This window comes from Donghicola eburneus (genome assembly GCF_900115865.1).
In the GTDB taxonomy this organism is placed as follows: Bacteria; Pseudomonadota; Alphaproteobacteria; order Rhodobacterales; family Rhodobacteraceae; genus Donghicola; species Donghicola eburneus.
The window spans coordinates 1-57,143 of record NZ_FOXY01000014.1 but is presented as its reverse complement, the minus strand read 5'-3'; the positions used below and the strand labels follow the sequence as shown (position 1 = coordinate 57,143).

The following is a 57,143-nucleotide window of genomic DNA, read 5'->3' as shown; positions in this document are numbered from 1 at the left end:
TGCGGTTAAACTGGCTGCGTTCGACCTCGTAGATGGTCTGGTGAGTCAGGCCAGCGTCCGAAATCGCGGTGGATTTCAGCATCGCATTCGTCATGACTTCGTTCCCGAACAGATTCCGCAGAAATGCTACGACCTGCTGTTGGGGCCCGTCATTCGGCTCCATCCGGTTGATAAGAAACCGGAGGAAGTCATAGTCCATCGCTGCGCCCGCATTGCTGACGACATCAAGCAAATCGGCACTCATCTGTAGGAATTGCGACATAGACGCTACGTCGAGCATGTTCGGCACGACTGTGATGAACAACCCGGTCGAAGCACAGAGCGCGCCCATGGTCAGATAGCCCAATTGCGGGGGGCAATCGAACAGGATCAGGTCGTAATTCGCCTCAACCTCGGCCAACGCGGCAGCCATCCGTGAAAAGAACGGTGGTTGCACGTTATCCATCAGAGCGCGCGGCGTTTCGTGCTCGAATTCCTGCAGAACTAGACCCGCAGGAGCCAGATCAATGCCTTCGAAGAAGGTCGGCTGGATTATCGAAGACAGGGGCAGGGGGTCATCGTACCGGATCGCGTCATAGACCGTTCCAGTTTCTAAGAAATCAACCTCGGGGCGGTAGCCAAAAAGGGTCGTAAGCGAGGCCTGCGGATCGATGTCCACACACAAGATCTTGTAGCCCTTTAGAGCCAAACGCTGTGCTGTGTGTATAGTGCTTGTAGTTTTGCCCGAACCGCCCTTGAAGTTCAGAAAGGACAGAACCTGCACCGGATCGCCCTCTCGGCGGCCCTTTAGATAGGTGCCGGGGACCTTGGCGACGCTGTCCAGATGTTGGCGAATTTGGCTCAGGTCATGGGCGCTGTAATAGCGCCGACCGCCCGCGCTGGTCTGGACATCCTCAATCTTGTTCTCGAAGTGAAGCTTGCGCAGGAACGACGTTGAAATCCCGAGGAGTTCAGCCGCTTCGCCTGCGGAAAACAGGCGCAGTTCTTTGCGCGCATCGGGCGCAAACGCTGTGAGCATATGATTCTCGAGCGCAGCAGCGATATTTTCCGCGTTAACGCGGACTCGTTCATTGATGCGAATGGTGTTTTCGACCATATTTCCACCTGCTTACAGGCATATGCGGTCGAACCAAGGGTAGAGGGTTCATAGGGTGCTTTGCCTGCTTCTTGTAGTAACGCTGTTTAGCGCCATGCTCATTTTTATCGTTTCTATAGCTGCGATTTGTGAGTCGGCGCAAACTTTTTCTTTCAAATCCGTGATTGCGGCGTGAAGCGCGCGCGCCCGCTTGGGCTTAAGCGAGAAGTTTTCGGGCAGTCTATGGCGCGCCGATAGGGCTTTCAGAGAGCTTTTCAGCGCAACCACCACTAAGCGCTGTAGCCATTCGTTGTAGCGCGTCGGGTTCGATACCGCAGTTTTATCTGTCCGATTCGCGTCACGGCTCCCGTCGTAGATACGGCACGCAGAATGGTAACTATTTTTGCAAATAATGACCGACATAACTGTGCATTCAATCCTTACTCAACCAAGAGATGACGTGCTAATGTCTTGGTAATTCATTGAAAGAATCAAACGACCACTGCGATTGGTCTGACTGCGCATACGCAAAAGTATGTGCGCTTTGATGACGTGCGCGGTGGTCTGCGAAAAAGCTATTTGAGGAAGATCATGGCCGACACTTTTATCGATGTCCCGCTCGGAACAACCGCAGCGCAATTGCAAACAATGATCGACAGCGCGGCAGAGGGCACGACCTTTGTGCTGCAAGCGGGCACATATTCCTTTGACCGGACGGTGACGATCAACCAGAGCAACGTCTCACTGATAGGCCAAGGTCGCGGCGAAACCGTTATCGAGGTGACCTCTGCCATCGGGTCGGATCCCGCGATTGTGCTGGGGCTCAAGCTCTACAAAACAGACATCGCTGAGACGGACGGTTTGGCAGAGGCGGCCTCGGTCGGCGATACGTCAATCACAGTGGCGTCGGGGCACGATATCCAAGTGGGCGATTACATCTATATCGCTGCTGAGAACACCTCCGAATATTTTGACGAGATTGGCGATACCCAATGGCTCAAGAGCAATCCTCTGCGGACCATGATGGTGGAGGTGACCTCGGTCGACGGAGATATCGTCGGGTTTGAGACGCCGCTTACTTTTGATTTTGATCCCCCGATCACCGAGGTGCAGACGCGTAACCTGATAGAGGGCAACACGCTGTCAGGGTTCACCATGGTTGGCCCACATGGAGAGGCTGATCCAGGTGCGTTTTACAACAGTAGCGGTCAAGGCCAGACCATGATCATGGTCGGCGGAACAACGGGCGCGACACTTACAAATATCGGGATCGACGACGGCATCAGCCACGGGATCACCTTTGCTGGCAGCATTGATGCGACGCTCGATGATTTTGTCATGGACGGGACATTGAACAAAGGGGCAGGCGGCAACGGCTATGCGGTCTGGATCCGCGATGTTTATGAAAGCAATTTCTCAAACCTAACCATCACCGATACGCGCCATGCTGTGCTGTTTGCCAGCTACACAACGGCCAGCAACAACTCTGTTCACGTCACCTACACGAACCGCGACATCAACTTTCACGGTGGACGCGATCAGTACAACACGGTGGTCGTCGACGAGATGGTTCGGAATGAAACCGAGCAGGACTACATGGCGTGGGCAACCTTTTATAACGAGGGTGAACGCTATGGTGCCCCTACAGATCCAACCACCAATCCCATTACGTTTGGCACGCTCGTGGCGAGCAGCAAGGGGGACGAGGCCTATGCCCGCGATGCTGGCGCCAATCTCTGGATGGTTGGCGGAAACGACACCGCGCATGGCGGGGCAGGGGATGACTATATCAACGGTGGGGACGGAAACGACGTCATCTACGGATCGGCTGGAAATGACACGATCAACGGCGGCGCTGCGACGGATACGCTGGTGCTCGAAGGAGCTCTGGCCAACTACGTGATCACAGCGGACGGCTCGGATATCTACCTGACGGGTGCGGCGGGGCGGACGCTGACACGGAATGTGGAGTCGTTTGTCTTTGCCGACACGACTTTGGATGATGAAGCGCTGCTCGACGTGGCAACGGCGGAGGATACCCCCGACACCAGCGCCGAGCCTGCTTTGCCATACGAGGGAGCCGCGTCCTCTGACACCGACAGCACATCAGACACCGGCACGGATTCTGGCACTGACACAGAACCGGACACAGCGCCCGCTGATTTGACTTTGCCGACCTTTACATGGCGGCAAGGCACGGTCTGGAGCAGCGGGTTCACCACCTATATCGATATCGAAAACATTTCGGGCGAGGTGATGGAGGATTTTCAGATCATTTTCACCGATCCCAGCTTCACAGTCTCGAATATCTGGGGGGCGACGTCATCGGTGCAGGCGGATGGCACGTTGGTGATAAGCGGGTCGGGGTACAGCTTGAATGCCGAGCCGGGCAAATCGATCTCTGTCGGCTTCAATGGCAGCGGCAGCGTGCCCGCGGACGAGACGATTACCTACATCGCGATTATCAACGGCACCACCTATGTGATTGGCGAAGAGGCAGACGCATCAGCGGACGACACTGTGGAGTCTGGCAACGATACGGTGGATGCGGGTGAGGAGACCGTTGATGCAGGGACAGAAAGCGGCGGAACAGGTGATGATACGACAGATGCCGGAGACACTGCCGACGATACCGCCAGCGTTGGAGACGACACCATCGACGCGGGCGAGGATACCGTGGCGACCGGCGACGATACTGTAGAGACCACGGACGACGGCACGGACACCTCGGGCGATGACAGCGTACAATCTGGTAGTGCAGATGATACTGGCGTGGATTTGCCCTCTATCTCATGGCGTCAGGGGAACGTCTGGAGCAGCGGTTTCACCACTTATCTCGACATCGCCAATACGACAGATCAGATCGTTGACAACGTCGAAATTCGTATTTCAAATCCGACCTTTACGGTGTCGAGCATGTGGGGCGCGACCTCGTTTCTCGACACGAATGGCGATTTGGTCATTATGGGCAGCGGGTACGGGGATAACCTGAACCCCGGCCAGTCGGTGTCGATCGGGTTTAACGGCAGTGGAACGATCCCGCCGGAGGAATCGATCACCTATTCCGCGATCATTGATGGCGTGACCTACGTGATTGGTCAGGACCCTGTGGCAGAAGACCCAGCTGATCCCGTCAGCGAAATACCTGACACAAGCGAAGACACCGTTGGTACGGGCGAAGATACCGTCGGAACCAGCGAGGAGACGGTATCCACCGGCGACGATACCGTGACAGCTGGAGAGGACACTGTCACGACTGGCGAAGATACGGTTGGCACGGGTGATGATGCCAGCGCAGGCGGCGACACGGTTAATCTACCTGATGCAAGTTTCGTCATCACCAACGACTGGGGCAACGGGTTCAACGGCGACATCACTGTCACCAACGACACGGACGCTACGGTCTCGGCGTTCGCGATCCTGATCGACTCTCCGGGATTCACAGTGCGGGATGCGTGGGGCGCGACATTCACGAACGAAGCGGACGGAGATGTGGTCTTTGATGCGGCGGATTGGACTCTGGATCTGGACCCCGGCGAGTCCAAGACCTTTGGCTTTACCGCTGACGGAACAGTGCCAACTGATGGGCTAACGCTGACAGTGGCTGTGGATGGCAGCACCGAGACCACGCAGCCTGTGGATGATACCGGCTCCACCACAGAGACAGACAGCGGATGGGACACGACTGCAGACTCGCCCTTTGATGCGGCGGACTATGCAGATGTTCTCGATATGTCGATGGATTTCTACTACGCGCAGTATTCTGGCGAACTTCCCGACGAGTATCCCCTGGACTGGCGGGGTGATAGTGCGCTGACGGATGGCGCGGATGTTGGCGTAGATCTGACCGGCGGGTGGTACGATGCTGGCGACCACGTCAAGTTTGGCTTCCCGATGGCGTACTCCGCGACGATGCTCGCATGGGGCGCTGCAAACTATGCAGAAGGGTACGAAGCTGCGGGGGCCACACAGGATATCTTGAACCACCTAGGCTGGGTCACCGATTACTTCATGCGCTGCTACGACGATAATGGCACCGCTGATTTGAGCGATGACATCTTCTACGCGCAAGTCGGCGATGGGGACATTGATCACGCATACTGGGGCGCGCCCGAAGACATGACCATGTCGCGTCCAACCTATGCCGTCACCGCAGATATGCCGGGCACCGAAGTCACCGCAGAAACGGCGGCGGCACTGGCCTCGGCCTCGATCGTGTTCCGAAATGCGGGGGACGCGGCTTATGCGGATGAATTGATTGATACCGCCATCCAGCTCTACGACTTTGCCGAGACATATCAAGGCACCTACACGGATGCCGTGACAGATGCACAATCCTTCTACAACAGCTATAGCGGCTATCAGGATGAGTTGTCGTGGGGGGCTGCCTGGCTTTATGAGGCGACGGGGGATCAAAGCTATCTCGAGATGGCTGAGGCTTATTATCCCGGCGGTTCGATATATTGGGCTCTGGGTTGGGATGACAAATCCAACGGTGTCGCGATGCTATTGGCCGAAGCCACCCAAGACACCAGCTACATTGGCGATGTCGACGCACATCTGGACTACATGATGAATTCGCTCGCCCGTACGCCGGGCACCGATACCAATGACGGATTGGCGTGGCTCGATAGTTGGGGGGCCAATCGATATGCCGCTAATATGGGGTTCATCGCGGTAGAGCGTGCTGATCTGGCCCATGAGATGGGCGATGACGCCTATGCCTCGGACCTCTTGGATTTTGCCTCTGACCAAATCGATTACACGCTCGGCGACAATCCGGATGGGCAAAGTTATGTGGTCGGGTTTGGCGAGGACTATCCGCTCAACCCGCATCATCGTGCCGCCTCGGGGGTCACGGATGTGAATGACAGCGCGAACAATCTGTACACTCTGACGGGGGCGCTCGTGGGCGGTCCGGACCAGTCGGGCAATTACACCGACGACCGCACAGACTACGTCCAAAACGAGGTCGCGACAGATTACAACGCTGGGTTCTCTGGGGTTTTGGCCGCTCTGATCGTCGAAGACACGCTGCTCTAGGCAAGTTTATAGCGAAGAGCCGATTGTTCTGACAGCGCTTGGCATAGCCGCGCTGTCAGAGGTCGCTTGCCACGTGTTGCGCTGGGTCACTTGCGCATTCTACATGTCTTTCATTGCCGAGCGCGCCCTCGAACTGCCAGAGTATTGGCGAGGAGAGGGAGGATACCATGAAGTTGCAGGGGAAAACTGCGCTGGTGACAGGCGCGTCCTCGGGGCTGGGGGCGCATTTCGCCAAAGTGCTAGCGGCCCAAGGGGCAGAGGTCACCTGTGCCGCCCGCCGCGTCGACCGGCTCAAGGCTCTGGTGGCGCAGATTGGCGGCGGCGCGCGTGCCGTGGCGATGGATGTGACCGACGCCGAGAGTGTCAGAGCCGCCTTCGACCGGCCCTATGATGTGGTCATCAATAATGCGGGTGTGACCTATGACGGTCCTGCCCTGAAAACCGCCGAAGATGACTGGAACTGGGTGATCAATACCGACCTAACCGGCGTGTTTCGCGTGGCGCAGGCCGCAGGGCAGGCGCTGGTCGATGAGGGCAAGGGGGGCAGTATCGTCAACATCGCCTCGATCCTGGGGGTGCGGGTGGCGGGCAACCTGTCGGCCTATGCCACCGCCAAGGCGGGCGTGGTGCAGATGACCAAAAGCCTCGCGCTGGAATGGGCGCGCTATGGCATTCGCGTGAACGCCTTGTGCCCCGGATATATCGAGACTGATCTGAACCGCGAATTCTTTGCCTCGGACGCGGGCAAGGCCTTGATCAAACGCGTGCCCCAGCGCCGCCTTGGGCAGATGGAACATTTGGACGGGCCGCTCTTGCTGCTGGCCTCAGAGGATGGCGCCTTCATGACGGGTGCCGAAATCGTCGTGGACGGTGGTCATCTTGTGTCCTCGCTCTAGACTCTCGAAAGGACTTTCCATGGATTTCACCATTTCGCCCCGCATCGAGGACTATCGCGACCGCATCGCCCGCTTTGTCGAGGACGAGCTGCTGCCGATCGAGACAGATCGCGCCAACTACGACGCCCACGAAAACATCCGCAAAGACCTGCTGCAGGACCTACGCGCCCGCGCAAAGGCCCAAGGTCTGTGGTGCTTGCAGCTGAAAGAGGAAACCGGCGGGCAGGGGCTCGGGCTTCAGGGCATGGCCGTTTGCTACGAGGAAATGAACCGCTCGATTTTCGGGCCGGTGGTGTTCAACTCGGCTGCGCCCGACGACGGCAACATGCAGGTTTTAGAAAAGGTCGGGACCGAAAAGCAGAAAGAAGAGTGGCTGCGACCCATCGTGCGCGGGGACGTCCAGTCGGCCTTTGCCATGACTGAACCCGCGCCGGGATCGGGCTCTGATCCGGCGGGCATGATGCTGACGACGGCCAAGAAGGACGGCGATACCTACGTGGTCCGTGGGCGCAAATGGTTCATCACCGGTGCCGAAGACAGTGACCACTTCATCCTGATCGCCCGCACCTCGGACGATCCGCGCAAGGGGCTGTCGGCTTTCCTTCACAAGAAGAACACTCCCGGCTTTCGCATCGACCGCCGCATCCCGATCATGGGCCCCGAAGAGCATGGCGGTCACTGCGAGGTCGTCTACGAGGATATGGTCCTCCCCGCCGAAAACTTGCTGATGAACGAAGGGGACGGGCTGAAGCTGACCCAGATCCGCCTTGGGCCAGCCCGTCTGACCCACTGCATGCGCTGGCTGGGTTTGGCCAAACGTTGCGTCGAGATCGCCAGCGAATATTCCCACAACCGTTTTGCCTTTGGCGAGCGTCTTTCAAAACGCGAAAGCGTGCAAATGATGATGGGCGACATCGCTATGCAGATCGAGATCGGCCGGCTCTTGGTGATGAAGGCTGCATGGGAGCTGGACCGCGGCGGTTATGCCCGCAAAGAGGTATCGATGGCCAAGGTCCACGTGGCGAACGTTCTGCACAAGGCCGCCGATACCGCGATCCAGATCAATGGCGCGCGCGGCTATTCCAAGGACACGCCGCTGGAGTGGATCTACCGCTATGCCCGTCAGGCCCGCTTGGTCGATGGCGCGGATGAGGTCCACAAGATGGTGCTGCACCGGAACGTCGAAAAAGAGGGTCGCGATTTTTGGAAGTGGGACGTGGGCGCATGAGCGACATCGACTTTGAGACCGCGCGCCTTGAAGGGTTCCTGAAGGATCACTTCGGCACCTCGGCCGCGCTACAGGTTCAACGCATCGCGGGCGGGCAGTCGAACCCGACCTATTTCGTGACCTATGGCGATCATCGCATGGTGCTGCGCAAGCAGCCCAACGGCCCCATCCTGCGCGGGGCCCATGCGGTTGACCGCGAACACCGTGTTCTTGCGGCGCTGCATCCCGCAGGCGTGCCTGTGCCCCGTCCCGTTGTGTTCCACGAAGACCCCGACCTTCTGGGAACACCGTTCTATCTGATGGAGCGGGTGGACGGGCGTGTCTTCCCTGACGGTGCGGTTAGCGAGGCAGAGCCGCAAGAGCGCCGCGATCTTTGGATGGGGCTGGCCGATGCCATGGCGCAGATGCATTCGGTCGTGCCGCACGAGGTCGGACTGGGGGATTACGGCAAACCGGGGAATTACTTCGAACGGCAAATCCGCCGTTGGTCCCGCCAGTGGGAAGAAAGCAGTTCTGACCCGATCCCCGATCTGGACGCACTGTCGCAATGGCTGACCGACAACCAGCCCGAGGATGACGGCCGCGTCAGTCTGGCCCACGGCGATTACCGCATGGGCAATGTGATCTTTGATCCTGCCGCACCGCGCGTCGCCGCCATTCTGGATTGGGAGCTGTCGACCTTGGGCCATCCGCTGGCCGATCTGGGGTTCTGTTGCATGGCGTGGCACACCTCGCCCGACGAGTACGGGGGCATTCTGGGGCTGGACCATGCTGCGCTTGGCCTGCCATCCGAAGAAGTGTTCGTCGCCCGCTATATGGAAAAGAGCCCCGGTATGGCGCCGCTGACCACCTTTCACAGGGCCTTTGCCTTGTTCCGCTTTGCGGTGATCTGGGTCGGTATCGCGGATCGGGTGCGCGCAGGTACAGCGGCGGGCTCGGATGCGACCAATCACATGGACATGGGCGCCCGTCTGGCCAGACGCGGCATCGAGGTGATCGAGGGCAAGCACTAGGTTCGCCCTCAATCACGCGCCAATATCACTTATCGCAGGCGTTTCAGTTCCAGAACGCCTCGTGGACGGTGGCGTGGCGCAAGCCGTCAGGGGCTTGGACGGTCAGTTCGGTGCCATCGTCCCAATGGGTCATGCGGACCATGCCGATGGCGACGTTGGTGCCGAAATCCGGCGACCACGCGGCCGAGGATACGCGCCCGACAGGTTTGGTGCCCGCCATCAAGGTCCACCAGCGATCGCAGGCCGGAACGGGCGGTCCATCAATTGCGATGGCGCGGATTTGCTTGACCGGACCCTCTTTGGCGACACGAAGCAGGGCATCGCGCCCGATACAGCCGATGGCCGTTTGGGTGTTGCAGAACCTGCCAAGTCCACATTCGTGGGGCGTGTTGTCGTCGTTCATGTCGTTGCCGTAGGACAACAGCCCACTTTCGATCCGCTCGATCAGGTTGGGGCACCCCGCATGCACATCCAGTGCCTTGCCCGCTTCCATGAGCGCGTTCCACAAGGGCATGCCGTTGTGTTCGCCTTCGACATAGATTTCGTAGCCACCCTGCTTGGAATAGCCCGACCGCGCCACGACCATGTCCTGTCCCTGAAAATCAAAATGACCGAACCGGAAGAAACGGACATCCCGCACCGCATCGCCAAACACCGCAGCCATCAGATCATCCGCGCGGGGACCCTGGACAGCGAGGGGCGAGACATCCGGTTCATCCACCAGCACGTCGAGACGGTAGCCATAGGCAAGACCCTTGATCCAGTAGAGCAAGTCACTGTCGGCAATCGAAATCCACCAGCGGTCCTCGGCCAATTTGACGGCGACCGGATCGTTGAGCATGCCGCCTGTCTCGTCGACGATGGGCACATAATAGCACTGACCGGGCAGCATCCCGCGCAAGTCGCGGGGCGTCAGCAGTTGGGCAAGTCGTCCGGCGTCGGGGCCGCGCAGCTCCACCTGCCGTTCGCAGGCGACATCCCAGACTTGCACCGCTTGTTTTAGGTGATGGTAGTCCTCCTCGACCGAGCGGAACACCGTTGGCAAGAGCATGTGGTTGTAGACCGTGTAGGCTTTGACGCCTGCGGCCTCCACCCCCTCAGAAAAAGCGGTACGACGAAGCCTGCGCGAAGGTGAGAGCAGAGCCATTCCTGTTACTCCAGGTCTTTGGCGCGATCGCGAAGCTGGAACTTCTGGATCTTGCCGGTGGATGTTTTGGGGAGGGTGTCAAAAATGACAGCCTTTGGGGCTTTGAAACCGGCCAGATGGGCGCGGCAAAAGGCGATGAGGTCGTCTGCGGTCGGGGTGAACCCATCGCGCAGTTCGACAAAGGCGCAGGGGACTTCGCCCCATTTCGCGTGGGGCATGGCGACGACGGCGGCGGCTTGCACAGCTTCGTGCCGATAGAGCACGGCCTCGACCTCGACCGAAGAGATGTTTTCCCCGCCCGAGATGATCACGTCTTTGAGCCGGTCACGGATCTGGACATAGGCATTATCGTGCACGACTGCGCCATCCCCGGACCAGAACCACCCATCGGCAAAGGCCGCTGCCGTGGCGTCGGCGTCTTTGTAATAGCCCGCCATGATCGTGTTTCCGCGAATGGCAATTTCGCCTTGAGTGGTGCCGTCGCGCGGGACAGGCGCGCCGCTGTCGCGGTCGATCACCGCGACCTCTTCGACCATGGGAAAGGCGATGCCCTGCTGTGCCTGCAATTCGGCTTGCTCTGCGGGGGGCAGGTCGCCCCAATCGTCTTGCCAAAGGCACTGCGAGATATGCCCATAAGTTTCTGTTAGGCCGTAAACCTGCATCACATCGAACCCCATGGCGCGGGTCTTTTCTAGGATCGCGGGCGGTGGCGGCGCGCCAGCGGTCATGACGCGGATCTCTGGGTCAAAGGGGGCGGCGGCACCTGCCTCGACCAGCATCTGCAGCACGATGGGTGCCGCACCGAAATGGGTCACTCCGTGAGTGCGGATGGCCTTTAGGATCAGGTCCGCGGCAGGGGCACGCGTGAAAACAACCGTTCCCCCCAGCATAGCCATCAGCCACGGATGCCCCCAGCCGTTGCAATGGAACATGGGAACCACCGATAGGTAGATAGGGTAGGGCGGCATCTGCCACGCGGACGCTGTACCCATCGCCATCAGGTAGGCACCGCGATGATGATAAACGACGCCCTTAGGCCGGCCAGAGGTGCCCGAGGTATAGTTCAGCGCAATCGCGTCCCATTCGTCATCAGGCAGGACAAGGGGCAGAGGATCACTGCCAACCAGCGCCTCGTAGGTTGGACCGCCAAGGGTTTCTCCGGCAGCGGCGGGATCGGCAATTTCGACCACCGGCACGGTGCGCCCCAAGAGGTCAAAGGCTTGGGTCAACAGCGGCACCAGTTCCCGATCCACGATGACCAACTTGGTGTCCGCATGGTCCAGGATATAGGCGATGGTCTCGGGCTCGAGACGTGTGTTGAGCGTGTTCAGAACCGCGCCCGTCAGGGGCACGGCAAAATGCAACTCGAACAGTTCTGGGATATTCGGGCTCAGGACCGAGACGGTGTCGCCCTTTTGAAGGCCTAGCCCGAACAGACCGCCTGCAACCGCCTGAATGCGGGCTACGGTGTCCGACCAACTTCGTTCGATGTCCCCATAGATCACCGCTGTGCGCGGGCCGTGCAGGCTTTGGGCGCGGCGCAAGAACGACAATGGGGACAGGGGCAAGTGGTTCGCCCCTGTCTTTTTCAGAGCTTCGAAATGGTGTCGCATTCCCGTTCCGCCTGGCTTAGGTGTTGGGCCGAACGCGGGCTGCGGTCTTGTTGGCAAAGGCCTCAAGACGCTCGCGTGCGGCGGGCTGGGTGTTGACGATGCCGCCGACAAAGGCTTCGGCGTAGGCTGCGTCCATGCCGGACATGTTGTTCATGTGGCTGACAGCCGAGCAGATCGCAAAGTTTGTCAGCGGCAGGTTTTGCGCGACCTTTTCAGCCAGCTCTAGGGCCTTGGCATAACTGCCGCCCTCTTCGACAATGTATTGGGCCAATCCCAGATCCACGGCCTCTTGGCCTTGGTACACGCGGCCCGTCAGGATCATATCGATCATGCGGTACTTGCCGATCATGTCCGACACGCGGATCGTTGCCCCGCCGCCGGTAAAGATCCCGCGTTGTCCCTCGGGCAGCGCGAAATAGGTGCCTGGATCGATCACGCGCACATGGGCTGCGCTGGCCAGTTCCAGCCCGCCGCCCACTACGGCCCCCTTGAGTGCGGCAATGATCGGCACACCGCCATATTCCATTTTATTGAACGCCTCGTGCCAGCGCAGGCACACATGCATGAAGTCATCGGGGCTGCGGTCCGCCTTCCAATGTTCAACCAGATCGAGGCCCGCGCAGAAGTGATCGCCTGCCCCTTCGAGCAAGACTGCCTTGACGCCCGCCATGCGCGCGCCACTAAAGAACCGGATCAGTTCTTCAATCGTGATCACGTCCAATGCGTTGCGCTTTTCAGGACGGTTCAGGGTCACGACGTACAAGCCATTGTCCCGCGCGGTAATATCGAGGCGTTCGTAGGTATCGGGGTTCACGACGTCATTCATGGGTCGGTTCCTTTCGCGGGGTTACTCGGGAAATGCTGCGTCCAGCAGGCTGTCGGCGCCCTGCACGATGCGGGTCTTTTCAGCCGTGCAGTCGGGCAAGATGTGTTGGGCGTAGAACAGCGCAGTGGAGATTTTTTGCGTCAGGAAGGGACTGTCCTGTCCATTTTCCTGCAGGTTCTGCGCGATGAGTGCGCTTTGCGCCAATTGCCATCCTGCCGCCAAATTGCCGCTGAGCATCAGGAACGGGACAGAGCCTGCAAAGGCTGCGTCGATATTCTGTTTGCTGTTTTCCAGCAGCCAATCGAGCGCGTCCTCAAAGGCGGCGCGCGCCAGCCCAAGACCTTGGCCGATGGCCTGAGCTGTTCTGTCCCCGCGTGCCAGTTTCGCCTCAGTTTCGCCGATTTGCGCGACAAACCGGCGCGCTGTTGCGCCGCCATCGCGCATTACTTTGCGGCCCAACAGGTCGTTTGCCTGAATGGCCGTCGTGCCCTCGTAAATCGGAAGGATGCGCGCGTCACGATAGTGTTGGGCTGCGCCGGTTTCCTCGATAAAGCCCATGCCACCGTGGATTTGCACACCCAGCGACGTGACCTCGACCGCTCGCTCGGTGCAGAAGCCTTTGACCAGCGGCACCATGAACTCGGCCAGAGCAATCGTTTCTGCATCCTGCTGGTGATGTCCTAAATCCAAAAGCCCTGCGGTCGCCGTAGCCATGGCGCGACCGCCTTCGGTCAGGCTGCGCATCCGCAAGAGCATCCGGCGTACATCGGGGTGGTCGATGATTGGCACGGCGTCTTTGACCGATCCGTTTACGGGGCGGCTCTGTACGCGGTCCCGCGCATAGGCCAAGGCGCGTTGATAGGCCCGCTCAGAGACCGCGACCCCTTGCACGCCTACAGTGAACCGCGCGGCGTTCATCATGATGAACATGTACTTCAGCCCAGAGTTCTCCTTACCAATCAGGAAGCCTGTCGCATCAGCGTAGTCCAGCACCGCTGTCGGACTGGCACGGACCCCGAGTTTGTGTTCAATGCTTACGCAGTTCACCGTGTTTTCGGGGCCCAAAGTCCCGTCTGGCCCCACCAGTTTCTGCGGCACGACAAAGAGGCTCAGCCCCTTGGGGCCTGCAGGGGCATCAGGCGTGCGCGCCAGCACAAGGTGAATGATGTTTTCGGTCAGATCATGGGCGCCGTAGGTGATGTAAATCTTGGTGCCGGTGATCCCGTAGCTGCCATCCTCGCGCCGCACTGCCTTGGTTGCGACACGGCCCAAATCACTGCCCGCTTGGGGTTCAGTGAGGTTCATTGTCCCTGACCAACGCCCCGAAATAAGCGGGCCAAGATATGTCGATTTCTGCTCGTCCGAGCCGGTCAGCAACAACGCCTCGATCGCTCCATCGGTCAGCAAAGGACAGAGACCAAAGCTCATATCAGCGGCATTCAGCATCTCGACCGCAGCGGCGCCAGCGGCACGGGGCAGGCCAACACCACCGTAGTCCACAGGGTGCGGCAGCGCTTGCCAACCCATTTCAACGAACTGAGCATAGGCTTGCGCATGACCCTTGGGCAGGGTCACGCGGCCTTTGTCAAAATGCGCGCTCTGAGCGTCTCCGACGTACGAAAGCGGTGCAATTTGTTCTGCACAGAATTGGGCAAAACCCTCAAGCGCGGCGGCGATGTCGGGCAACTCTGTGTCCGTATGCGCGGACAATTTGGATACCTTGTCCCAATGGGACAAGTGTTCGATGCAGAACATCAAATCCTGAACGGGCGGCTGATAGGACATCCCTCACTCCCCAGTGACTCCTATGGCTTTCCGTCAGTACCGCAGTTCGCAGCTTGCCAATAAGCTCATCTCTTGCCAATTTATTATCCGATTACGCCAAATGAGGCAGCGATGACGGGTCATGATCCAATCTCTTTGACGACCGTTTCGGCGGGGTTCATTCAAGACTGGCTCGATGCGCTTGGGTCTCGGTGCCCACCGGAAATGTTGCGCTCTTTGCTGCATCGGTCGGGCTTGCAAAGCGGGCCGATGAACCCGCAGCAGCGCGTCACGCTAGAAGAGATCGCACGGCTTTATCAGCTTGCCGCGCCAGAGACTGGCGATGAAATGATGGGATTATGGAGCCGCCCGATCCGTCCCCGTGCCTTGCAACATCTGGTCACCGTCCAACGCGAAGCCAGCAGCCTTGTCTCTGCGCTCTATCGGTTTTCGACGTTCTGGAATTTGCTCTTGGATGATTTCCGGCTGGAATTGATGCACCGATCGGACGAAGTGGAATTGGCGCTGATCCCGTATTCAATCGAGACACAGCCGCAACGGTTTGGGCACATGCTGATCCTGAAACTGGCGCATGGATTGCTGTCGTGGCTCGCAGGGGCAGAAACCGACGTTAAAACAGTCAGATTTGCCTTTGCCCGTCCCGATTTTGCTGCCGACTACGCGGTTGTGTTTCCATGCCCTGTCGAATTCGACGCGCCGCACACGAGCATTCTCTTTGATCCAAACCAGTTCAAGCGACCAATCGCTCGAAATCCTGCCGAGGCATCGGTGTTCCTACAGCGTGCCCCCATTGACTGGATATTCACCAGTTCGCGATCCCACACGCACAGTCTGCGGGTGCGCGCGCATCTTTACGGGGCAGCATGGCAGACGTGCCAGCTGCCAGAGGTGGCTGCGGCCCTCGGGATGACACCTCGGACCCTGAACCGCCGCTTGAAGGAAGAAGGCACATCCTTTCAAGAGATCAAGGACGCGCTGCGCCGCGACATCGCCATCCGCGCAATTCAGCAGGGCACAGAGAGTATTGAGCAAATCTCCTTTGACACGGGCTTTTCTGCCCCTGCGAATTTTCACCGTGCTTTTCGTAAATGGACTGGCCGGACGCCGGGGTCGTATCGCGCGTGACACCGCTAGGGAGGTGATTGCTGGCCAAGGGAAACTGTATTTACGGAGCTTTTGCCCTTCAGCTTACACCCCGCCCTTGGCGCGACTGCGGCTGTGATGATAGAGGCGGATGAAACACTAAAAAGGGACAGGCTGATGATCAAACCCACTTCTTCGTTCAAAGAAAACCTTCAGCAGTTGCCGTCGATTGATGGGGTCGAGAGCCTGCGCCTGCTGGATGATGCGGGCCGCGAAGTCGCATCCATCGAAAACGCCCCTGGCAAGCAAGGTTCGTTGGCCGTGTACCAATATCTGCTTGAGGCGTTCGGCGTTTTGAACGCCGAAGCGGCTAAGCACGGACTCGAAGTTTTTGGTGAGCACACCTTGGATGCCCAAAATCGACCCGGTGCTCACCCGAACATTGACCGGCTCTTAGAGATCGCAAATGGCGGTGCGACTTTGTCGATGACCCTCATTCAGCGTTAAGCTTGTTCAATTGTCTGGGAGCGGGCGAAGGTGTGCGCTCTCAAGGCATGTGGGAGATTTTTTGATTCTACTTTGGCTGAATGTATTCGGTGCCCTCAGTTGTGGCGCATGCGGTATTGGTCGCTGCTGAACCAGTGGCGCCATTGAGCGCCGGAAAGCGCTCCATCGCCCGCCTGAAACGCGGGTGATGAACTATTTTTATTAAAAATAGTGCGACTGATTCTCAATGGATGATATGAGAAACTATTAACGGGCGCACTGTTCTAGCGCATCGTGATTATGGCCAAGCCAAGTAGAAGCGATGCGGCAATAAGTGCCCATGTGAAGCGCCTATTTTTAAGAGGTGTCGCGCGGAAACAGTACCCACACTCGGACGAGCCAAAGCGAAGATGATGGTTGCAATGTTTGCAATGAAACAAACGCAATACGCGACTGGACTGTGAATGTGTCGAAGACATTGTATTACCTTAAATCGCTAAACTTAGGCGGTAGTATACAATGCAAAGCCAACCCCTTCAATTTACAATAGGGGCAATGCAGAAATTTACTGCGAGCGCAGATCGAGTATCGAATTGATAATAAATTCTGAATTGAGAGTGCTTCTGATGGGATGATCTGATTTAAACTTAATAAATTCAAATTAGTAAAATTGATGGTGCAGGCGTTGCGCGGGAGAGATGATCTCACAATGATCTAATATCGGCGATCGGCATTAGTTTAGCCATGCTGAAAAGATGAGCCATCCTTCGAAGACCGAAACTAGTTGGTAGTGTCAATCAAATCGCGATCTGGCTAGAAGTGTCCGCTCACTTCGAAACTTCCTTCAATTGCAGCAGTCGGATTCGCGGGGCTTGGATGAAATCCCTGTATGCCTGTCAGGTGCGAAAACCTATGGGGGCGATCCATATTCGGCGCTGATAAACGCCATTTTGAACGCGGCGCTTGGCATTGGTCTGTGTCTGATCATAGGCTCAGATGTAAGGCCGCGATGCGGTGTTTAGGGTGAGGTCGATGATGATCGGGCCCTCGCAATGACTAAGACTGGAGCGGTTCGTGCTAACATTCGCCTTGGCTGTATTCTTTCTGATCATCACGCCTGGTCCGGGCGTGCTGTCGACAGCGGGGGTCGGGGCCAGCTTTGGCGCGCGCGCCGGGCTACGCTATTTGGTCGGGCTTTTTCTGGGGACGAACCTTGTGGCGCTTGCTGTGGTCAGTGGGTTGGCCGCGGTGTTGCTTGCTGATCCTCGATTGCGCATCGTGCTTTTTACCTTGTCCTTTGGGTATCTCGCTTATCTGGCATTTCGCATCGCCTTCGCCGGATCAAAACTCGCGTTTATCGAGCGCGCCAGCCCACCCGGTCTATCCGGCGGCATTCTACTGCAGATCATGAACCCCAAAGCCTATGCGGTGAACACAGCGCTCTACACGGGCTTTGGATTTTTGCCGGACAGCTATTGGGGCGAGGTGTTGGTGAAGTTCTTGATCATGAACACCATTTGGGCGCCAATTCACCTGCTTTGGCTGTGGGCGGGGATCAAGGTGCACCAGTTGGATCTGTCGCCGCGCACCCACTCAATCATCAATAAAGCGATGGCATCGTCGATGCTGATCGTCGTGCTATTAGCTGGTCTGGAAATGGCGTGACTGGTCACGCATTAGTGCGCGTCGTGATTTTGTCCAGTCAGGCCTTCTCACAACTAAGTGTTGAAATTTAAGAAACTTTTCCGTCTGCAGGGCCGTGAAGGGGGTACGTGGTTTTATTAGAGGAGAAATTTACCATGGCCCATCTAGGATCATCTTATTCATCATATGGCACCTTTTTGAACGGTGCAGATGCCTTCTGGACTCTTGATCTGGCGGCGATGAACAACTCGGGCGTGACTGGTGATGTCTTGCTCGCAGTGAACACCGAGGATGATGGCACCCGCTACCTGAACGTCTCGATCAACGCTTCAGGACTGACGCCGGACGTTCAACACGCACAGCACATTCACGGCACCTTTGACGATGATGGCAACCCGACAGACGCGCGGATGCCCGTGGTGTCGGATGATGCCGATCAGGACGGCTTCATTGAAGTGTTCGAAGGCTTTGGCGCCTATGGCGACATTATCCTGACCTTAACGGACGGCGATGGGGTTCTGCCGACCACGCGCTCGGACGGCACACTGACCTACATTCAATCTTTTGACCTTGGCGACGACTCTAACTTTGCCAGCCCTGTGAGCGGCAACGACTACACCGCTGACGACCTGATGCCCTTGGTGAACCGTGAAATTGTGATCCATGGTCAGAATGTGGGCGCGGGCTTTGGCGCAGGGACAGAGGGAGAAATCGACGGCACGCAAGATGGCTTTGTCGGCATCCTGCCCGTGGCGTCTGGTGAAATCGAGATGACCACCCAAGAGCAGGCTCTGGACATCCTGGAGGATCAGTTCGAGCGCGCGTCTGATTTTGAGCGTCTCGGCGCAGGGGATGACATTTACGATGCCGGCCTTGGCAACGACACCGTGTATGGCGGGGCGGGCACCGACCGTATTCGCGGCGGCGCGGATGACGACATGCTCTATGGCCGCAAAGACAATGACGTCTTGCGCGGTGACGATGGCGCAGACCGCTTGGTCGGCAATCAGGGCCAAGACCGCCTATTCGGCGATGACGGCGACGACCGCCTGAACGGCAACGCGGGCGCGGACGAGCTGAATGGTGGAACAGGCAACGACCGTCTGTTCGGCAATCAAGGTGGCGACGATCTGAACGGTGGCGCGGGTCGGGATGTTCTGAGCGGTCAAAAAGGGGACGATGTGCTCGTGGGCGGCAATGGCCGTGACGAGCTTCGTGGCGGTCAGGGTTGGGACGAATTCGTCTACACCGACATGCGCGAAGGCAACGACACGATCACCGACTTTGAAGATGGCATTGATCTGATCAGCCTTAGCAATCTGGGGATGGACTTCAATGATCTGGACATCTCTTCCGCCAACGGCGGCAGCGACGCGTTGGTCGAGTTCGGCAATACCTCGATCTTGCTGAACGGTGTCAGTGTCGACGATCTGGATCAGAGCGATTTTGTTTTCTGATCTCGGCTGAACACCGCGAAAAATGCCCTAAAGAGCAGGCCGAGGGATTGGCCTGCTCTAGCTGTCATGAACCGATCTTTACCGCCCGTTCATCGAGGCAATCAGTTGGTCGATTTGGGATTGACTGAACTGCTGATCGCCAATGGTGATCGTTTCTGCCCCTGCTGCTGGGTTCGGGCGTTGTTTCAAGGTTAGTTGGTCCAGAATGCGTGACATCGTCTTGGCCGAGTCATTCATCTCTCGGGATGTGCCTGCCAATTGCTCGGACTGTGCAGAGGCCGATTGCCCCATTTTGGCAAGTTCGTTGACCGCCATCGCAATCTGGCTAACGCCTCGGGCCTGCTGGACCGACGAGTTGGCGATGTCCGTTGTACTGCTTTCGAGCTTGGCGATGTTTTCGGCAATGGTGCCGAAAGCTTCGCGCGTTTCAACGGCTGAATTCACGCCGTCATTTACCAAACGCGTTGTGGTCTCGATCAGGTCAGAGGTCTCGCTGGCGGCCTTGGCAGATCGGCCCGCCAAACTGCGTACCTCTTGTGCGACCACCGCAAATCCGCGTCCGTGGCTGCCCGCGCGCGCCGCCTCAACCGCCGCATTCAGGGCCAGCAGGTTGGTCTGAAATGCGATCTCATCGATGGCTTTGATGATCTTGCTGATGTCCTGAGAGGCGCTTGCAATCTCTTGCATAGAACTGTGCATGCGCTCCACCCGCTCTCTGCCATCCTCTGAGATTTGGCGGGTTTCAGAGGCAAAGGCGCTCATCGATTGCGCGGATTTGGAATTGGCCGCTGTCAGGTTGTCCGTCTCTTCGATAGACGCAGAGATTTGGTCAATCGCTGCGGACTGTTCCTGCGCCAAAGCGGCCAGAGCATGCGCGGAGTCACTGACCGTGTCTGCCCCACTTGTTGTGATCGTCGTCTGATATTTGATTTCGCCGAAACGACTGTTCAGACCTTCGACCGCTTGGGCAAAGCTGGCAATGATCTCGCGGTAGGCACCTTCGAACGCGTCGGGCTGGATCTCCTGATCCAAGTCTCCATTCACGATGGCCGCCGACAGACGTTGGATTTCCGAGACGATGGCGGAAAACGCGCGTCTGATCTCTTCAATCGCATCGTTGATAAATGCGCGATCGCCGGACAGCGGTGGGAAGGGCTGCTCGAAATCACCGCGAGAAAAGGCGTTCATGCAGGTGATAATCGACTTCTTGGTGTTGATGTGGTCCTGCACCATGCGGTTCACGCGGCGGCCCACCTGCGCATAGGTCTCGTCCAGATCGTCGTGGGCGATGAAATCGTTGATGAAGCCGTCCAGATGGCGTTCGGCCATTTCGCTGACGCGGCGTATCAGTTCATCCAGTTGCCACCGATCCCGCAAGATCTCGGTCTGGTCTTGCCACTCCACAAGGATCAAGGACAGCTTGCCATCCGGTCCGAATTTGGGTGACGCGCGAAACATCAGACTTTTGCCGCCAATCGTAAATTTGCCCACGTGGGGTGATTTCAGCGCGTCCAAGATCCGGCGTTGGTGGACAGGGTTCTTGTGAAAAACGTCAATGGTCTTGCCAAGCACCTCTTTTGCACGGAAGTCAGGCAGATCGCGGCGGATGTCGTCCTCAATCGCAGCAAACATCGCTAGCGCCGCATCGTTGACATACCGAATGACAAAATCTGCGTCGGCGACCATCATAGGATTGCCAAGCAAGTTCATCGCGTCAGTGGCGAGCAGAGTGTTCAGTTCGTTGGTGGGCTCCAAGCCGGTATCAAGCGCCATAGTTTCATCCTCATGCAAATCCGCGGCTGCATTTATGGCGATTGGGTCGAGGGACAGCGCTTCATAAGGCTAGGCGTTGTGGGGCATTGGGCGAGTAGTGGGTATGCTTTGGGATATGCGCGGTCATTTGCCAAACCTCAGTACGGCGCCTCTTTTTGCCATGCATACGCCGCCCGGAACTTGGAGTAGGCATCGTCGTATGCATGACGCAGATGCTGCACAGGCATGATCGGTTCCGCCAGTCGAGGTGGCGTCATAACCTGCGTGACTTCGGAGTTCTCGGCCGCAATCATTCCCAGACGCGCCGCCCCAAGCGCCGCGCCGAATTCGCCAGAGCTAGGGACGCGGATCGGAATATCCAATGCTGTCGCGATGACCGACAGCCAATAGATCGACCGTGTGCCGCCTCCAATCGCGATCAGTTCGTCAAAATGTGCGTTCGTGCTGCGCAAGGCTTCGAAACTGTCCCGAAGTCCTGACACCTCAACTCAGAACCAACACTTCGATTGCGCAATATCATAATTTCGCAGATGCAGCCGTGCTGGCGACACGATGCATCACGCTAAGGCGGAGAGTATCGACAAATTGCAGTGAGCCAGCGCTGTGCATGTCGAGACACCGTTCTATCGAGGGTATTCTGGCCAAGCAGAGGCCGTCCTTCAGCGCGTTTCTGAATCTTAGGCTCTCTGGACCGTGTTCTCCTGCTGATCGCCAGACGCTTCCATATCTGCAGCTAAAGTCTGGGTCCAATAGCTTCGCGTGGTCATCTCGTCATAGCCTTGGCGATAGGCCGCTTGTAGCGCGTCGTAGGACCGGCGGAATTCCAGAAGAGTTGTAAACATACGCCAAGCCAGCGAGAAGAATTTGGCCTTGGACTGGGTCACGACATAGCCCTTATCTCGTTGGGTGTTGAGGTAGGTCAACTGTGCACCACCAAAAGCGGGCAACACCAATCCGCGCTCGCCGATTTTCAGGATCTTGCGGTCCCCAATTAAATTCCAGAAGGGAATCAGGTGACCATTGAGGGTGCTTATACCGAAATAGTGTCGCAGCAGACGGGGCATTTTACTGAACCGGCGGCGTTCCCGCGATTCTTGCACTTCGATTTCGCGCCAGGCTTCGTCGTTGATCATGGATTTGATCCGAGCGCGCCGCTCGGACATATCTAGGTTCTCGTCAAAGAACTTCGGCCCCTTCATCACATCGTGCCACGCGAGAAGTTGAGCCTCAGCGCTCTCGTACTTGAAACGCAGCATGGAGCGCATCATGAAGCGGATGGCGATCTTGGCAGTGCCTATGGCGCTGCGGTTGAGCTTTTCGAAAACCAAATGGTGCATCAGGTGGTTACGCAGATCCAGATACAGGGTCTGTGCATTCTCCTTTTCCGTGAAATCATCTTGGAAAGACACCACGCCACTGATTGTGACAATCTTGAAATCGTTGGCCAGCGAAAAGCTGATGTCGTCGCCGCGTACGAAAAAGGGAAAGGGGTGATGCTTGACCTCCTTGATCGGGAAGGCAAAGAACCACCAGCCGCCATAGAGGGTTTTTGATTGCGGGCGGGTCGTTTCAAACTCCATCTCGGCCACTTGCCCTAGGTCGCGCAGGTCTGTGCCATTGTTCAGCGGATGGCAGGAGCCGTCAAAATAAGCACCGTTCTCCCACATTGCCCATTTGTGGGTGTTATTGATCATTGCCCCTGATACGGCGGTCTTGCTGTCTCTGGCAAGCGCGAGCAAAACATATGTTCGCGCTAAGTTTTCCATGTGAAAAGAGGCATCGTCATCCATGAACAGGCAATGAGTAAACCCGCCCTTTTCCGCTTCCAAAAGGCCCCTTGCAAAACCGCCGGCGCCGCCGAGGTTGCTGTTGGGATATGAGCTGACTTTTTCCGAGGCATGAATTTCGGCGCTCTTGCCATTGTCGACAACTTGCACATGGAGTTGCTCTCCATGTTCGAAGTCTTTCAGAAAGTCTTCCAGTCGGGCGACTGTGCGTCGCACATCTTCTTCGCGCTTGAAAGTGGTGATGGAGACAGCCAAGCGCGGCCAAGCTTCAGGATGGTCGGTGGTGGCAAATCGGCCACCAGTTAGTGTGACCTCGTTCCCCAAAGCGATCACTTCTATATAGAGAATACCTTCTTTACCCTCACCAGCGAACTCCGAGAGGTCGATCTTGAATGGTGTACCGTCCTGAAGTTCGGCGATTTCACTGTAAACCACATCCCAAGACCGGTTCGGATGGGCTTGGATAACCTTGATTTCAGCTCTTCCGTTGCCAGACAGTTCGGCAAATAGGCTGCGCAAATCACAACTGCTGTTCCATTTGCCAAGATTAAAGAGGTTGAAATAGGTATCAAAACAGAGGCGACTGCCGCGTGGCAGCAAGTAGCTCCGCGTGCTCTGGGAATACCCCACCGCCCCATAAGCATGGTAGTATAGCATGTGCTCGGTGCAGATTTCGCGTTCTGGAGTGATGAAGTTCTGCAGGGTGAGCATATTGTGGATACCTCTCAAAGGTGTCGGAATTGACTAGGGACTCAGAAAGAATTCTGGAGGGTTCGGATATAGTTTCGCAACTCCGGAGTCGGCATCGCTTCTGGGTCCAAACTAATCAGAAGCTGTCGTGTTGCTTCTTCTTCTGGCACAGGGCGACAGATCTGCATTTGGTCACTATCCGGGAAGAAGGATTCTTTCCCAGTTAGCGCACTAAGATAAGCATGCACTGGAGCGAAAGCCTCCGCCACTTGGAGACGCTGCGGGGCGCCAAACATTTCGACATCGCTGTTCCGCACCGGTGAAAGGTCGTCGCCATGCCTTTGTAAGTATACTGACAGGGCATGTGCCGCAGGGCGGCTGAGCTCCTCATTCGCCCGCCGCATAATCGCGAAGGCGGAGCGCGGCAGGCTGGGGTTGGCACGGCCTGGCGTTACCATATTATCCGGAACCGAAAGACCCGTTTGGGCGATAAAGTCTTCGATCGATCCTCCTGTCGCTAGGATATCGCTGTAATTGCGCAATGTCAGTTGAGCTTTGGGCATCCGCTCGTGCCAGGCCTCGACGACGAGACGATAATTGAAATGGATCGTTTCTTGGTATTGCTTGACGCCATCGCCCATAAGGGGGGCAGGCTTTTCCCCAACCTTCAGGCGTTGTCCATGCCAAGAGATCATGTAGTCATCAGGTCGGCGTAGCGCACAATAAATTTGGATCTCTTTCGTAGCTTTAGGCAGATTATTTGCCAAGCGGCTGATGGCATTTGGATCGACCTGCCCAAAATTGGCGAAAGCCTCTGAACATAGAACCAGTGTATCCGGCTGCAGAATATCTGCCTGATTGTTGATTGCGTGGAACATCTGGCTGGTTCCGGGCAGGGCCTGGAACTGAGGCGGAATTTTCCGATCCGAAACATCGGATATCATACGATAGGCTAGAGCGCTGTGAGGTTCGCGAACGTTCACGTGGTTTGCCGCGAGTTTGTCGCCTGCGCCAAGTGACTTTTTAAGGTTATTTGCAAACCCACGAGTCTCGACAGCTGGATAGAGAATTCCTGCTTTGGCTAGTTTGCGCCAGTTTTGCGACAGGTAGGCCTGCAAGGCTGTGGACCCGACCTTGTGGTGCCCAATGTAGATAATAACTTTCATCGCAGTTTCGCGTTAAACCTATGATTTCCGAAGAAGTGCTACAGTATAATCCTGCAGGTGGAAAGGAGATACGGTGTGCCCAGCGGGTTTCGGGAGCGCGGGGCTTGACAGCGGCGGTTTTCTGCACGGAGAAGGAGGATGATCCCCGTATTAGAGGGTCTGTAGAGGGAGCGGCACATGGTCCGAGAAATTGTTTTTCATCTGGGAGACTGCAAGACTGGCACGACGTCGATCCAGTCTGTGCTTGCGTTTGAGGCTTGGCAAAGCGCCGCAGCTCAGATCTGTTACCCAGCCCGATTCAACAATATTCCCCTTGCAAAGACCTTGTCGGTGGAGAGCGAAAAAAAATTCCAGCGCAAGCGGTTCCAAGCGCTTCTTAAGGATTTTGAGAGCAGTGATGCCGATATTGGTGTGGTGTCGGCTGAGCACTTTGAATTTGTTGACCCAAAGGTTCTGAAGTCTGCGATTGAAGAATACCTTCCTGATTATGTCGGACGTATTCGATTGGTCGCTTATGTTCGTCCGCACGCAGATCGGCTGGTTTCAACTTTTGCAGAGCGGTCTAAAAAAGGTCTTTTTAACAAGCCTCTAGCGGGCATGCATGATAAGCTAATTGAAGATGGCCTGTTGTTCTACACAGCGCGTTTTAACGCATGGCGGGAGGCTTTCGGCGATAGTTTTACCCTGCGCCCTTTCATCCGAGACGCGCTACATCAGGGCGATGTCGTTCAAGATTTCTTTCGTTTCGTTTTCTCGGGCGCAGATTTCACAGTGACCCAACCAACCCAGCAGAATGAATCGCTGAGTGTTGCTGATGTCGCGATGATGCGGCGGTTGCACAGTCGCATCCGCTCGTTAGGCGGTGGTGGCAAACCACTTCGTCAGGCGCAGCAGGCATTGGGGTGGTATCTGTCGGATATTCTGGCGTCGCTGCCCGCTGTGGAAGGGGCTGAAAAGCCTCGACTGCATCGTGAACTGGCCCACAAGGTGGTAGAAGCCTACAGCGCAGATGCGGAGATGCTGGATAACCAGTTTTTCGGTGGTCGGCCGCTAATGAAGCAAGCGCTCGCTGCAGCGCCTAAAAAGGCGGTAGAGGCGCCGCAGTCGTTCCGAGCCGTGGATCATTTTAGTGCGGCCGAGTTGCGCTTGATTGAGGCTTGGGCGCAACTCATCTCTAGGATGATTACAGCAGACGATTCACACTTTATGTGGGCAGTAAGGCCAGAGCCGCAGCGTGGTCCGAAACCGAGGCGCGACTGAACAGACACGCCTCACAAAAGATCAGCTTTCGAGAAGCGCGCAGGCTTCAGCCAAGAGAGCGCTGATGCTTGCTGCATTGTCCGGCTGGGGCGAGGATGCCTTAGCTTTTATCCGTTTCGTCTGACGGTAGTGGCGTTGCCATGCCTTTAGATCGGCCGATGTGTGGGCGCTAATCTTTTTTGCAACCCGCCGCAGACCTTTGCACTGTTCCTCACTGAGACGGCTTGCCGCAGCTATTGACTGACTTTTATGAGTCGCACTTTTAGCAACTGCCGCAAGTGCGTTAGTCATGGGAGAGTCTTCGAAAAACGCCGCATCTAGTGCCACGGCATCCTCTTGATAGGCGTCCTCCAGTAACGGGACTAGATTATGTGGCATTTGTAGTTTCTCGCCTGACGCGCTGGGGCCTTTAGCCAGCTGGTCTGCAAGGTTGATGCAGAGCGCATGGCGCAATTCGCGCTTTAGTCCGCCCTGATGCAGTATCGTCTGTATCAGCTGCAGGGCGGCCAGATGATCAAGTGTCGGAGACTCGTTCACTTGCGGACCTGTGTTGATGGTAATTGCACCGCCGCCAAGAGCTGTGTGTAGGAAATCTGCCACCACATCGCCCTGATAAAGGGCGTCCCGCAGAAAGGGGCGTAGGGTGAAAGCCTCTCCGAAAACGTCGCGCCATTCGGTGAACCGCGGAGTATATACGAAATTTTTTTGTTTGATCTGAGCCTTGCAGAAGGTGCTGATGTCTTGTTGTAGCCCACGTGTTTTGACGCGTTGTGCATAGGTCGATAACAGGCGCGCTGCATGGGGGCGCACATATGCAACAACTTTTACGCGTTCTGCGTAGTCTGGGAGATACTCTTCAACTGCGGTTTTGAGGGTTCTGGGGTTCACAAATGCAAAATGCTCTGCAGAAAGAACTGCTGTCTTTCCTTGCAGTTGACGAAGCCAATCCGCCGTTTCTGCAAACTGAAGTTGGCGCTGATCGATAGGAGCATCAAAATAGAGTGATTTGGCAAGGGGAATGGCATTGAGCCGACTCGGGTAGGCCAGATTGTGTCCGGGACAGGACCAATTCCCATCAAACAAGGTTTGCTGGATTGAAGAGCTTCCGGTCTTCGGGTCGCCAATGTGGAAAATCAGCGTCTGGCTGTGGGGGGTATTGGTCATCGGAACGCATCAATCTTCTATAATGATCCGTCCCTGTCTATTTGATTGGCAACAGGCACACAATTAGTCGATCGGGCTGTTCGGATGTTTTCTGGCAAAAGAGCATTTCGCTTGCAAGCTTTTGAAGCTCGGTCAAAGAAACTAGACACGGAGCAGTTTGCAAAATTCTTGCTGCTATTGGGAAGTTACCGCATCATGTAAGCGTTCTTGACAACGGAAGTGTTGCTCTAGGGCACCGATGGATTGGTTTAAATCCGCTGCGTGCTTCACGGCTTGGAAAAAAGAGCGGTGACATGAAAGACCTTTTCTAAGAAGCCGACAAGAAGATGGCGAAGCGTTCCCTTTTTCTTCCCCGGGCCGCACGATGGGCCGCGGGACGATGACAGACGGTCGTTGGGTGCGATTGTCTTCATTAATTGCACGGGCCCGCATAGGCGAGGCGGCCCAAAAGCCTACGGATCGCACAAAGCTCTATCCATCTGGTGGAACCTTTGTAGCTAGAAAGGTATTTTCGCCCGAATGATGGTCGGCCTCGCTACCAAGAACGGAGAGAAAAAGATCGCACTGAGGAGTGTAAGACCTCAGTAAGGCGCCTCTTTTTGCCATGCATACGCCGCCCGGAACTTGGAGTAGGCATCTTCGTATGCATGACGCAGATGCTGCACAGGCATGATCGGTTCCGCCAGTCGAGGTGGCGTCATAACCTGCGTGACTTCTGCGTTCTCGGCAGCAACCATTCCCAGACGCGCTGCCCCAAGCGCCGCGCCGAATTCGCCAGAGCTCGGAACTCGGATCGGGATATCCAATGCTGTCGCGATGACCGATAGCCAATAGATCGACCGTGTGCCGCCCCCAATCGCGATCAGTTCGTCAAAATGTGCGTTCGTGCTGCGCAAGGCTTCAAAACTGTCCCGAAGGCCGAATGCCACCCCTTCGAGAATGGCGCGCGTCATGTCACAGCGGCTGGTCGCAGCACCAAGTCCGGCAAAGTTGCCACGGACGTTCGCATCGTTGTGGGGCGTTCGCTCTCCGGACAGATAAGGCTGGAATTTCACTCCGCTTGGCGCTTGGGTCGTCGGGCCAAGCTCGGCTGTCAGGTCTGCGGGTTTGCTGCCAGTAATGCGTGAAAACCAATTCAAACTATCCGTCGCTGAGAGCATCACACCCATCTGGTACCAGCGTCCTGGAACAGCGTGGCAGAAGGTATGCAAGGCAGTTTCGGGGGCCGGTGCGTAGCCATCGCGCGCGGCCAGTAGAACGCCAGATGTGCCTAGGGACACAAAGCCTTGTCCTTCGTTCATGGCTCCAATTCCACAGGCGGCAGCGGCATTATCGCCTGCGCCGCCTGCAACGACGACGCGTGCTGACACGCCCCAGCGTTTGGCGAGTTCGGGGCGCAGTGTGCCAGCGGCTTCGGTGCCTTCGACAAGGCGAGGCATCTGGTCGAGGCGCATGTGCCCCGTTGTAAGCAATTCTCCGGACCATGTACGCTCACCCACATCCAGCCAAGATGTCCCCGCACTGTCCGACATGTCCGAGACATGTTCGCCAGTCAGATACAGGTTCAGATAGCCCGCAGGTAAAAGGACCTTGGCAATGCGGTCGTAAATCTCTGGCTCGTGCGTGCGGACCCATTCCAGTTTGGGCGCAGTGAAGCCTGGAAAAACGATGTTGCCCGACAGTCTACGCACATTGGGCGCCTGATCCAGCACGGTCGCTTCCGCATGAGACCGGCTGTCATTCCACAAAATGCAGGGACGCAGCACGGTGTCGTCCGCATCCAAAAGGGTCGCGCCATGCATTTGGCCGGCCACACCAATGCCGCGCAGCGCGGCGAACTGGGGATGGGTGGCGCGCAGCTCCTTGACTGCCGAATCCAGCGCTGCAATCCAATCCGTCGGCGATTGCTCGGACCATCCGGGGTGTGGATGTGAGAGCGGATAGTCGCGTTCCGTCGAGCCAATAGGCGCGCCTTGATCGTCGACCAGAAGCGCGCGCAGCCCCGATGTCCCTAAGTCCAGTCCCAGATAACTCATACGCGCGTTGCCCCGTTGCTCATCGATGATGTTAATGCGGAATTTGTCATACAAGCTGGTCCGTCAATCAAGCAATAAAGCGCTCAGGGTATCCGGGATCGTCTCGCAAACCTGCGCTGCACCCTTACTGAGAAGCAGTGCACGATGCCCGTCACGCATGGGGTCCAAGTGGGTGCCACCAACAAAGCCGATGGCCCTCATTCCGGCCGCGCGAGCCCCTTGGATGCCGTGGGGAGAGTCCTCCATCACCGCACATGCTTCGGGATCAACCCCCAATTCCTGTGCCGCAAGAAGAAAGAGATCAGGCGCGGGTTTTCCGTGTTCGACCTGATCGGCGCTAAAGGATGTGCCCTCGAAATACGACGCCAGTCCGGAAATCCGAAGCGTTTCGCCCATACGGCGAATGGAGCCGCCCGTCGCAATTGCGACCGGAAATCCCCGAGCCTTCAGCTCGTCCAGCATGGGGGTCACCCCTTCGATCTTGCGCAGGTCAGAGCGGTAGCGGGCAAACAGTCGTTCTTCGACCCGGTCCACGAAATCGTCTGCACATGTCTTGCCGGTTTGCTCTGCCACATGCTCGCAAATCACCCGCATCGAGACCCCTAAAAAGCGGTCGCGGATATAGTCGTAGGTGACATCAGAGACGCCCATGTCCCTTATTTCTTCGGCAATCGCGTTGATTGAGAGGGTTTCGCTGTCCACAAGGCAACCGTCTAGGTCAAAGATCACGGCTTGGGGCATTGGCATTCCTTTGGTTATCGGGCGCTGAGGTGGCTGCCGGTCGTCACGTTATAGACGCTGTTCGGTTGCGCGGTCGAACAGGTGCACATTCGCAGGATCGATGGCAAAGCGGACCTCGGAGTTCGGGGCAGCTTTGAAACGGTCCTTCACCATGGCGTCGATGAAATCTGTACCATGCTTTGCGAAAACCTGTGTCTCTGAACCGGTTGGCTCTACGACGATAACGCGCAGCGGGACTCCGTGATCCGAAATGGTGATGTGCTCTGGACGGATGCCGTAGGTAACTTTCGTACCATCCGCCGCATTTGTGTGGGGCAGGGGTAACATCAAGCCATTATCTGACCGGAATTGCCGCACACCGCCGTCGTTCACGATTTGGCCGTGGACAAAGTTCATTGACGGCGACCCGATGAAGCCGGCGACAAAAATGTTCGCAGGGTTGTCATACAAATCTAGGGGCGCGCCGATCTGCTCGACTCTTCCGTCGCGCATGACCACAATTTTGTCGGCCATGGTCATGGCTTCGATCTGGTCGTGGGTCACGTAGACGATGGTGGTGCCAAGGCGTTGGTGCAGTTCCTTTATCTCGACCCGCATGGTGACGCGCAACTTCGCATCAAGGTTCGAAAGCGGTTCGTCGAACAGGAATACCTGCGGGTCGCGGACAATCGCGCGGCCCATGGCGACGCGCTGGCGCTGACCGCCGGACAGTTCCTTGGGATAGCGCTTCAGGTACTTGGTCAGGTCCAGAATATCCGCCGCACCGGTGACTTTTTTGTCGATCTCGTCCTGCGGGCGTTTGGCCATTTTCAACGGAAAGCCGATGTTGTCGTAGACGGTTTTGTGGGGGTAGAGCGCGTAGCTCTGGAACACCATTGCGATGTCCCGCTCCTTGGGGGGGACGTCATTTACCACGCGGTCGCCGATGGAAATGGTGCCGTCGCTGATCTCTTCGAGCCCTGCCAGCATGCGCAGCAAGGTGGACTTGCCGCACCCGGACGGACCGACCAGAACCACAAACTCGCCGTCATTGATGTCCACGTCCACGCCGTGCATGACCTGCACCGCGCCGTAGCGTTTGATCACGTTGTCGATTTTTACCTGAGCCATTGAGGTCGTTCCTTATTGCGGCAGTTCGATCTGCATCTTCACATCGGCCACGGGGGCGGACGCGGCGATCTCGAAGGCGCGCACAGAGTCATTGAAGTCGAATTTGCGGGTGATCAGCGGTTTGACGTCGATGGCCCCGCTGGCCAGCATCCCCACACAGCGGGGGAAAACATGGGCGTAGCGAAAGATGTTCTCGACACGTGCTTCGCGGACCATCGCTGCGCCCGCGTCATAGGCGATGGGATCGGCCTGTCCGCCGATGAACACCACACAGCCGCCGGGGGCCAACGGCTGAAAGACGCCAGCGGCGGCTTTGGAGGCGCCCGTTGCCTCGAACACGATGTCCGCACCCCAGTTTTCGGTGGCGGCCATGACGATGGCGGTCAGGTCATCCGTGCCCGCGTGGACGGGGGTGATTGCGGGGGACAGGCTGGCGGCGATCTCAAGTTTTTTCTCGGCCAGATCGGTGACAAAGACCCGCGCGCAGCCAGCAGCCAAAGCGGACAGCGCGGTGACCAGCCCGATGGGACCTGCGCCCATCACCACGGCCATATCACCCGGTTTGACCCGCGCTTTGGTTGCCGCATGGACGCCCACGGCAAGCGGTTCGACCATAGCGCCTTCGGCAAAGCTGACGTTGTCTGGCAGCTTGAAGGTGAAATCGGCCGGATGCACGCAAGTGGGGCGCAGGACACCGTGAACAGGGGGCGTGGCCCAGAACCGGACGGCGGGGTCGATGTTGTACATCCCCAGACGCGCGGCCTTGGACGTGGAGTCGGGGATGCCCGGCTCCATGCAGACGCGGTCGCCAATGGCCAGATGCTGTACGTCAGAGCCGACCTCGATCACTGTTCCTGCGGCCTCATGGCCAAGGATCATGGGTTCGGTGACCTCAAAGGGACCAACTTTGCCGTGGGTGTAATAGTGCACGTCCGATCCGCAGATGCCGACGGTGTGCAGCTTGATCCTTACATCGCGGGGGCCAAGGGTCTCCTCGGCCTTCGAGATTTCGGGGAAATCGCGCAGGGACAGCTCCAACTTGCGCTCCATCACGAGTGACTTCATGAAATTAGCCTTTCGAAATGATCAGCACGGCCAAGGCCAGCGCAATTGCGTTTGAAATCCAGATGCTTAGGCCGATGGGCTCCATGAACCGGAACCAGAGCAGCGAAAGCGCGACCCAGATCACCACCGAAATAAACAGGCGGTCGAACCAGTTGGTCTCGATCGGCAGAAAGCCTGCCTTGGGCGAGGACACCGCAGGGGTGTCCTCTTCTTCGTGATGGGCCGAGGACAGGGGCGTGTTTTCGTGATTGCTCATGGGTATCAGCCTTTCACTGCGCCAAAGGTCAGGCCCGCTACGATGTGCTTTTGCACAAGGCCAAAGACGATCAGGGCGGGGATAAGGGTAAAGACGGAAATGGTCGCCATGATGCCCCACTCGGTGCCGGTGGTCGTGACGTATTCCGACAGGCCCGTGGTCAGGGTGCGGGCGTTAAAGTTCGTCAGGGTTGCCGCCAGCAGGTATTCGTTCCACGCAAACACCCAAGTCAGGATTAGTGTGACGGCAAGGCCGGGACGGCAGAGGGGGAAGACGATCTCGGTGATGACTTTCCAGCTAGAGGCACCGTCCACATAGGCGGCTTCGTCCAGTTCCTTGGGAATGCCGTCCAGGGTAGGGCGCAGGGTCCAGATCGCGAAGGGCAGATTGAAGGTGCAGTAGACCAAGATCATGCCGATCCGCGTGTCTAGCAGGCGGAAATCACCGACCGCGTAGACTTGGGTCATCAAGAGGAACAGGGGCAGCAAGAACACCGCAGGCGGGGCCATCCGGTTGGTGATGGTCCAGAAAAATAGGCTTTCTTTGCCGGCCATTTTGAACCGCGACAGGGCATAGCAGGCAAAGAACCCGAGGATCGTACACAGCAGCGCGTTTCCAGTGGAAATCACCAGCGAGTTCACCATGTAGCTGCGCAGCAGGCGGTCGCCCCAGACCTTGGCGTAGTTGCCCCAATAGGGGTCCGACAGCATCACATCGGGGGTCGAGAACAGCTGCACCGCCGGCTTCACCGAGATGACGAACAGCCAGTAGATCGGGAACAGGGTCAGAAAGCTGACAAGGCTCCAGAAGACGATGGCAATGATCGGATTGTTCTTTTTCATCGCGCTCACTCCTTCTTGTTACGGGGGGCCAGCATGGTGACATAGAGCAGCCAGCACGCGACGATGGTGAGGTAGAGAACGATGACCGAGATCGTTGATCCGTAGCCGTAGTTCGTCTTGGGGAAGACCTCTTTGAAGATGTGCACGCCGACGAAACGGGTGGCCGATCCGGGGCCACCACCGGTGAGCATCCAGACCTCGTCCACGGTGCGCAGGGCGTCCATCAGGCGGATAAAGACGGTGGCCACAACGGCGGGTGCGATCATCGGCACGGTGATGTGAAAGAAGATCTGGCGTTTGTTCGCACCGTCGATCTGGGCTTGCTTGAACGGATCGGGGGGCAGGGACACCAGCGCGGCAATCAGGGTCAGCGTGACCAGTGGGGTCCAGTGCCAGATGTCCATCACGATAATCGTGGTAAATGCAGCCACTGGGGACATCCCGATATTCACCGTGATCCCGAACCATTCATTCAGGTAGTGCGGGATGATCCCGATGGACGGCGTCATCATTAACTTCCAGACCGAACCCACGATGATCGGGGCCATGATCAGGGGCAGCGTGTGGATGGTGCGGAAAATCGCCTTGCCGGGAAATTCCTTCATGAAAGCTTGGGCAAGGATGTAGCCCACGACCAGCTCGGAAATCACGGCGAACAGGACGAACAGAACCGTCACGCCGACCGAATTCAGAAACTCGGTATCAAAGACGATTTTGCGGAAGTTGTCCGCCCCGTTGAAGATCATGGTGGGGTCAGCGGCGAACGGGTTCCATTGGTGGAACGAGACGTAAACCACGTAAATAAAGGGCAAAACGCCGAAGAAGAACAGAATGACCAGCGTCGGGGCCAGTAAGATCCATCCTAGTCTGTTGGATTGCATCGTCATGCTCCCTTTATGGTCGATGCGCGGAAAGAGCCCGGTGCAGAGGTGCGCCGGAAAAGAGGGCCGTCACAGATAGGGACGGCGACGGCCCATGGGCTATGCGATTGGGAGGATCGCTTACTTCCGGTAGCCCAGTTCGGTCAGTGTGGCTTCGGCGATCTCGGCCATCTTGTCCAAACCTTCGCTGACAGTCAGATCACCGGTCAGGATGTTGTAGAAGGTCGGTGCCATCGCCTCGCGCAGCTGCGCGTGGAACGGATAGGCGGGTGCGCCAGCAAATAGGTAGCCTTTGTCCTTCAGCATGTCGTAGTAGCCGCCGAGTTCCTCGTTCATGTCCTGAACTTTTGGATCATCGTAGGTTGCGGTGTTGGTTACACGGGGTGCTGCCACGGCCCAATCGGGCTGCACTTCGTTCTGGCCGATGTACTGCAGGAACAAGGCAGCCGCCTCTTTCTTCTTCGAGGTAGAGGGCAGTCCGAACGCGCCGCCGTCGTAGTAGCCGATATAGCCTTCACCGTTTTCGACTTCTTCCATCACGCCCTCTGCCAGCGGCGGCAGAGCGACGCCCACTTTGCCAACGACAAGCGATTTGGTGTCATCTGCTGCGATCCAGCCTGCATTCTCGCCATAGACCAGACCTTGCGCTGCGCGGCCCGCGCCAAACGTGGTGCCCACTTCGGTCCAGGTCGACTGGTTCGATTCAGGCGGTGCATACTGGCGCAGATCCAACCACCACTGCAGCGCTTCTTTGGCGGTGTCAGAGTTCATCTCGCCGCCATTCGCAACGCTGGCAGCATAGTTGTTGTCCGCGTCGATCCCCCAGTTGTAGATGCCAAAAGTCGGCGCGACGGTTTCGACGTATTCGTACCAAGATGCCGCGTGACCCGTATGGCCCTGAACGGTCGCGCCCCACAACTGTAGGTCGTTTTCTTGTCCGTACTCGTAAAAGAATTTGGCGATCTCGGTGTATTCCGCATGGGTGGTTGCGGGAGCAAGGTCACGTCCCGTTTTTTCTTTGAACGCAGCCTGAATATCTGGGTCGCCGAACAGGTCCGTGCGATAGAGATAAATCTTGATAAAGGCTTCCATTGGGATGCCGTAGAGGTGCCCGTTTTCGCCTTTGAAGTAGTCCGCAAAGGTCGTGAAATTGGCTTCGTCATAGGTGGGCGCCTTGAGCGCAGGATTGTCCGCCAGAAGTTGGGTCGTGTCGGTCAGGAAGTCACGGGCCAGATACGAGTAGACGATGTCCTGCTCGATGTAGACCATGTCGTAAATACCTGTTCCGGCTTCCATATCCTTGATCGCCTTGTCGAACATCTGGTCCCATGACGTAGTCTCGATATCGACGCGGATGCCGGTCAGCTCTTCGAATTCGGGCGCTAGAACCTCGCGAATATAGAGCGACGGCGGCGACGATTCCGTCACACCGCGCAGAGTCACACCTTCGTATGGGGCAGCGGCCTCTTTCCAGAATGCGTCGTCGGCATTTGCCATACCGGTCGCAAAGGACAGCGCGAGCGCGGACGCGGCAAGCTTGAATACGGTTTTCATGATTTTCCTCCCTTGGAATACGGGCCTCCAGCGCGGCTCGACGCACCCTCATGCGTTGAGTCGTTCTGCCTCCCCGTCCCAATGCATGCATTTGTAAAATGATTCATGCAAGTGTTTAATTTGCAAGTGTTGGGATTGCCATACATATGTTTTGTGTGTCATCGTGAGCTTCGATGCAGTAAGCGGCAACGCACCGCATCAAGGAGGAACGTCGAACCATGGCACGCGAGCTGATCGAGGATAGCGAAGCCTTCATCACGGAGGTTTGCTGGCATTACTACGTTAACGAGATGACCCAAGCCGAAGTCGCGCGGCTGATGGATGTCACCCGCTTGCGCGTTAATCAGGCAATCCAGCGAGCGCGGTCCTTGGGGATGGTGAAAATCCAGATCGAGTCGCCGTTTAGCACGCGGATCGATGCGCAAGAGACGCTGAAAAACGTGTTCGGCATCGACCGTGCGATTGTAGCCCCCGCCAATCGTGACAACTATGATTACCACCAACCTACGGGAGCGGCGCTAGCTGCGCTGCTGACAGAGCGGATGCGAGCAGGCGGTTGGTCTTCGTTTGGCGTGTCTTGGGGGCTGACGCTGGATGCGGCGATTGCTCGACTGCCCAAGCAGAACCATCCCGACCTAGAGGTCGTGTCCATCCTCGGGGGGACCGCGCAAGGGTCGTCGTTCAACTCTTTCGGGATTGCATCGGGGTTCGCGCGTGCTTTGGGGGCGCATTACTCGATCCTGACGGCGCCGATCTATCTATCCGAAGGGCTGGACCGCGACCTGTTCCTATCCCAATTCGCCTTACGGGAGCATTTCCAGAAGTTCGACACGTTGGATGCGGTGCTGCTGACCTGCTCGAACGTCTCGAACAAATCATTCCTTGTTAGCCATGGCCTGCCAAGCGAGCTGACGCCCGAGAGCCTGGTTGAGCAAGGCGCCATCGGTGATGTGCTGGGGCAGTTCTTGGATAACGACGGAAACTCGGTCTCAAAAGAGGTCGATGACCGCGCCGTGGGAATGCTGTTGGAAACGGTTCAGCGCGTGCCAGAGAAAATCATGGCAGCCGCGGGTCCTCACAAAGTCGAAATTATTCGCGCCGCCTGCAAACGCGGGCTGGTTGATACTTTGGTCACGGATGATGTGACTGCAGAACTATTGATGTCTGCCGAAGCTTCGGAGGCACCACCGATCGCCAGTTAGCGGTCGTTTCGGGAGGGAAATTGAAATGAAACGCCTAGGGATACACTCCTTCGTCTGGACGGGAGGCCAGACGCAAGAGGGGCTGGAGATGGCGCTCGAGAAATCGGCCGAGCATGGCTATCGATGTATCGAATTCGCTTATCTGCGCCCCGAGTTGTTCGATCTAGACCGCTTGGCCCGCAAGAGCCAGGACCTGGATGTGCAGATCGGCGTGACCATGGGGCTGCCTGTATCAGCGGACGTGTCGTCCGAAGATCCAGAGGTAGTTGCAGCAGGCAGGGCGATGTTGGCCGACGCGGTCCGCGCCGTGCGCGATGTGGGCGGCGATAAACTGGGGGGCATCCTGTATTCGGCGCACACCAAGTACAACCGTCAGCCCACTGCCGATGGCTGGAAAAACTCGGTGCACGCGATTGCGGACACCGCCGAGATTGCCGAGGCTGCAGGCGTCGATCTGGTGCTGGAAGTGGTGAACCGCTTTGAAACCAATCTGCTGAACACCACCGCGCAGGGGATGAAGTTCATCGGTGACACTGGAAACGACCACGTCCGCCTGCACATGGATACCTTCCACATGCAGATGGAAGAGGCCAATCTGGCCGCCGCGATCCGCTTGGCGGGCGACAAGATCGGCTGTTTCCACATCGGGGAATCCAATCGCGGCTATCTTGGGGACGGCACCATTGACTGGGACCCTGTTTTCGATGCGCTGGTCGAGATCGGATACGACCGCGACGTGGTTTTCGAGAGCTTTTCCACCGCCATTATGGACGAAGGGCTATCGCTCGCCTGTGCGATCTGGCGCGATACTTGGACCGAAAACGACCCTCTGGCGGCCCATGCCAGGCAGTTCATCGAGATGAAATGGGCTGAGGCTGAACGACGACGCGCGACCAACATCCGCGCCTGATCCGCAAGGACCAACCGACATGACAAACGAAACCAACCTAGCGCCGGACGCGCTGGGACCGACCTTGTGCATCGGTGAGATACTCGCCGAGATCGTGGCGACCACCGCTGGGGAGGGGTTCTTGGACCCTGTGCCACTCATTGGACCCTATCCGAGCGGGGCACCCGCGATATTCGTGGACCAGGCCGGCCGCATCGGAGGAGCGGCCGCCATGGTGGGGTCCGTGGGCAACGACGATTTTGGCCGCGCGAACATCGCGCGACTGAAAGGGGACGGCGTTGATGTGAGTGGGATCCGCACGGACCCCGTCTTGCCCACGGGAACCGCCTTTGTCCGATATCGGCCCGATGGTGCGCGGGATTTCGTGTTCAATATGTGGACCTCTGCGGCTGGGGCCTTGGCATGGGATGATCGGGTTGAGCCTGTCTGCGCCCGCGCGGGTCATTTGCACGTCATGGGCACCCTCTTGGGGCACCAGTCGATTTGGGAGATGACAGAACGTGCAGCAGCGATGATCAAGGCGCGGGGCGGCACGATTTCACTCGATCCAAACATGCGCAAAGAGCTGCGCGGGGATGGCGAAACCGGTCGCCGGTTCGCGCGGATGGTGGGGATGGCGGACCTGCTGCTGCCCTCTGGGGATGAGCTCTATCTGGCCGCTGATCTGCCCGTCGAAGCGGGCGAAGAAGCTGCGTTGGAGCGCCTATTCCAATCAGGCGTCAAAGAGGTCGCGATCAAACGCGGGGCAGATGGGGCTACTTGTGCGCTGGCTGACGGATCCCGCACCCATTCGCCTGCTTTTGCGGTCACCGAAATGGACCCAACTGGCGCGGGCGACTGCTTTGGCGGGGCCTATGTGGCGTGTCGCCGCCTTGGGATGACGCCAAGCCAAGCGCTGACCTATGCCAATGCTGCAGGGGCGCGGAACGTCACCTTCCGTGGCCCGATGGAGGGCGCGGGCACGCGCGACGAACTCGACCAATTCATTTCAGAAACAAAGCGATTGACCCGATGCCCTTAGCCCTGACCGACCTCGCGCCGCGATATCATAGCGGCCAGCCTGCCGGAATACCCTCGGTCTGCTCTGCGCACCCACTTGTGCTCCGCGCCGCCTTGCAACACGGGCGAGCTACGGGCGACACAGTCTTGATCGAAGCGACGTGCAACCAAGTGAACCACCTTGGCGGCTACACAGGCATGACCCCCACGGATTTCGCGCAGGTGGTGCATGATCTGGCCGGAGCCGAGGGATGCCCCAGCGATCTGATCATCCTTGGGGGTGATCATCTAGGGCCGAACCCGTGGCGCCATTTGCCCGCCGAAGATGCGATGGCGCAAGCCGAACAGATGGTTGCGGCCTATGTCGCGGCGGGCTTTGGCAAGATACATCTAGACGCTTCAATGGGCTGCGCAGGTGAACCCGAAGCGCTGGATGATACCACCACAGCCCATCGCGCTGCGCGCTTGGCTCGCGTGGCCGAGGAGACCGCGCAAGCGCAAAGCCTGCCGCCGCCCCACTACATCATCGGTACCGAAGTCCCACCTCCCGGCGGCGCAGATCACGAACTCACGACAGTATCTCCGACCGATCCCAATGCCGCCCGGGACACTCTGGCGGTGCATCAGCAAGTCTTCGTAGACCAAGGATTGGAAAGTGCCTTCGCCCGTGTACTGGGCCTGGTCGTCCAGCCCGGTGTGGAGTTCGGCAACAAGAACACGATCCTCTATCGACCAGAGGCTGCGACGGGTCTGACCCAAGTTTTGGGTGCGTATCCCCAACTGATCTTCGAGGCGCATTCAACCGATTACCAAGGTTCCACGCCCTTGGCTCAGTTGGTCCGTGACGGCTTTCCGATCCTGAAGGTCGGGCCGGAATTAACCTTTGTCCTACGAGAGGCGCTCTATGCGCTCGACCTGATCGCGAGCGATTTGTTGCCGGATTATGGCGCCCGGCCTTTGTTCAGCGCGATGGAGGCGCTGATGACCCGTGCTCCCGAGAATTGGGAGCGTCATTACCACGGGTCCGAGGCCGAGCAGCGCGTCCTACGCCATTATTCGCTGTCGGACCGCATTCGCTACTACTGGACGACGCTCGAGGCACAGACGGCAGTTCAAACCCTATTGGATGCCCTGCGCGGCCAATCCGTCCCCCTGCCGCTGATGTGGCAGCACATGCCTGCTGCCGCCAGCTTTGCAAGCGCGCCCCTTGATCCTGAAACGCTGCTGATCTGGCGGGTGCGCCAGAGCCTGCATTCTTATCACGCCGCCTGCGCAGGCGCGGCCAACCTCTAAAGGAATTTCCATGAGCCAAGATTTCGAAGGCAAACGCATTATCGTGACTGGCGCGGGCAAAGGCATCGGCCGTGCCTGCGTACAAGAGTTGTCGCGCCGCGGCGCAACCGCCATCGCCATCGCGCGGACCCAGGTAGACTTGGACAGCCTGTCTGCTGAGACGGGCTGCGAAACAATTTCCGCCGACCTAATGGACAACGCTGCGGCCCGCACGGCTATGGGGCAGTCGGGTCTGTGCGATGGACTGATCAACTGCGCTGGTACCAATATTTTGGAAACCGTGCTCGAGATGACCGATGACGGGTACGAAACCGTCATGGGGATCAATCTGCGGGCAGCTCTGATCTGCGCGCAGGACTTCGCCCGCGCTCGGGTTCAAGCCGGAGGCGGCGGGGTGATCGTGAACGTCACATCGATTGCAGGGCATCGGGGCTTTAACAGTCACATGGCCTACGCCGCGTCCAAAGCGGGGCTAGAGGCTGCGACCCGCGTGATGGCACGCGAGCTTGGACCTCACGGCATCCGCGTCAACGCTGTGGCCCCTACAGTTACGATGACCGAATTGGCCGCTGCTGCGTGGTCCGATCCTGCCGTGCGCGACCCTATGATGGCCCGTCACCCCATGGGCCGTTTTGCCGAGGTCGAGGATGTCGCGCGATCCATCCTGATGCTGATGGGACGCGACGCCCCCATGGTCACGGGCGCGATGCTGCCGATCGATGGCGGCTTCTTGGCTGTCTAAATCCACCTCTATCTACGGAGAACTGAAATGGCTGAACGCCTGAACGGAAAAATCGCGGCTATCACCGGTGCGGCTTCTGGCATTGGTCTGGCGACGACCAAAGCCCTGCTGGCCGAAGGGGCCACTGTGGTCATGGTTGATCGTGACACAGCTGCGCTAGAAACATTGATCGCCGAGCTTGGGGACAAAGCGATTGCCCAAGTCACTGATCTGCTGGACGCGGACAGCTGCGATGCCATGATCCCAGAAATTCTGGATAAAGTGCCACATATCGACATCCTTTATCTGAATGCAGGGACGTATATCGGCGGGGATCTGGATGAAACCAATTCTGCCGGGATCGACCGAATGCTGAACCTGAACGTCAACGCGGTGATGAAGAATACCCTTGGCGTAATTCCTCATATGAAGGAGCGCGGTGTCGGTGATATCTGGGTGACGTGTTCTGTCGCCGGACACAGTGCCATTGCGTGGGAGCCTGTCTATTCCGGTTCCAAATGGGCGATCACCTGTTTTGTGCAGACGATGCGCCGCCAATTGCGCGAGCATGGCATCCGTGTCGGCCAAGTCTCGCCCGGGCCAGTCGTGTCGGCGCTTCTGGCCGATTGGCCAGAGGAAAATCTGCGCAAGGCCAAAGAGAGTGGCTCGCTCATCGACCCCGAAGAGGTCGCGGATGCGGTTGTTTACGCACTGACACGCGGCCGAAACGTCACGATCCGCGATATGATCGTTTTGCCCACCAACTTTGATATCTGAGAGGGTGCTATGCCCGACTTTACGGGAAAATCCGTTCTACTCACTGGCGCGGCGGGCGGGATCGGTACCGCGATGGCAGAAGCCTTTGCCCAAGCTGGCGCACGTTTGGCGCTGGTCGACCGCGAAGACTGTACGGATATGGCGCGCACTTTAAAGGGCGATTGACATTCGAGCTGGGTCATCGATCTGTCCGACCCTGACGCTATCGCGGAAGCGGTCCCGCGCGTCGGAACGGCGGTGGGCATCGACATTCTGATCAACAATGCAGGTCTCGGCGTGGTTGCCCCCGCCGAGGATCAAACCATCGACTTGTGGGATAAGACCCACGCGATCAATCTGCGTGCGCCATGGCTCATGGCTCGTGCGGCGTTGCCGTATCTCAAGAAGAGTGGTGCGGGCCGGATCGTCAACATGGCCAGTCAGGCTGCAGTGGTCGCCATCCCTGAGCACGCCGCCTACGGCAGCAGCAAAGCAGGCTTGGTTGCTTTGACCAAAGTGCTTGCCGTCGAGTGGGCGCGGTACGGGATCACGGTGAATGCCATTTCACCAACAGTTGTCGAAACGCCCATGTCCTTGGTCGGGTGGAGCGGAGAAAAGGGCGCGCAGGCCAAGCGGGATATCCCCGTGGGCCGGTTCGCACGCCCCTCGGAAATCGCTGCGGCGGCCCTGTATCTCTGTTCGGCTCAGGCGGGGATCATAACAGGGGAAAATCTGGTCGCCGACGGAGGGTATACGGTCCGCTAGTCGTATCGTCCTTAGCGCGATGTCCTGCGTTTGCAATCAACCGGTCGTGATCAATGCCCAAGGAACGTGTTTTGGGACGGGCACGTTGGGGCCGCAGATATTGAATTACGAAAGGACATCTCATGAAGGACTCGCATCGTCCCGACCGCGCTATGACCACCACCAATCCGGCCACGGAAGAAGTGCTCGACACCTATCCGTTGATGTCCGATGACGAGATGATCTCGGCACTAGAGGCATGCCACGCCGCCTTCGAAGAGTGGCGCCTGAAGTCCCACAAGGATCGCGGCGAGGTTATGAAAGCGATTGGCGCGAAGCTGCGTGATCGCAAGGAAGAGTTCGCCAAGCTGATGACCCAAGAAATGGGCAAGCGCTTGCTGGACAGCCGCGACGAGATTGATCTGTGCGCTGCCATTTGCGACTGGACCGCAGAGGCAGGCCCCGAGGTTCTGGCCGATGAGACGCGCGATCTGCAAGACGGGCGTAAGGGTACGATCACCAAGGCCCCGATCGGCGTCATTTACGGAATCCAACCGTGGAATTTTCCTGCCTATCAAGCGGTGCGCTACGCGATTGCGAACCTGATGGCGGGGAACGGTGTCCTTCTGAAGCACGCAGAGATTTGCACGGGATCCGGCCTAATGCTGAAAGAAGTCTTTGAAGAAGCAGGTCTGCCCAAAAACCTGTTTACCGTCATGCTTATTGATCACGATCAGTCGGACGAATTGATCGGCCACAAGCTGGTGCGCGGTGTGACCATGACTGGCAGCGCCAAGTCCGGTAGCATTATCGCGGCCAAGGCTGGCGAGCACCTGAAGAAAACCGTGATGGAGCTAGGCTCGAACGACGCCTATCTGGTGCTAGAAGACGCGGATGTTGAGCTGGCAGTGAAAACCTGCGTTGCGGGCCGCATCTACAACAACGGTCAGACTTGCGTGAACGCCAAACGCTTTATCGTGTCGAACAAGGTTTATGAAGACTTTGTCGAGGGCTACGTCAAGGCGATGGGCGACGTGACTCTTGGCGATCCAACCGCAGAGGATACTGACCTTGGTCCGATGGCGCGCAAGGATCTGCGCGAAACACTGCATGATCAGGTCAAGAAATCCGTGGACAAAGGGGCCAAGATTGAGGTCGGCGGCGAAATCCCCGAGCGCACAGGCTATTACTACCCCGCTACCGTGCTGATCGACGTAAAGCCCGGGCAACCAGCCTATGACGAAGAACTCTTTGGTCCTGTCGCGTCGGTCATTCGCGCGAAAGATGACGAAGACGCCATGCGCATCGCCAACGACAGTCGCTTTGGTCTGGGTGGTGGCATTTTTAGCCGCGACGAAAAGCGCGCACTTGAGTTGGCCAAAAAGCATTTCGACACAGGGATGGTGTTCATCAATCACTTCAATCTTGCCACACCTGAAATGCCGTTCGGCGGTGTGAAAGACAGTGGCTATGGCCGCGAGCATGGTGGGTTTGGCATGACCGAATTCATCAACGCCAAGGCCATCACGCTGCCGAGCTAAGACATTTGAGAACGAAAAAGGCGGAGGCCATGATGCCTCCGCCTTTCTTTGTGCCAATCAAATGGGGCGACCGCACATGGCCGCGCCTATTTTTAAGCGAATTCGCGTTGGTGTTCAGCGCGATAACCCGCTGACAAAGCCGCGACGAGGAATGCGTGCCGTGCCTCTTCTACGGGCGTCAGGCACTCCATTGCTGCATCAATCTGGGCCAGCGCCGCGTCACGATTGGAATCGTCGGTCGGCCATTTCCGGCGCAGCCAATAGCGTGCTTTTTCAATCGTGCTGAAATGTTCGATGCTGCCATCTTGGGGGGTGATCAGGGCCATTGGCTTACCCCATTGAATTTCCATCATATCTTTAACCTTAGTGTGTCGTCTCGGCGGAGCGGGCAAACCTGCCTTGCGCGTCTAACGCCGTGCCCCTACCCATCGGGGGTGGGGACTGTTCTAAAAATCTCGCTGCGCAGTGTTTGGATCCCACCGTCAAAGCATGGGACCCAATGCGCCAATGTAGGGGATCCGTTGCCCGATCAGACCTGTGGATCGACCGGGCAATGGGATCATTCTGATTTGCCGCCGTCACGGGCTTGCCGTGCGGCCTTGAGCCGCGCGGTCTTTTCCGCCCGCGCTTCGGCTTCCTCGTCGAGGATGCTCCAAGCGGCGGTCGACGTTTTGTCGAGGGCCGTCACCGGCCCGTCGCCTTTAGTGCGCTGAGTGCTGCCGGCGGTCCGGCCTTTTGCTCCGCCGGCCGGAACACCCGCGAGGAGGTCTCCCAGCACGTTACTCATGCCAGAGCGAGATTGCTGGCTGAAGCGCGGCCATCGCGACCGGTTTCGAGATCGTAAGTCACCTTTTGCCCGTCATCGAGGCGCGAGATGCCCGACCGTTCAACGGCGGAAATGTGGACAAAGACGTCTTTGCCGCCGTCGTCCGGCTGGATGAACCCAAAACCTTTGGTGGAATTGAACCATTTCACGGTGCCATTGGCCATATCCGTGGTCTCCTTGATCATGCTGGCCGCGGGACTGCGGCAGCCCGGCAAAGTCGATCCAAGTCGATCAACCGGGGCCACAAATAGCGGCAGCAGCGTGTCGAAGAGAGATAACGTAAGCCCTCCGAAGATGGGGGCACCGCGGGCTTCTGACAAGGGGCAGTCAATGAAGTTTTCATGACAGCGCTAAACGAAAGCATTTTTCTGGGCAGGCGTAGTTGCTTTGATTAGCTCGTATTTCTGGCAATATCGGGTCAGCCTTGGCGATTAATCACCGCCTGAAAACCGAGTGCAGCGTATTTTTCAGCGCGCGTCTGTTTATAAAGCGTGCTCTTTTGATCTGCTGTTTCTCCGCGACGCTATAGACGTTGCGGGAATCCGAAAAAGAGGGCACCACGACAAGTAATTTATTCGAACCGCCGTTTACCATCGGTATTGGATCAGAAATTTGAAACAAGTACTTTCAGCGATTGCGTTGATTGCCGCTTTAGGCTCTCCGAGTTTCGCGCAAAGTGATGGGGGATCGCTTCGGTTTCCTAGTATTTTCGGGGTTCCCAGTGCCTTGCCCGCGCCGGGGGGCAGTGGCTATGTCGGTCTGGTCCTTGTGCATCCCAGACGCGATACCGAGGACAGAAGTGATCCGATCAATCAGGCGGATGGTGATCTGTTATTGGGGTACACCTTTGGCAACCCAGTGCGCGGCGTCAGCGCCCATGTCGGTGCGACAATAACATCGCTGATCGGGTTTGCCGAGGACGGCGCATTGCAGGCCAGCCTGTCCCGTGCCCTGCATGTTTCCGAGAGTTCGGCGACCTTTGCGGGGGTGTCTGCCACAAACGTGGCGGCATGGGGAGATGCCGCAGACGGCCCACCTGCCTATGCCGCTTATCTTTCACACCTGTTCACCGTAAATGGGGTTCGTGGTGAGATGCCGGTACAGTTGACCATCGGTTATGGCGATCATGCCGCGACTGCGGATGGGTCTGGGATCAATGACCAAGAGCCGTTTGTCGGGATCGGCGTTGGTGTTTCGCAATCTATAAACCTTAGCCTGTCCGGCACCACAAAAGAGATATACGCTGGAATGGGCTTTGCTTTGAGAAAACTGCCCCGCTGGAATTTTTCTCTAGGCGTGTTCGACGTGACGCAGGCCCAAGGCCACAGGCAGCTTGCCTTGACAATTGCTCGTGGTTTCTGAAACCTTTTAGGTAGATTTTCAAATGATTGGCTCATCGAAAGAGAGAACCATGTTTTATGCAAAAATTGCCCTCGCATCGGTTTTATTTTGCGCTGTGCCAATGGCTTATGCGGGCGAAAGGGCGATCGTCGGATTCGATATTCAGTTCGCGGCCATGCCATTTGCGCCAGTGAGTGATTACTCCAACGTCGCAGCCACACCGACCCCGATCATCCGGACGCTGCCTCCACAGGCAGAGCCAGTGGTCAATGTTCGCCCGACCATCCGGCCGCGCGCCCCGCAGCAGCAGGCGCCCGTGGCCCAAGATGGTGGGTTTGTCAGGGGCTATCTGGACAGTCTTGACCAGTAATCGGGCCTATCCCCCGCAATCCTCTAGAACCTGTTGCAGGGATGGTATGCGGTCCAGAGACCGCGCGATCCGATCCCGCCATTTTGGCCCGCGGGAGCGCGCGTCTTGGTAGGCCTCCCACACGTCCATGGGCCGATCTTCGGCCATGTTCTCGATCAGCCACTTGGCTTGCTGGCGATCTTTGTAGGACTTGTCAGAGGTTGCGCCATCACGCCTGAGCTCTGTCACGATCAGTTTGTGAATTGCGAACCGCTCGGGGCGGGGGATTTGTACCAAAACGCCCTCGCGATAAAGGGCGGCCGCCGGAATGGGATCTGCGATCAGATAGTTCAGGTGATGCAAGGCGCGCGCTTTGACACCCAACGCGGGCAGTGCCTTGATCCCCTCATTTTCTTCAAAAGAGGGGGTGAGAAACTCGACCAGCGTTCCTGATTTCGCTTGCCGCCACCGCCAGACACTATTGGTATCCAAAGCCTCGACCGGATCGAATTTCAGCGCTGTAAAGGTTTCGGCTAATGACGGCTGCACTTCATCTTCGAGCACCAGAGAGAGCCGCTCGAACTGCGCGATGTCGATGTCTCCGGTGTTTTCGGCCCCGTCGCGGGGCAAGGTCAGACCCAGTTCCCCTTCCATGAGGCGAAACGCGTTTGTCCCGATCAGAGTGCCGCCTAAGCGAAAGGTTCCAACTTTGCTCATGTTGAACAGAAGGCTACCGGTTTCGCGATTCACAGGGGTTAGTCCTTCGGCGCGCAGCAGGCGAACAAGCCTTGCTCGTTCCCGCCGCCGGTCGGGGGCATGTTCCTGCAGTTCGCGCAGACGTTCAATCCGCTGGCGTGTTTCATCCGTGTCGGGGCCGATGTATCACCACTTCAGGTCCTGCCCGATACGTTCTGCCGTGTACCAGTGGATCTTGCCGCCGACTTCCTTCTGTCGGACAGTGCCACGCAGATTGGCCACTTGATCGTCGTGCAAAAGACGGAGAAGGTCGTTGTATGCTGACCGCGCCACGCTCCGAAGTTCTGCCATTGGATGGCTCCCTGCCCGAATTACTACACACGAATAATTTTTGTATAGTAATGGCTTGAACTGGCAATGCAGCGGGTGTGGGAGGGGGCCTTCGGCCCACGTGGCCGCGTCGCTACAATCCGAACTGTGTGGCTGCCAGTTTCAGAGATTTCATGAGCAAATCAGTGCTTTCGTCGGTAGTGGCGCGCTCTGGTAGCATCAGGCTTATGGCGCGGTCGGCTTCGGGTACCGCAAGGGGAATAACCTTGACCTCTTCTCTGTGCACGGCCTGACGGCGGGCGAACAGATCGGGCAGGACCGCCATGCCCGCGCCCGTTGCGGCCATGAGCAGGATCGAGTCCAGGCTGGTCCCTTCGTAATCGTTGGAGACGATCCCGCCGTTTTGCCCCGCAATCCCATAGACGATCCGCGCCAACCGGTGGCCGGTGTCCAACGTTAGCAAGCGCTGACCGTTCAGGTGGTCCGATGTGATCTGCGTTGTTGCAGCCAAGGGATGGTCGTGGGACACGGCGGCCCACAAACGCTCTGTGAACAGAAAATGTTGCTGTGTGTTCGGGTGGTCTTCGGGGGTCGAGATAATGGCATCAAAGCGTCCGTTCCGGATCCCTTCATCCAAGCCCAACGTATTCTCTTCTCGCACGGCCACGCGCAGGTCAGGTTGGCTCTGGTGCAGGCTGCGCACGACCTGAGGCAGCAAATATGGCCCGATTGAGGGCAGAACACCCAGACGCAGACGCCCGCCAAAGGGCAGGTTGCTGGTCATGGCGGCATTCAGCGCTTCGACTTCCGACAGAATGCGCCGTGCCCGCGAAACGAACTCCAAACCCTGAGAAGTCGTCGTCACACCGCTGCGGCCACGTTCGAACAAGCGCACGCCAAGCTCGGCTTCGACCGTGGCGATTTGGTTCGAGAGGCTGGGTTGGCTGACGTGCAGCACATCAGCGGCCAACCCGAAATTCCCGATTTGGTGAACCGTGACCACGTATTCCATCTGACGCAGGGTAGGGCGCATATCATAGCCTCAAGATATGAAAATAAAGACCAGATTGTATTTATGCTATCGCAGAATTTCGGGCAAGAGGCGGCAACCCTCAGATCAGGAGACCGCATATGCCCCTTATTCTCGACAGCCTGGTTGGCAACCTTATGGTGCCGACAATTATGTTCTTTGCCCTTGGACTGCTGGCCGCAGTCGTCCGCAGTGACCTGTCCATCCCCGAAGGCGCGGCGAAGTTCATGTCGCTTTATCTTCTGCTCGCCATCGGGTTCAAAGGCGGTCACAGTCTGGCGCAGCACGGACTGCGCGCTGATCTGTTTCTGGCAATCGGGGCGGGGCTGATCCTGTCATTCCTGATACCGTTTATCGCGTTCATGCTGCTGCGGGTGATGACGCGGCTGGATGCCATGAACGCGGCGGCGGTGGCAGGGCACTACGGGTCAATCTCGATCGTAACCTTTGTTGCGGCCTCAAGCCTCTTGGATCTGACAGGGATTGCCGCCGACGGTTACATGGTGGCGGTCGCCGCCGCGATGGAGGTGCCGGCGATCCTGTCCGCTCTGTGGATTGCCGCGCGGTTTGGCCGGTCCCAAGGGGACACGAAGTGCGTGCCCATCCGCGAGTTGTTCGCGAACGGCTCTATCGTTTTGCTGACAGGAGCCTTTGTGATCGGGGCGGTGACGCAGGACAAGGGCATGCAGATGATCGCGCCCTTTGTTGTCACACCGTTCACGGGGATTTTGTGTCTGTTCCTGCTGGATATGGGGCTGTCGGCGGGGCGCAGCCTGCTCAAGAACAAGCACATGCTCAGCACGGGCCTTTTTGCCTTTGGACTGGTGATGCCAGTTGTCGGAGCGGCGCTTGCATGGGGCCTTGGGTCGGTGATCGGTCTGCAAACGGGTAGCTTGTTTCTGCTGATGGTTCTGGCGGCGTCGGCGTCCTATATCGCGGTCCCTGCGGCGATGAAGATCGCGCTGCCGCAGGCCGAGGCGGGCGTTTATCTGACTTTGTCGCTTGGCGTGACCTTCCCCTTCAACATCACGCTGGGACTGCCGCTGTACCTGTGGCTGGCGGGGGTTGGGGGCTGATCAGATCGCCGCAGGACTTGCCAATTGCACACAGTGGCACAGCTTCAGGCCAAAGGACATCCCAAAGCCCAAGGAGACGCTGTGCCGACCCCTGCCGAACCTAACGAGACGCTGACAGGATACTTCGATGGCTCCTGCCCGCTCTGCACTGCCGAGATCAATCACTACAAGCGGCAAAAGGGGGCAGAGCGCTTGAACTTTGTCGACGTGTCCCAAGAGGGCGCAAATCCGGGACCGGACCTAAGCCCGCGCGATGCCATGCGCCGTTTCCACGTACGGCGGGCCGATGGCGCGCTGGTGTCTGGGGCACGCGGCTTTGTCGCGATCTGGCAGGTGCTGCCCCGCTGGCGGTGGGCGGCGCGGATCGGCAGTTTGCCCGGTGTCCCCACGGTGATGGAGGTTGGCTACCGTTTGTTTCTGCCCGTGCGGCCTTTGCTGTCGAAGATCGCATCGCGTCTTGGGGCACGGCCTGCGAATGAGTGCGGATGTGGGCGCTGACGCTTTTTTAGCAGAGTTCGGCTACAAGTCATTTCGTTAGCTCAATCTACAAAAATATCCACTTACAAAGAATACTTTAATGTGATCGGGCGCCTTCGTCTTTTCCTCGGTTTCCACCGTAAAGGAGGCACGAACCTTGGAGGAGACATTCTATGAAAACCGTTATTGCAGCAACCGCCTTCGCCCTGACATGCGCAAGCGCTGCCTTTGCCGCGTCCCATTCGGAAACTGGAAACCCGATGGTCGGTGGCGCACCCATGTTCATGGACAAGAACATCGTCGAGAACGCTGTGAATTCTGCAGATCACACCACCCTCGTCGCCGCCGTGCAGGCCGCCGGTCTGGTGGATACCCTGCAAAGCGAAGGCCCCTTTACCGTCTTTGCCCCTGTAAATAGCGCATTCGAGGCGCTGCCTGAGGGCACGGTCGAGACCCTGCTGAAGCCTGAAAGCAAGGACATGCTGGTGAAAATTCTGACGGCTCACGTGGTCGCAGGAAACTGGAGCGCCGAGGATATCACCTCTGCGGTGAAGATGTCGTCGGATGGCTTTTACCACTTTAACGCTGTCTCGGGCGATGCACTGTCCGCGCAGCTGACGCCCTCGGGGCGCGTATTCATCTATGATGAAAGTGGTAACGCCGCAGAAGTCACGACCGCCGATGTCCGTCAGTCGAACGGCGTCATTCACGTGATCGACAAAGTTCTGCTGCCGAAATAAGATGTAAGTCATAGCAACAAAGGCCGCGGCAGTGCAGTCTGCCGCGGCCTTTTTATTGCGAACGATGATGGGCGGACGCCTCTGCAGCTGGCCCTAATCGTAACGCAGTGCCGTCGCTTTGCCTCGGAAAATGATGTAAGACAAAGCGGTGTATCCTGCGATTACCGGCAGAACGAAAAGCGCCCCAAAGAGGATGATGATCAGGCTCTCTGGCGCTGCGGCTGCCTCGTAGATCGTCAACTGCTCGGGCACCACGTAGGGGTAGAATGAATAGGCCAGCCCGACAAAGGCCAGAACAAACAGTGCGACAGTCGCGGCAAAGGGAAACCACGCCCAATTATCATTCTGCGTTGGCAGATGCCGTAGCGCCATGATCAGCAGCATAGACAGCGCTGCAAAGGCGATGGGCATAGGAGCCAGCAGCACGATCTCTGGGAAGGCGAACCACTTTTCAAAGATCCGCTCTGATGCCAGAGGCGAGGCGATCGACACAGCCCCTAGCCCCCCGAGGACGCCCCAGATGCCGCCCTTAGCCCACTTCACCGCCTTTTTCTGCAGGATGTCTTCGGTTTTGAAGATCAGCCAAGTCGCCCCAATAAAGCTGTAGGCGACGGTTAGAAACACCGCCGTCAGCAACGAGAATGCGATCGCGCCCCAACCCGTCCCCAGTCCTAGCACGTAGGATCCCAGCATGTACCCTTGGCTCAGGGATGCCATAGCCGATCCTCCAAAGAAAGCGTGGTCCCACATGCGTTTCTGACTGGCAGGCGCTTTGACGCGGAATTCGAACGCGACGCCCCGCAAGATCAGGCCGATCAGCATAACGGCGACTGGCAGATACAGTGTCGATAGGATCAATCCGTGCGCCGTCGGGAACGCTACCAGCAAGAGGCCAATCGCCAGCACCAGCCACGTCTCGTTTGCATCCCAGAATGGCCCGATCGAGGCAATCATGCGGTCGCGCTCGGCTTCTGTTGCAAGGGGGGACACCAGTCCCACCCCCAGATCGAACCCGTCCAGCACCACATAAATCAGGATCGACAGTCCCATCAGCGCGGCAAAGGTTGCGGGCAGCCAAAGGTTCGGATCTCCGAATAGAGTCATCATGGTCTGCTCTCCTTATTCCGCGGGGGTCAGGACGGTGATCCCATCAGGACCGGTGCGTTCGGGCTTGCCTGATGCGTCGTCGCCCTTTGCCTTCTTGTTCGCCAAGTGGAAGAGCGCACCGATATAGGCCAGCGTCAGCACCACATAGATCGCGAGGTAGGCAATGAATGTCCCCAGCACCATAGAGGGGGCGACATCGGCCACGGCCGCTTCGGTCGGCAGGACACCTGTGACTAGCCACGGCTGGCGGCCAATCTCGGTCACGTACCACCCTGCCAAAGTCGCCAGCCATCCAGAGAAAGTCATCGCTAGTGCGCCCCACAGCATCGGTTTGGGCAGTCCGTCCAGCCCTCGGCGGGTGCTGAGGAACGATCCTGTTGCCTCGTCGCGGCGGCGTGCCATAAGGACCATCGCGCCCCAGCTGAGCAGCAGCATGGCCATGCCGGTCCCGACCATCACGCGGAACCCGTAAAAGACGGGCGCCACGCGCGGATGCAGGGGCGAGCCATCCTCGGCCACAAAGTCATTTAGGCCGGGTACGACGCCGTCTGCATGGTGGGTCAGGATCAGGCTAGCGCCATTCGGAACGGCCAGTTCAAACCGGTTTGCGCGTGCGTCCTGATCCGGCAGAGCGAACAGGAGTAACGGCACGTTTGGACCTGTTTCCCAATTGCCCTCCATCGCGGCGACTTTGGCAGGCTGATGCTCCAACGTATTTAGACCGTGCATGTCACCTGCCAGAATTTGCAGAGGGATCAAGATGGCACCGGTCATCAGGCCAAAGCGCAGGGTGGTTCTCACTTCGGCACCTTGATCGCCGCGCAGCCAGCGGAAAGCAGACAGACCAGCGATCAGGAAGGCCACAGTCAGACCCGACGCCAGCAGCATGTGCACCAAACGGTAGGGCATTGACGGGTTAAAGATGATTGCCATCCAGTCCGTGGCATGGGCCACACCCTCGCGCAGTTCGAACCCTGCAGGGGTGTGCATCCACGAATTCAACACGATGATCCAGAAGGCCGACATGGTGGTGCCGAACGCGACAAGGAACGTTGCCATTGTGTGCACCCAGCCGGGCACTTTGCGAAAGCCGAACAGCATGATGCCTAGGAACACTGCCTCGAGGAAGAAGGCGGTCAAAACCTCGTAGGCCAAGAGCGGACCTGCGATGTTGCCCACGCTTTCCATAAAGCCGGGCCAGTTGGTACCAAACTGGAACGACATGGTGATGCCAGACACAACGCCCATGGCAAAGGATAGTGCAAACACTTTGACCCAGAAGCGATAGGCATCCATCCAGCGCTCTTCACCTGTCCGGTTAAACCGCAGTTTGAAAAACAGCAGAACCCAGCCAAGGGCGATGGTGATTGTCGGAAACAGAATGTGAAACGAGATGTTCGCCGCAAATTGCAGGCGAGACAGTAGCAAGGTGTCCATCATTTTCTCAGCCCTCCACCGCGGAGGGCGAACGGCGGCTTTCGGTCAGGTGCTGTCACTTTTACCCGCGCCAACTGGGCCTGTGGTTGGGGCATCTTGGTCGCCCAAAGTCCTGATAAAAATTGTCCGATGATTTGTCGGATGAGCCGTGTTGCCATCCTACGCATTGCACACTCCATTGGTAGCTGTGTTGCTAAAGATGTGGTGCAAATGCACTTTAAATCCAGCTTGCGCGACCGCATGACGCGGATGCATCAAGGTCGTGAATAAAATGAAAAAAGGTGCGTGAAGCCGCTGCCTCACGCACCCGGTTTTTTACCTGGTCGCCCTTATCAGAGCATCAGCGCCATCGCGGCAGGCACCAACACCATGCCCCCGCAAATCAGCAGCATTGAGACACCAAGTCCTTTGAACATAACCGCGCTCCTTATGTCGATTTTACAAGTTTCAAGTGAGGGGTGCCGCCGTCGGGACCGTCCTGATCTTCTGGCTCTTCGCCGCCAAGAATGGCATCCTCAAAGTCTTCGATCTGGCCATGGTGCAAGCGGCCGAAGTAGGTGGCTTGATAGACAAACACAAATCCCATCATCACCTCCTACACCGACCACTCTTGAAGCCGCCCGGAGGAGCGGGCGCCCTGTAGCCGCGAGACGCAGCGCACCATCTCGTCTTTGATACGAAGCCTCTGACGCTTGAGGGTCTGAAGCGTAACCGAGCAGGGGACTGGTCGCTTCAACTCTCGAGCAATGAGTGCTTTCAAGGTGCCGTGTTTAGATCGCAGTTTTGCGAGACGTGCCTCTAGGGAGAACACTTTGAGACGCACATCATTCTTCATCTTGGACCTCCATATCTGTGACGAGCGCAGCCGCAGAACGCTGACTGCCCCCTAGACATGGCGTCGTCGAAACCCACATGAAGACAATGATATGATAAAGTAAGATAGGAATTTCCTATATAAGTGCTCAGAGGGTTCCATGACCGAGATTACGTTGCGCCAGCTACGCTATTTTGCCGTTTTGGCCCGTGTTCTGCAGTATCGCCGCGCCGCGCAACAATTGGAGATCAGTCAGCCATCCCTAAGTCTTCAGATCAATGCATTGGAAGAGGCGATTGGCGCGCAGTTGCTCGAAAGGAAACGTAGTGGATTGATCCTAACGCCAGCCGGTCGCGATGTGGCGCAAAAGGCCATCGGCATTCTGGCTGAAGTTGACGGTCTAATGCATCGTTCGACGTCGGGGGAAAGCGGTCTTGGAGGGACGCTGCGGCTTGGGTCCTCGCCAACGATCGCACCCTACCTGATGCCGCGGGTCTTGCGACGGCTGCATGAGAAATACCCGGAGCTCAAACTGATCATCCGCGATGGCCCGTCGAAAGATCTGGTTGAGGATTTGTTAGCGGGTAAACACGACCTAATCCTGACCCAAGCGCCCGTTGGTCACGACGAGGTCAGCTTCCATCCCTTGTTTCGAGAGCCATTGCTGCTGGCGGTGGACACTGCCAGCCCCTTGGCGCGATCAAAGAGCGCGCGTCTACAGGACTTATCATCTTTGACGTTCATCACGTTGGACCCCGCGTATACGCTGCATCGTCAGATCAAAGATGTGTGCGAGTTGGCCGGCGCCAAGTTGCGCATGGATTTTGAAGGCACCAGTTTGGATGCGCTGCGCCAGATGGTCTCTTTGGGAATGGGGGTCACGTTGGTGCCCGGGCTGTACTCACGATCCGAAGTCGAACGCGCTGATAGCGATGTGTGCACAATACCGTTGTCCCCGCCGCGGTTACGACAAATCGGGTTAGCTTGGCGGAAATCGAGCGGGACGCCCGTGGCCTTTGTGGAAATGGCAGAGCACATCCGAGATGTTGCACGTTCTGAGTTCGCGGATTGCGTGAAGCTGTGACTAGAGCCGTGTGTGAAGAGAACTCTAACCCGATTTACGATTTTTCCGGTCGGGTCAGCCCAAAGCGCGCGTTTCACGAATGCGCAGAATGTCACGCCTCGGAGGGGGGCGTGAATATCCCGAATGAGCGATTTTGGCCATTAGGAACTGGGTTTGGCTTTGATGGGCTACGATCGAAACAAAGCTCTAGGCGCATACCCTTTGGTGTGACAGGTCCGTGAAAGACAGCCAGAAAAGGTCAGGGAAGAAGGTTGCCGAAACTATTTATCAGTAACTTTTGTAAACATAATAGCCTAAAGCATAATAGCGCTACTTATACCTAAACACCCTACGGGGACGACAATGGCCGACACCCGCTACGAATTGATTGCCCTGAATAATGCATTCGAAAGCGGATTCACCAACGCTCTTGGAAATGACTAAGTAGAGGTGTCGGATGACATCGTTTACTTCTGGCTCGACTCGCAGGGGTACGCTGGGACAGCATTCGATAATCTGCCCTCCGGAGTATTTTACCAAAGCTTTACGTCAGACGGCACTCTGGTCACGGATGCGCAACTGCTGCCTGACACGGACGATGTGTACAATCCCTTTGTCTTTTTTGACGATGGCGCAGTTTACCTGCTGCATACGACCGATGTCACCGATGGTGATGACTACATGTCGTTCACCAAGTTTGACGCGAGTGATTTGACGATATTGGCGTCGACGACGTTCCGCACGGACGAATTTGACAGCTTCCTCACGTCGACAGGTATTGACGTGGACAAGGTGAACTCGGGCAGTATGCGCTCACATTTAATGGGGCTAAGGCGTTTGTACCGTCCCCCTCCGCATCGCTTAGTTTCAGTCAACGACCCGAGCTTCGCGGTGTCATTCGGAATGCGTGGTGACGACTCACATCAGGGGTGTCTGACTAACCGCATCCAGTTGCGAAAAGCAGTTCGATGGAAGCCTTCACGTCACGCGCCCTGTGGGCATGAGGTGCCAAATTCATTCGGATGAAAAGAAAATGGCGACACACAAGGGAGGAGGAGATGTGTGTCGCCAAAATGTCCAAGAAGTGGCCAGGGAGGAGGAGAGGCAACTTCTATAAATCTAATATGACCTCCTCCGCACATTACGACAACTACAAATGCTGCAGTGCAGCTATGCATTTGGAACATGTCAAAAGACTGCTCAAAAATTCATCAGACGTCTGACTAAAGGTTGGGTTTCTGTGGTTGTAACAAGCGAATGCCTGTTTGTGAGCGGCAATTGAAAAGGCGTACTTGAGGGACTGTCCGAGCGTTAAGAGTTCGCCCAAGCACGATGCTTCGGAGCCTCCGGCGCTGCTCCGTCGTATGCGCGTTCAAACCAGACTGACCTGCCACTGAACATTCCTCCATCATCGATTAGAGTCTGACCCAATTTGCTCTGCCTACCAACTCTGGACCACCCGAAGCTGGAGTTTCGGTCCTTTGATCACGATGACGGGCTGGTGACGTCATCTGGAAAGTGCAGTGCGCTTGGGACGTTGTATCCGATGGCGCTGTGTGGTCGGTCGTCGTTGTAGTGTCTACGCCAATCCTCCAGCTTTTCGCTGGCATCCGCAAGGCTCATGAACCAATGTGCGTTCAGGCATTCGGACCGGAGCTTGCTGTTGAACGCCTCGATGAAGCCGTTATCCGTCGGTTTGCCGGGTCGCGAGAAGTCCAGCGTGACGTCTTTTGCGTAGGCCCATAGATCGAGGTCTCGGGACACGAACTCGCTGCCGTAGCACGTCGGGAAGAAGCGCTGTTTTTTAGGTTATGGCCACTCGCGTAGCCCTCAAATAGCGCAGCGTGTGGCCATAACCGGTCTCAGGTCTCAACAATGGTTTTGCAGAATCACACCGCTGAGGAGACCGACTATGACCGTCAACCATTCTACCACTGCGACTGTGTTTGTCGCCATCGACATTTCCAAACACCGACATGAGGTACTGATCGGGGTGCCGGGCAAGAAGCGTCGTCGGCGCATGACGATCCTGAACACACTGGAGGACTTCCAACGCCTGTCTGGGGCTCT

The 57,143-nt window shown here is 57.5% G+C and carries 52 protein-coding genes and 3 pseudogenes (1 of these 55 running past the window's edge); 25 read left to right on the top strand and 30 right to left on the bottom strand.

Features of this window, described 5'->3' with window-relative positions; all coding sequences use genetic code 11:
* Both repA and BM225_RS18560 read right to left on the bottom strand, forming a co-directional pair.
* Positions 1–1,096 carry the 5' portion of a plasmid partitioning protein RepA gene (gene repA / locus BM225_RS18565; protein ID WP_072704552.1) on the bottom strand. Its footprint begins 83 nt before the window's first position, so only the first 1,096 of its 1,179 coding nucleotides appear in the window; its start codon is at positions 1,094–1,096; its stop codon lies off the left edge, out of view.
* A gap of 48 nt (positions 1,097–1,144) precedes the next feature.
* Positions 1,145–1,498 (bottom strand): hypothetical protein, encoded by a 354-nt coding sequence (locus BM225_RS18560; RefSeq protein WP_092465169.1) that lies wholly within the window; start codon positions 1,496–1,498, stop codon positions 1,145–1,147.
* A 168-nt stretch (positions 1,499–1,666) separates the two neighbouring features.
* On the opposite strand from BM225_RS18560, the gene BM225_RS18555 reads away from it, so the two are divergent.
* From BM225_RS18555 to BM225_RS18540, 4 genes are all read left to right on the top strand, one after another.
* A complete protein-coding gene (locus BM225_RS18555; RefSeq protein ID WP_092465168.1) occupies positions 1,667–6,118 on the top strand; it encodes a glycoside hydrolase family 9 protein in 4,452 nt (1,483 codons plus the stop codon).
* A 167-nt stretch (positions 6,119–6,285) separates the two neighbouring features.
* Positions 6,286–7,014 (top strand): SDR family NAD(P)-dependent oxidoreductase, encoded by a 729-nt coding sequence (locus BM225_RS18550; protein WP_092465167.1) that lies wholly within the window; start codon positions 6,286–6,288, stop codon positions 7,012–7,014.
* 19 nt (positions 7,015–7,033) lie between these two features.
* Positions 7,034–8,242, top strand: a complete 1,209-nt coding sequence (locus tag BM225_RS18545) for an acyl-CoA dehydrogenase family protein (RefSeq protein ID WP_092465166.1) — start codon at positions 7,034–7,036, stop codon at positions 8,240–8,242.
* Positions 8,239–9,255, top strand: coding sequence for a phosphotransferase family protein (locus BM225_RS18540; RefSeq protein ID WP_092465165.1), 1,017 nt, complete (start codon positions 8,239–8,241; stop codon positions 9,253–9,255). The genes BM225_RS18545 and BM225_RS18540 overlap by 4 nt, the downstream gene beginning before the upstream one ends.
* A gap of 43 nt (positions 9,256–9,298) precedes the next feature.
* Here the strand turns inward: BM225_RS18540 and BM225_RS18535 are convergent, their stop codons facing one another.
* The 4 genes from BM225_RS18535 to BM225_RS18520 are packed head-to-tail and all read right to left on the bottom strand — an operon-like array spanning position 9,299 to position 14,626.
* On the bottom strand, positions 9,299–10,402 hold the full coding sequence (locus BM225_RS18535) for a dimethylsulfoniopropionate demethylase (RefSeq protein ID WP_092465164.1): 1,104 nt from the start codon (positions 10,400–10,402) through the stop codon (positions 9,299–9,301).
* A gap of 5 nt (positions 10,403–10,407) precedes the next feature.
* Complete coding sequence (locus BM225_RS18530) at positions 10,408–12,015, bottom strand: AMP-binding protein (RefSeq protein WP_092465163.1); 1,608 nt, start codon at positions 12,013–12,015, stop codon at positions 10,408–10,410.
* A 16-nt stretch (positions 12,016–12,031) separates the two neighbouring features.
* Complete coding sequence (gene dmdD / locus BM225_RS18525; RefSeq protein ID WP_092465162.1) at positions 12,032–12,841, bottom strand: methylthioacryloyl-CoA hydratase; 810 nt, start codon at positions 12,839–12,841, stop codon at positions 12,032–12,034.
* Between the two features lie 21 nt (positions 12,842–12,862).
* On the bottom strand, positions 12,863–14,626 hold the full coding sequence (locus BM225_RS18520; protein WP_092465161.1) for an acyl-CoA dehydrogenase family protein: 1,764 nt from the start codon (positions 14,624–14,626) through the stop codon (positions 12,863–12,865).
* A gap of 111 nt (positions 14,627–14,737) precedes the next feature.
* On the opposite strand from BM225_RS18520, the gene BM225_RS18515 reads away from it, so the two are divergent.
* The 4 genes from BM225_RS18515 to BM225_RS18500 all read left to right on the top strand — a co-directional run bounded on the left by BM225_RS18515 (position 14,738) and on the right by BM225_RS18500 (position 19,296).
* On the top strand, positions 14,738–15,751 hold the full coding sequence (locus BM225_RS18515; RefSeq protein WP_092465160.1) for an AraC family transcriptional regulator: 1,014 nt from the start codon (positions 14,738–14,740) through the stop codon (positions 15,749–15,751).
* Positions 15,752–15,886: 135 nt separating this feature from the next.
* Positions 15,887–16,216: a DUF2322 family protein gene (locus BM225_RS18510; protein ID WP_092465159.1), complete on the top strand. Its 330-nt coding sequence runs from the start codon at positions 15,887–15,889 to the stop codon at positions 16,214–16,216.
* A gap of 1,053 nt (positions 16,217–17,269) precedes the next feature.
* On the top strand, positions 17,270–17,860 hold the full coding sequence (locus BM225_RS18505; RefSeq protein WP_092465158.1) for a LysE family translocator: 591 nt from the start codon (positions 17,270–17,272) through the stop codon (positions 17,858–17,860).
* A gap of 134 nt (positions 17,861–17,994) precedes the next feature.
* Positions 17,995–19,296 (top strand): calcium-binding protein, encoded by a 1,302-nt coding sequence (locus BM225_RS18500; RefSeq protein ID WP_092465157.1) that lies wholly within the window; start codon positions 17,995–17,997, stop codon positions 19,294–19,296.
* 78 nt (positions 19,297–19,374) lie between these two features.
* Here BM225_RS18500 and BM225_RS18495 read toward each other — a convergent pair whose 3' ends face one another.
* The 4 genes from BM225_RS18495 to BM225_RS18480 form a co-directional block, all read right to left on the bottom strand.
* Entirely contained in the window at positions 19,375–21,069 is a 1,695-nt protein-coding gene (locus BM225_RS18495) for a methyl-accepting chemotaxis protein (protein WP_092465156.1), read from the bottom strand.
* A 137-nt stretch (positions 21,070–21,206) separates the two neighbouring features.
* On the bottom strand, positions 21,207–21,551 hold the full coding sequence (locus tag BM225_RS18490) for an FGGY-family carbohydrate kinase (RefSeq protein ID WP_092465155.1): 345 nt from the start codon (positions 21,549–21,551) through the stop codon (positions 21,207–21,209).
* Between the two features lie 195 nt (positions 21,552–21,746).
* Entirely contained in the window at positions 21,747–23,567 is a 1,821-nt protein-coding gene (locus tag BM225_RS18485) for a glycosyltransferase family protein (RefSeq protein WP_092465154.1), read from the bottom strand.
* A 41-nt stretch (positions 23,568–23,608) separates the two neighbouring features.
* Positions 23,609–24,712 (bottom strand): hypothetical protein, encoded by a 1,104-nt coding sequence (locus BM225_RS18480; protein ID WP_092465153.1) that lies wholly within the window; start codon positions 24,710–24,712, stop codon positions 23,609–23,611.
* A 177-nt stretch (positions 24,713–24,889) separates the two neighbouring features.
* On the opposite strand from BM225_RS18480, the gene BM225_RS18475 reads away from it, so the two are divergent.
* Entirely contained in the window at positions 24,890–25,972 is a 1,083-nt protein-coding gene (locus BM225_RS18475) for a hypothetical protein (protein ID WP_092465152.1), read from the top strand.
* 21 nt (positions 25,973–25,993) lie between these two features.
* Here BM225_RS18475 and BM225_RS18470 read toward each other — a convergent pair whose 3' ends face one another.
* From BM225_RS18470 to BM225_RS18430, 9 genes are all read right to left on the bottom strand, one after another.
* A complete protein-coding gene (locus BM225_RS18470) occupies positions 25,994–27,136 on the bottom strand; it encodes a hypothetical protein (protein ID WP_092465151.1) in 1,143 nt (380 codons plus the stop codon).
* Positions 27,137–27,717: 581 nt separating this feature from the next.
* Positions 27,718–29,172, bottom strand: a complete 1,455-nt coding sequence (gene xylB / locus BM225_RS18465; RefSeq protein WP_092465181.1) for a xylulokinase — start codon at positions 29,170–29,172, stop codon at positions 27,718–27,720.
* 63 nt (positions 29,173–29,235) lie between these two features.
* Positions 29,236–29,913, bottom strand: a complete 678-nt coding sequence (locus BM225_RS18460; RefSeq protein WP_245780545.1) for an HAD family hydrolase — start codon at positions 29,911–29,913, stop codon at positions 29,236–29,238.
* Between the two features lie 48 nt (positions 29,914–29,961).
* Positions 29,962–31,023 carry an ABC transporter ATP-binding protein gene (locus tag BM225_RS18455; RefSeq protein ID WP_092465149.1) on the bottom strand — a complete coding sequence of 354 codons (1,062 nt, stop codon included), beginning with the start codon at positions 31,021–31,023 and terminating at the stop codon, positions 29,962–29,964.
* A 12-nt stretch (positions 31,024–31,035) separates the two neighbouring features.
* Positions 31,036–32,088 carry an NAD(P)-dependent alcohol dehydrogenase gene (locus tag BM225_RS18450; protein ID WP_092465148.1) on the bottom strand — a complete coding sequence of 351 codons (1,053 nt, stop codon included), beginning with the start codon at positions 32,086–32,088 and terminating at the stop codon, positions 31,036–31,038.
* 4 nt (positions 32,089–32,092) lie between these two features.
* Positions 32,093–32,344: a DUF2160 family membrane protein gene (locus tag BM225_RS18445; protein ID WP_218157075.1), complete on the bottom strand. Its 252-nt coding sequence runs from the start codon at positions 32,342–32,344 to the stop codon at positions 32,093–32,095.
* 5 nt (positions 32,345–32,349) lie between these two features.
* Entirely contained in the window at positions 32,350–33,186 is an 837-nt protein-coding gene (locus BM225_RS18440) for a carbohydrate ABC transporter permease (RefSeq protein WP_092465147.1), read from the bottom strand.
* Positions 33,187–33,191: 5 nt separating this feature from the next.
* On the bottom strand, positions 33,192–34,067 hold the full coding sequence (locus BM225_RS18435; RefSeq protein ID WP_092465146.1) for a carbohydrate ABC transporter permease: 876 nt from the start codon (positions 34,065–34,067) through the stop codon (positions 33,192–33,194).
* Positions 34,068–34,187: 120 nt separating this feature from the next.
* Positions 34,188–35,621 carry an extracellular solute-binding protein gene (locus tag BM225_RS18430; RefSeq protein ID WP_092465145.1) on the bottom strand — a complete coding sequence of 478 codons (1,434 nt, stop codon included), beginning with the start codon at positions 35,619–35,621 and terminating at the stop codon, positions 34,188–34,190.
* 218 nt (positions 35,622–35,839) lie between these two features.
* Here BM225_RS18430 and BM225_RS18425 point away from each other — a divergent pair, with 218 nt between their 5' ends.
* The 8 genes and pseudogenes from BM225_RS18425 to BM225_RS18390 all read left to right on the top strand — a co-directional run bounded on the left by BM225_RS18425 (position 35,840) and on the right by BM225_RS18390 (position 43,787).
* The gene (locus BM225_RS18425) at positions 35,840–36,823 is read left to right on the top strand and encodes a sugar-binding transcriptional regulator (protein WP_092465144.1); all 984 of its coding nucleotides are present in this window, start codon (positions 35,840–35,842) and stop codon (positions 36,821–36,823) included.
* 25 nt (positions 36,824–36,848) lie between these two features.
* Positions 36,849–37,733 (top strand): sugar phosphate isomerase/epimerase family protein, encoded by an 885-nt coding sequence (locus BM225_RS18420; protein ID WP_092465143.1) that lies wholly within the window; start codon positions 36,849–36,851, stop codon positions 37,731–37,733.
* A 19-nt stretch (positions 37,734–37,752) separates the two neighbouring features.
* Positions 37,753–38,754 (top strand): tagatose kinase, encoded by a 1,002-nt coding sequence (locus BM225_RS18415; RefSeq protein WP_072704487.1) that lies wholly within the window; start codon positions 37,753–37,755, stop codon positions 38,752–38,754.
* Positions 38,745–40,025 carry a D-tagatose-bisphosphate aldolase, class II, non-catalytic subunit gene (locus BM225_RS18410; RefSeq protein WP_072704484.1) on the top strand — a complete coding sequence of 427 codons (1,281 nt, stop codon included), beginning with the start codon at positions 38,745–38,747 and terminating at the stop codon, positions 40,023–40,025. The genes BM225_RS18415 and BM225_RS18410 overlap by 10 nt, the downstream gene beginning before the upstream one ends.
* A 10-nt stretch (positions 40,026–40,035) precedes the next feature.
* Positions 40,036–40,767, top strand: coding sequence for an SDR family oxidoreductase (locus tag BM225_RS18405; protein WP_072704481.1), 732 nt, complete (start codon positions 40,036–40,038; stop codon positions 40,765–40,767).
* Positions 40,768–40,794: 27 nt separating this feature from the next.
* Positions 40,795–41,523 (top strand): SDR family oxidoreductase, encoded by a 729-nt coding sequence (locus tag BM225_RS18400; protein WP_072704478.1) that lies wholly within the window; start codon positions 40,795–40,797, stop codon positions 41,521–41,523.
* A 9-nt stretch (positions 41,524–41,532) separates the two neighbouring features.
* Positions 41,533–42,267: pseudogene (locus BM225_RS18395) on the top strand (GolD/DthD family dehydrogenase).
* A 122-nt stretch (positions 42,268–42,389) separates the two neighbouring features.
* Entirely contained in the window at positions 42,390–43,787 is a 1,398-nt protein-coding gene (locus BM225_RS18390; protein ID WP_072704473.1) for an NAD-dependent succinate-semialdehyde dehydrogenase, read from the top strand.
* A gap of 92 nt (positions 43,788–43,879) precedes the next feature.
* On the opposite strand, the gene BM225_RS18385 is transcribed toward BM225_RS18390, so the two are convergent.
* The 3 genes from BM225_RS18385 to BM225_RS18375 all read right to left on the bottom strand — a co-directional run bounded on the left by BM225_RS18385 (position 43,880) and on the right by BM225_RS18375 (position 44,777).
* Entirely contained in the window at positions 43,880–44,113 is a 234-nt protein-coding gene (locus tag BM225_RS18385; protein ID WP_245780544.1) for a DUF982 domain-containing protein, read from the bottom strand.
* Positions 44,114–44,346: 233 nt separating this feature from the next.
* Positions 44,347–44,574, bottom strand: a complete 228-nt coding sequence (locus tag BM225_RS18380) for a hypothetical protein (protein WP_092465141.1) — start codon at positions 44,572–44,574, stop codon at positions 44,347–44,349.
* On the bottom strand, positions 44,571–44,777 hold the full coding sequence (locus BM225_RS18375) for a cold-shock protein (RefSeq protein ID WP_072704463.1): 207 nt from the start codon (positions 44,775–44,777) through the stop codon (positions 44,571–44,573). The genes BM225_RS18380 and BM225_RS18375 overlap by 4 nt, the downstream gene beginning before the upstream one ends.
* Before the next feature lie 448 nt (positions 44,778–45,225).
* Here BM225_RS18375 and BM225_RS18370 point away from each other — a divergent pair, with 448 nt between their 5' ends.
* Both BM225_RS18370 and BM225_RS18365 read left to right on the top strand, forming a co-directional pair.
* Positions 45,226–45,975, top strand: a complete 750-nt coding sequence (locus BM225_RS18370; RefSeq protein ID WP_143095416.1) for a hypothetical protein — start codon at positions 45,226–45,228, stop codon at positions 45,973–45,975.
* A 49-nt stretch (positions 45,976–46,024) separates the two neighbouring features.
* Positions 46,025–46,324: a hypothetical protein gene (locus BM225_RS18365; RefSeq protein WP_072704457.1), complete on the top strand. Its 300-nt coding sequence runs from the start codon at positions 46,025–46,027 to the stop codon at positions 46,322–46,324.
* A gap of 6 nt (positions 46,325–46,330) precedes the next feature.
* Here the strand turns inward: BM225_RS18365 and BM225_RS18360 are convergent, their stop codons facing one another.
* The 3 genes from BM225_RS18360 to BM225_RS18355 form a co-directional block, all read right to left on the bottom strand.
* A complete protein-coding gene (locus BM225_RS18360) occupies positions 46,331–47,053 on the bottom strand; it encodes a GSU2403 family nucleotidyltransferase fold protein (RefSeq protein ID WP_338060998.1) in 723 nt (240 codons plus the stop codon).
* A gap of 132 nt (positions 47,054–47,185) precedes the next feature.
* Positions 47,186–47,350 (bottom strand): hypothetical protein, encoded by a 165-nt coding sequence (locus tag BM225_RS22370; protein WP_338060997.1) that lies wholly within the window; start codon positions 47,348–47,350, stop codon positions 47,186–47,188.
* Positions 47,351–47,462: 112 nt separating this feature from the next.
* The gene (locus BM225_RS18355; RefSeq protein WP_177218659.1) at positions 47,463–48,362 is read right to left on the bottom strand and encodes a hydrogen peroxide-inducible genes activator; all 900 of its coding nucleotides are present in this window, start codon (positions 48,360–48,362) and stop codon (positions 47,463–47,465) included.
* A 98-nt stretch (positions 48,363–48,460) separates the two neighbouring features.
* Here BM225_RS18355 and BM225_RS18350 point away from each other — a divergent pair, with 98 nt between their 5' ends.
* The 3 genes from BM225_RS18350 to BM225_RS18340 all read left to right on the top strand — a co-directional run bounded on the left by BM225_RS18350 (position 48,461) and on the right by BM225_RS18340 (position 50,652).
* Entirely contained in the window at positions 48,461–49,435 is a 975-nt protein-coding gene (locus BM225_RS18350; RefSeq protein WP_072704451.1) for a sodium-dependent bicarbonate transport family permease, read from the top strand.
* A gap of 33 nt (positions 49,436–49,468) precedes the next feature.
* Complete coding sequence (locus BM225_RS18345; RefSeq protein ID WP_245780547.1) at positions 49,469–49,933, top strand: thiol-disulfide oxidoreductase DCC family protein; 465 nt, start codon at positions 49,469–49,471, stop codon at positions 49,931–49,933.
* A 152-nt stretch (positions 49,934–50,085) separates the two neighbouring features.
* A complete protein-coding gene (locus BM225_RS18340) occupies positions 50,086–50,652 on the top strand; it encodes a fasciclin domain-containing protein (RefSeq protein WP_072704448.1) in 567 nt (188 codons plus the stop codon).
* Between the two features lie 93 nt (positions 50,653–50,745).
* Here BM225_RS18340 and BM225_RS18335 read toward each other — a convergent pair whose 3' ends face one another.
* From BM225_RS18335 to BM225_RS18325, 4 genes are all read right to left on the bottom strand, one after another.
* On the bottom strand, positions 50,746–51,759 hold the full coding sequence (locus BM225_RS18335) for a cytochrome d ubiquinol oxidase subunit II (RefSeq protein ID WP_338060996.1): 1,014 nt from the start codon (positions 51,757–51,759) through the stop codon (positions 50,746–50,748).
* Positions 51,760–51,771: 12 nt separating this feature from the next.
* Positions 51,772–53,199: a cytochrome ubiquinol oxidase subunit I gene (locus tag BM225_RS18330; protein ID WP_245780543.1), complete on the bottom strand. Its 1,428-nt coding sequence runs from the start codon at positions 53,197–53,199 to the stop codon at positions 51,772–51,774.
* A 424-nt stretch (positions 53,200–53,623) separates the two neighbouring features.
* Positions 53,624–53,782: a hypothetical protein gene (locus BM225_RS21885; protein WP_177218658.1), complete on the bottom strand. Its 159-nt coding sequence runs from the start codon at positions 53,780–53,782 to the stop codon at positions 53,624–53,626.
* Between the two features lie 9 nt (positions 53,783–53,791).
* The gene (locus BM225_RS18325) at positions 53,792–54,031 is read right to left on the bottom strand and encodes a YdcH family protein (RefSeq protein ID WP_092465139.1); all 240 of its coding nucleotides are present in this window, start codon (positions 54,029–54,031) and stop codon (positions 53,792–53,794) included.
* A 139-nt stretch (positions 54,032–54,170) separates the two neighbouring features.
* Here BM225_RS18325 and BM225_RS18320 point away from each other — a divergent pair, with 139 nt between their 5' ends.
* On the top strand, positions 54,171–55,094 hold the full coding sequence (locus BM225_RS18320) for a hydrogen peroxide-inducible genes activator (RefSeq protein WP_092465138.1): 924 nt from the start codon (positions 54,171–54,173) through the stop codon (positions 55,092–55,094).
* A gap of 429 nt (positions 55,095–55,523) precedes the next feature.
* The gene (locus tag BM225_RS18315) at positions 55,524–56,099 is read left to right on the top strand and encodes a hypothetical protein (RefSeq protein ID WP_072704427.1); all 576 of its coding nucleotides are present in this window, start codon (positions 55,524–55,526) and stop codon (positions 56,097–56,099) included.
* Positions 56,100–56,558: 459 nt separating this feature from the next.
* Here BM225_RS18315 and BM225_RS18310 read toward each other — a convergent pair.
* Positions 56,559–56,849 (bottom strand): annotated as a pseudogene (locus tag BM225_RS18310) (integrase core domain-containing protein); the annotation flags it as partial.
* Between the two features lie 136 nt (positions 56,850–56,985).
* On the opposite strand from BM225_RS18310, the pseudogene BM225_RS22215 reads away from it, so the two are divergent.
* Positions 56,986–57,143, top strand: a pseudogene (locus BM225_RS22215) (IS110 family transposase); the annotation flags it as partial.

Excerpts from the sequence above, each read along its gene's own strand:
- BM225_RS18560 (WP_092465169.1), bottom strand. The coding sequence starts at position 1,498 with ATGTCGGTCATTATTTGCAAAAATAGTTACCATTCTGCGTGCCGTATC.
- BM225_RS18555 (WP_092465168.1), top strand. The coding sequence starts at position 1,667 with ATGGCCGACACTTTTATCGATGTCCCGCTCGGAACAACCGCAGCGCAA.
- BM225_RS18550 (WP_092465167.1), top strand. The coding sequence starts at position 6,286 with ATGAAGTTGCAGGGGAAAACTGCGCTGGTGACAGGCGCGTCCTCGGGG.
- BM225_RS18545 (WP_092465166.1), top strand. The coding sequence starts at position 7,034 with ATGGATTTCACCATTTCGCCCCGCATCGAGGACTATCGCGACCGCATC.
- BM225_RS18540 (WP_092465165.1), top strand. The coding sequence starts at position 8,239 with ATGAGCGACATCGACTTTGAGACCGCGCGCCTTGAAGGGTTCCTGAAG.
- BM225_RS18535 (WP_092465164.1), bottom strand. The coding sequence starts at position 10,402 with ATGGCTCTGCTCTCACCTTCGCGCAGGCTTCGTCGTACCGCTTTTTCT.
- BM225_RS18530 (WP_092465163.1), bottom strand. The coding sequence starts at position 12,015 with ATGCGACACCATTTCGAAGCTCTGAAAAAGACAGGGGCGAACCACTTG.
- dmdD (WP_092465162.1), bottom strand. The coding sequence starts at position 12,841 with ATGAATGACGTCGTGAACCCCGATACCTACGAACGCCTCGATATTACC.
- BM225_RS18520 (WP_092465161.1), bottom strand. The coding sequence starts at position 14,626 with ATGTCCTATCAGCCGCCCGTTCAGGATTTGATGTTCTGCATCGAACAC.
- BM225_RS18515 (WP_092465160.1), top strand. The coding sequence starts at position 14,738 with ATGACGGGTCATGATCCAATCTCTTTGACGACCGTTTCGGCGGGGTTC.
- BM225_RS18510 (WP_092465159.1), top strand. The coding sequence starts at position 15,887 with ATGATCAAACCCACTTCTTCGTTCAAAGAAAACCTTCAGCAGTTGCCG.
- BM225_RS18500 (WP_092465157.1), top strand. The coding sequence starts at position 17,995 with ATGGCCCATCTAGGATCATCTTATTCATCATATGGCACCTTTTTGAAC.
- BM225_RS18495 (WP_092465156.1), bottom strand. The coding sequence starts at position 21,069 with ATGGCGCTTGATACCGGCTTGGAGCCCACCAACGAACTGAACACTCTG.
- BM225_RS18485 (WP_092465154.1), bottom strand. The coding sequence starts at position 23,567 with ATGCTCACCCTGCAGAACTTCATCACTCCAGAACGCGAAATCTGCACC.
- BM225_RS18480 (WP_092465153.1), bottom strand. The coding sequence starts at position 24,712 with ATGAAAGTTATTATCTACATTGGGCACCACAAGGTCGGGTCCACAGCC.
- BM225_RS18475 (WP_092465152.1), top strand. The coding sequence starts at position 24,890 with ATGGTCCGAGAAATTGTTTTTCATCTGGGAGACTGCAAGACTGGCACG.
- BM225_RS18470 (WP_092465151.1), bottom strand. The coding sequence starts at position 27,136 with ATGACCAATACCCCCCACAGCCAGACGCTGATTTTCCACATTGGCGAC.
- xylB (WP_092465181.1), bottom strand. The coding sequence starts at position 29,172 with ATGAGTTATCTGGGACTGGACTTAGGGACATCGGGGCTGCGCGCGCTT.
- BM225_RS18460 (WP_245780545.1), bottom strand. The coding sequence starts at position 29,913 with ATGCCCCAAGCCGTGATCTTTGACCTAGACGGTTGCCTTGTGGACAGC.
- BM225_RS18455 (WP_092465149.1), bottom strand. The coding sequence starts at position 31,023 with ATGGCTCAGGTAAAAATCGACAACGTGATCAAACGCTACGGCGCGGTG.
- BM225_RS18450 (WP_092465148.1), bottom strand. The coding sequence starts at position 32,088 with ATGAAGTCACTCGTGATGGAGCGCAAGTTGGAGCTGTCCCTGCGCGAT.
- BM225_RS18445 (WP_218157075.1), bottom strand. The coding sequence starts at position 32,344 with ATGAGCAATCACGAAAACACGCCCCTGTCCTCGGCCCATCACGAAGAA.
- BM225_RS18440 (WP_092465147.1), bottom strand. The coding sequence starts at position 33,186 with ATGAAAAAGAACAATCCGATCATTGCCATCGTCTTCTGGAGCCTTGTC.
- BM225_RS18435 (WP_092465146.1), bottom strand. The coding sequence starts at position 34,067 with ATGCAATCCAACAGACTAGGATGGATCTTACTGGCCCCGACGCTGGTC.
- BM225_RS18430 (WP_092465145.1), bottom strand. The coding sequence starts at position 35,621 with ATGAAAACCGTATTCAAGCTTGCCGCGTCCGCGCTCGCGCTGTCCTTT.
- BM225_RS18425 (WP_092465144.1), top strand. The coding sequence starts at position 35,840 with ATGGCACGCGAGCTGATCGAGGATAGCGAAGCCTTCATCACGGAGGTT.
- BM225_RS18420 (WP_092465143.1), top strand. The coding sequence starts at position 36,849 with ATGAAACGCCTAGGGATACACTCCTTCGTCTGGACGGGAGGCCAGACG.
- BM225_RS18415 (WP_072704487.1), top strand. The coding sequence starts at position 37,753 with ATGACAAACGAAACCAACCTAGCGCCGGACGCGCTGGGACCGACCTTG.
- BM225_RS18410 (WP_072704484.1), top strand. The coding sequence starts at position 38,745 with ATGCCCTTAGCCCTGACCGACCTCGCGCCGCGATATCATAGCGGCCAG.
- BM225_RS18405 (WP_072704481.1), top strand. The coding sequence starts at position 40,036 with ATGAGCCAAGATTTCGAAGGCAAACGCATTATCGTGACTGGCGCGGGC.
- BM225_RS18400 (WP_072704478.1), top strand. The coding sequence starts at position 40,795 with ATGGCTGAACGCCTGAACGGAAAAATCGCGGCTATCACCGGTGCGGCT.
- BM225_RS18390 (WP_072704473.1), top strand. The coding sequence starts at position 42,390 with ATGAAGGACTCGCATCGTCCCGACCGCGCTATGACCACCACCAATCCG.
- BM225_RS18385 (WP_245780544.1), bottom strand. The coding sequence starts at position 44,113 with ATGGCCCTGATCACCCCCCAAGATGGCAGCATCGAACATTTCAGCACG.
- BM225_RS18380 (WP_092465141.1), bottom strand. The coding sequence starts at position 44,574 with ATGAGTAACGTGCTGGGAGACCTCCTCGCGGGTGTTCCGGCCGGCGGA.
- BM225_RS18375 (WP_072704463.1), bottom strand. The coding sequence starts at position 44,777 with ATGGCCAATGGCACCGTGAAATGGTTCAATTCCACCAAAGGTTTTGGG.
- BM225_RS18365 (WP_072704457.1), top strand. The coding sequence starts at position 46,025 with ATGTTTTATGCAAAAATTGCCCTCGCATCGGTTTTATTTTGCGCTGTG.
- BM225_RS22370 (WP_338060997.1), bottom strand. The coding sequence starts at position 47,350 with ATGGCAGAACTTCGGAGCGTGGCGCGGTCAGCATACAACGACCTTCTC.
- BM225_RS18355 (WP_177218659.1), bottom strand. The coding sequence starts at position 48,362 with ATGCGCCCTACCCTGCGTCAGATGGAATACGTGGTCACGGTTCACCAA.
- BM225_RS18350 (WP_072704451.1), top strand. The coding sequence starts at position 48,461 with ATGCCCCTTATTCTCGACAGCCTGGTTGGCAACCTTATGGTGCCGACA.
- BM225_RS18340 (WP_072704448.1), top strand. The coding sequence starts at position 50,086 with ATGAAAACCGTTATTGCAGCAACCGCCTTCGCCCTGACATGCGCAAGC.
- BM225_RS18335 (WP_338060996.1), bottom strand. The coding sequence starts at position 51,759 with ATGATGACTCTATTCGGAGATCCGAACCTTTGGCTGCCCGCAACCTTT.
- BM225_RS18330 (WP_245780543.1), bottom strand. The coding sequence starts at position 53,199 with ATGATGGACACCTTGCTACTGTCTCGCCTGCAATTTGCGGCGAACATC.
- BM225_RS21885 (WP_177218658.1), bottom strand. The coding sequence starts at position 53,782 with ATGGGATTTGTGTTTGTCTATCAAGCCACCTACTTCGGCCGCTTGCAC.
- BM225_RS18325 (WP_092465139.1), bottom strand. The coding sequence starts at position 54,031 with ATGAAGAATGATGTGCGTCTCAAAGTGTTCTCCCTAGAGGCACGTCTC.
- BM225_RS18320 (WP_092465138.1), top strand. The coding sequence starts at position 54,171 with ATGACCGAGATTACGTTGCGCCAGCTACGCTATTTTGCCGTTTTGGCC.